The organism is Microvirga brassicacearum (assembly GCF_008757455.1).
In the GTDB taxonomy this organism is placed as follows: Bacteria; Pseudomonadota; Alphaproteobacteria; order Rhizobiales; family Beijerinckiaceae; genus Microvirga; species Microvirga brassicacearum.
This window is the reverse complement of the sequence record NZ_VCMV01000038.1, coordinates 1-43,390: the sequence shown is the minus strand read 5'-3', so window position 1 is coordinate 43,390 and position 43,390 is coordinate 1. Positions and strand designations below refer to the sequence as shown.

The following is a 43,390-nucleotide window of genomic DNA, read 5'->3' as shown; positions in this document are numbered from 1 at the left end:
GATCAACAAGGTCGGCGGATCGTTGCTGATCGGCGCAGGCGTGGCGACGGTGGGGTTGCGGGCGGGGCAGGGGTAAGATCGCGCCAGGAGATTGCGTTCAGAGGCTTTTGACACCGATGGGACAAGCCGGAAATCCGAATCAGGTCGAAATCGACCTACGCGTCGAACCGCCCAACAGCGCGGACGCCCGCTGGTGCGTCGAGCAATATTTCGCAGAACTGGCCGGGCGCTTTGAGACCGGTTTTGACCCGAGCCGAAGCAATCCCGCTCGCGACCAGGAGCTTACGCCGCCGACGGGTTTCTTCGTTGTCGCCAGGCTTGATGGGGCCCCCGTCGGCTGCGGCGCCCTGAAACGCGTGGATGCAGCTACGGGCGAGATCAAGCGCATGTGGACCGCGCCGGTGGCGCGGGGCCACGGGATCGCGCGCAAAATCCTTCGGGTGCTGGAAACGACCGCGCGCGACGTGGGGCTTCGGAGGCTCCGTCTCGAAACCAACCGCACGCTCACGGAGGCTCAGGCACTCTATCGGAGCGAGGGATATCAGGAGGTGCCCCGCTTCAACGATGAGCCCTATGCCCATCATTGGTTCGAGAAGCGGCTTGATATCGACTGAGGTAGGTTACTCCGCCGCCTGCTTGGGCCCATAACCCAGCCGCTGGTTCAACTCCTCGATCAGCCCGATCGCCGCCTGCGCGATCACCGTTCCGGGCGGGAAGATCGCCGAGGCGCCGGCTTTGCGGAGCGCCTCGAAATCCTGCTGCGGAATGACGCCGCCGACGACGATCATGATGTCGTCGCGGCCGAATTTCGCGAGTTCGCTTTTCAGTTCCGGCACGAGGCTGAGATGGCCTGCGGCGAGCGACGAGACGCCGATGATGTGCACGTCATTCTCCACCGCCTGGCGGGCTGCCTCGCCGGGCGTGGCGAAAAGCGGCCCGATATCCACGTCGAAGCCAAGATCGGCGAAGGCGGAGGCGATGACTTTCTGGCCGCGGTCGTGGCCGTCCTGGCCCATCTTGGCCACGAGGATGCGCGGGCGGCGGCCGTCTTGATCGGCGAATTCCTCGACGAGCCGATGCACTTCGTCCAAGGCCGGCTGGTCCATGCCCATCTCCCGCTTGTAGACGCCCGAGATCGCCTTGATCGACGCCACGTGCCGGCCCCAGACTTTTTCGAGCGCGTCGGAAATTTCGCCCACCGTCGCTTTCGCGCGTGCGGCTTTCACCGCGAGGTCGAGCAGGTTGTCGTTGCCCGCCGCACCCTTCGACAAGGCCGCCAGCGCCGCATCGACGTCGCTCTGGTTGCGCTCCGCGCGTAGGCGACGCAGCTTCTCGATCTGCTGGTTGCGCACGGAGGCGTTATCGACCTGCCGGATATCGATCGACGCCTCGTCGCCGGACCTGAAGCAATTGACGCCAATGATCTTCTGATGGCCGGAATCGATGCGCGCCTGCGTGCGCGCGGCCGCTTCCTCGATGCGCAATTTCGGAATGCCGGCCTCGATCGCCTTCGCCATGCCCCCAAGGCTCTCGACCTCCTGAATATGCGCCCACGCCTTCTGGCTGAGTTCCTGCGTCAGCTTCTCCACGTAATAGGAACCGCCCCAAGGGTCGATGATCCGCGTGGTGCCGCTTTCCTGTTGCAGAAAGAGCTGCGTGTTGCGGGCGATGCGAGCGGAAAAGTCGGTCGGCAGCGCCAGCGCCTCGTCGAGCGCGTTGGTGTGCAGCGATTGCGTGTGCCCTTGCGTTGCCGCCATTGCCTCGATGCAGGTGCGGATGACATTGTTGAACACGTCCTGCGCCGCCAGCGACCAGCCCGAGGTTTGCGAATGGGTGCGCAGCGGCAGCGATTTCTCGCTCTTCGGATCGAATTCGCGCACCAGCTTCGCCCAGATCAGGCGCGCGGCGCGCATCTTGGCGACTTCCATGAAGAAGTTCATGCCGACCGCCCAGAAGAACGACAGGCGCGGCGCGAATTGATCGATGGTCAGGCCCGCGGCGAGGCCGGCGCGGATGTATTCGACGCCGTCCGCGAGCGTGTAGGCGAGTTCGAGATCCTGCGTCGCACCGGCTTCCTGCATGTGGTAGCCGGAAATCGAGATCGAGTTGAACTTCGGCATATGCTGCGACGTGTAGGCGAAGATATCCGAGATGATGCGCATCGACCCTTTGGGCGGGTAGATGTAGGTGTTGCGCACCATGAATTCCTTCAGGATGTCGTTCTGGATCGTGCCCGATAATTTCTCATGCGGCACGCCCTGTTCCTCCGCCGCCACGATGTAGAGCGCGAGGATCGGCAGCACCGCGCCGTTCATGGTCATCGACACGCTCATCCGGTCGAGCGGAATGCCGGAAAACAGCGTGCGCATGTCATAGATCGAGTCGATGGCGACCCCCGCCATGCCCACATCGCCGGACACACGCGGATGATCGCTGTCGTAGCCGCGATGGGTGGCAAGATCGAACGCGACGGACAGGCCCTTCTGCCCGGCCGCGAGATTGCGGCGATAGAAGGCGTTGGAATCCTCGGCCGTCGAAAACCCCGCATACTGGCGCACGGTCCAGGGCTGGTTTACGTACATGGTGGGGTAGGGCCCGCGCAGATAGGGCGCGATGCCGGGATAGGTATCGAGGAAGTCGATGCCGGCGCGATCCTGCGGCCCATAGACAGGTTTCACCGGGATGCCCTCGGGCGTCAGCCAGGGGGACGCGACATCGGCCGCAGCCGTCGGCATCGGAACATCCGCAAAGGCAACGGCTGAGAAATCCGGAATGCGGCTCATAGGCTTTTTGTCACGCTTTCGACGATTGCACGAAGATCGGCCTGCATTTTAAGGCCCTCACAATGGGGAAGCTATCCTTAAAACACGGCGCCCCTCGACCACCGGCTAAGCTCGGCCAAAAGCCTCGCGCAGCACCAAAATCGCGTCGCAGCCGGCGTAGATGAAGCCCGTGGCGCCGGCATCCGTCAGGCCTGTCTCGAATCCCGCCGGTCGCCCGGCTACGTAAATGGGCGCGCCGCTGTCCCGCCGCAAAGCCGCGATCGCGGCAACGCCCTCGGTTCGATAAATCTCGTCGGAGGAGCAAAGGCAGATCAGAGCGGCGCCGCTGGCCCGGTAGGCAGGCAGCATGTCGCCGGAAGCCGCCATGACGGCCTCGATGCCGCCCGCCTCGAAAAAGTTCTTCGCGAAGCCTGCCCGCGCGGTGAAGGCGGCGGCATTGCCAAGCGTTGCCAGAAACACCTTCGGACGCGCTCCGGTCCGCGCCAGGACGGCGTCGGATGCATCGCGCAGGCGCTCGAACGGCTCGGCTGCCCGGAGCGACGGAAGCGGCGCGATCGCCACAGGAGCAGGACCGATCGCCGAATGGGCAAGCTCGGACAATCCGGCGCCCTTTGCTGCCCTGTCCACGAGGGACGAGAAGGTCGAAGGTGCAACAGGACGCGACGATGCCGCGGCGGAACCGGTCTCGTCGGTGCGGGTCGGCTCGTTCCACAGGGGCGACGGCATCAGGACCGAGACATCGCCTTCGTGGAGGTTGGGAAATTCGCTCGTGCCGGTGATCGGCTCCTTCCGCGTGGCGATGGCTTTCTCCCGCTGCGCCTGGGTCCCGGCGATATCCCGCTGCACGGTGCCGCGCTTCAGGCTCTCGACGATGCCGCCATCGCGCTCGATTGCCTGAAACAGCGCCCAGGCGTTGTCGCACAGGGCCTCCGTCAGGGCCTCGAAACCGCCTGCGCCGGAGGCGGGATCCGCGACGCGGGCGAGGTTGGCCTCCTCCAGCAGGATCAGATGCGTATTGCGCGCGATCCGGCGGGCAAAGGCATCCGGCAAGCCAAGCGCGGTGGTGAAGGGCAGGATGGTGATGGCATCGGCCCCGCCAAGCCCGGCCGAGAAGGTCGCAACCGTGGTCCGCAAGAGATTGACCCACGGATCGCGCCGGGTCGTCATGCGCCATGCGGTCTCCGCATGGAGACGGATGGGCCGCGGGTCGAGGCCGGAGGCCTGCTCCACCCGCGCCCAAAGGCGGCGCAAAGCCCTGAACTTCGCCACGGTGAGAAACTCGTCCGCATCCGCCACGAGCAGGAAAGCGAGGGCATTCCCTGCCGCGTCGAGCGAAATCCCACCCGCTTCGAGCGCCCGCAGATAAGCGATTCCGGTCGCGAGCACAGCCGCCAGTTCTTGCGCCTCGCTGGCGCCGGCTTCGTGATAGGGCCGGCCATCGCTCAGGAAGATGCGGCCGGCAAATCCACGCTCCGACAGGCCCGCCTGCGTCTCGAACATCCGCCCCGCCACCTCGTCCCACGAGGCCGAGAGCTTGCCCATGGCGGCCATGGCGCCAAGAGGATCGAGCCCCAGATCGACCGAGAGACCGGAAAGGGCGTGGCCGCGGCGATCGGCCAGGGCAACGAGGAGGGCGGCGATCTGACGCCCGTGCCCGCCCGCATCGAGGCGAAGATGGACGAGGTCGAGCATCACGTCGGCAAGGGCGCGATCGAGGTCATCGAGCGTCGCAATGGCAACACCGAAGCCGCGGGAAGCCGGCGCCTTGCGGACGACCAGCGTCAGCGCATCGGCGCCGCCCGAGAGATCGGCCAGTGCGAGTTCGTTCGCGGTCGCGGGGTCCGGATGATCCACGCGCTGGGAAACGCGCCATGCACCCGGCTCGTTGCGGACGATCGGATCTCCCGCTTCCGCTTTCGCGTAGAGCGGCTGGATCTCGATGCCGTCATGGGTTCGCGCGACCAGCTTCCGGTTGAAATCCGCCCCCTTCAGGACGCCCTCGACGCGCTTGCGCCATTCCGCTTCCGTGGCCGGCGGGAAGTCGTTGGTGAGGGCGGGGTCTGTCATGGCGGCTCTGTGCGAATGGCGAGTGGCGAGTGGCGAATGGTGAGTGGTGAGTAGTGAGTGGTGAGTGGCGAGTGGCGAGTGGCGAGTGGTGAGAGTAGCAGTTGTCGCGGCGATGGCCCCTTCCATTCGCCATTCGCCACTCACCATTCGCCTCTTCGCCTCAAACGAATTGCGACAATCCAGGGATCGCCCCGACGATGGGCCCGATCACGTCCTCGCCGGCCTTTTCACGGCCGTAGGCCAGAAGCTCGTGGCCGAGGGGCTGCATCTGGCCCATGGAGACCCCCGCGCCCATCAATCGGGTGCCGAGCGCCATGACCCCGCCGCCCATCGATCCCACCATGCCCATAATGCCGCCACCACCGCCGGATCCTGCCTTCGCGATGGCATCCTCGGCGCCCGGAAGAGCCGCGATGAGCTGGTTGACCTCGGCCGCGGGGCCATCCTTCTGGAGAAAGGCCAGAATGATGCCGATCGCCGTCTCGGCGGTCGCAGCGTCGAGGCCGGTCTTTTGCGTCACCCGTGCGATGAGCTCTTCCACGTGATTCTCCTTCAGGTTTTCCAGGTTGAGACGATAGTTCGCTGTGCGAGCCCGTTAAATCAAGTGAGCCGGGCAGTAGAATCGGACGGGGCCTTTCCTTAAAGTCGAGTCCGGTACCGGAGATAAACGATGCTCGAAGACGGCAAGATCCTTATCGGCAAAAGCACCAAACCCGAATATCTCGATCTGACGCTCGCCAACCGGCACGGCCTCATCACGGGCGCGACCGGCACCGGCAAGACGGTATCCCTGCAGGTCTTGGCCGAGGGCTTCTCCAATGCCGGCGTCCCCGTCTTTGCCGCCGACATCAAGGGCGATCTCTCCGGTGTGGCCGCGCCCGGCAACAGCAAGGACGCGTTCGTGAAGCGCGCCAAGGATATCGGCGTCGATTACGTGTCGGACCGTTTTCCGGTCGTGTTCTGGGACCTGTTCGGCGAGCAGGGTCACCGGGTGCGCGCCACGGTGTCCGAAATGGGGCCGCTGCTCCTGTCGCGCCTGCTCGATCTCAACGACACGCAGGAAGGCGTTCTCAACATCGCCTTTCGCATCGCCGACGAACAGGGTCTCCTGCTCATGGATCTCAAGGATTTGCGGGCGCTGCTGCAACTCGTCGCGGAAAATGCGCAAACGCTCACCACGACCTACGGCAATGTCTCCAAGGCGACGATCGGCACCATTCAACGACAGCTGCTGGTGCTTGAAAACCAGCAGGGCGAGGAATTCCTCGGCGAACCGGCGCTCGACATCAAGGACCTGATGCGCAAGGACCGGGATGGTCGCGGCGTCATCAACATTCTGGCCGCCGACAAGCTCATGAACAATCCGCGTCTCTACGCGACGTTCCTGCTCTGGCTCATGTCGGAATTGTTCGAGGAACTGCCCGAAGTCGGCGATCTCGATCAGCCGAAACTCGTGTTCTTCTTCGACGAAGCGCATCTTCTTTTCAGCGACGCGCCGAAGGTTCTGGTCGAGACGGTCGAGCGCGTCGTGCGCCTCATCCGCTCGAAAGGCGTTGGCGTCTATTTCATCACGCAGAACCCGGTCGACGTGCCGGAATCGGTGCTGGCGCAGCTCGGCAATCGCGTGCAGCACGCGCTTCGCGCCTACACGCCGCGGGAGCAGAAAGCGGTGCGCGTGGCGGCGCAGACCTTCCGCCAGAACCCGGCCTTCGACACCGAGAAAGCCATCACCGAACTTGGCGTCGGCGAGGCTTTGGTGTCGACGCTCGAGGGCAAGGGCTCGCCCTCGATGGTGGAGCGCACGCTGATCGCGCCGCCGATGGCGCAGGTCGGGCCGATCAGCGATGCGGAGCGTCAGGCCATCATCGCCGCGAGCGTGCTCCGGGGCAAATACGAACAGACGATCGATTCGGATTCGGCTTACGAAATGCTGGCGAAGCGCGCCGAAAAAGCCGCCACCGACGCACAGGCGGCGGAGGGCGGCGGTAGCATTCTGGACATGCTCGGCGGCCTGTTCGGCACCGCCGGCGCGCGCAAGGGCTCGATGACGGTGACCCAGCGCGTGACGCGCGAGGTCACCCGCACCGTCGTCAACCAGACGGTCGGATCGCTGGCGGCGCAGATCGGCAAATCGCTCGGCGGCCGTCAGGGCAGCTCCATCGGCCGCGCCATCGTGCGCGGAACCCTTGGTGGGCTGCTGCGACGGTAGACGTCCGCGGGCGATCTTTCCCGCTCAGTAGGGCGAGCCGACGATCACCCGCCCGTAGCCCGGCCGATAGAAGGTCCGATAGCCGCCTCGAATCTCATGAGGTGCAGCGTACGGGTCGGCCGGGTAAACCACGCCCCCACCGTAATACGGGGCAGGGCTGTAGCCATAATACGGCCTGGCAACAGGAGCCGGATAGTAATAGCCACCATAGGATGGCTGGTACCCATACCCGTATGGATAACCATAGCCATACGGATAGGAATAGGCCGGCGTGGCGGCGGCTGCCGCAAGCCCGCCGAGCACGAGCCCGCCGACAAGGCCTGCGGCTACGGCGCCGCCGTTCCACCTTGAGCCGCGGTAGACGTAGGGGCTTCCCCAGCGAGCGCCATAGTAGCCGTAGCGCTGGCGGACCTGAGCATCAGCGGATTCAACACTGCCAAGGACGACGAGGGCAGCACCGGCACAGAGCGCGAGCTTTCTCATTTCGACCTCCAAAACCAGCAGCCAACATGCTGCAGCGCCTACAATATCTCACTCCCCGAGAAGGCTCACAAATGGTTTTCGACGGGGAGGCTTGCGGCTGCGGCCATCCTGGGGCTACCTGTTCGCCCGCGAACTCATCAGGCTCCCGCATCATGTCCCAGCTCGACCAAGTCCTCGCCAAGATCGATGCCGATCTCGACACCTCCCTCGATCGGCTTTTCCACTGGCTGAAGATTCCCTCGATCTCGACCGATCCGGCCTACAAGGACGATTGCCGAAAGGCGGGGCAGTGGCTGGTCGATGAGCTGAAGGGTTTTGGCATCGACGCGACCTTACGCGAGACCGGCGGCCATCCTGCGGTGGTCGGGCATGTGAAGGGCGAAGCAAAGCCGCATGTGCTGTTCTACGGCCATTATGACGTGCAGCCCGTCGACCCGCTCGATCAATGGCAGACGCCGCCATTCGAGCCGAAGATGGCGACGCTGCCGGATGGCCGAAAGGTCATTTCCGCGCGCGGCGCCTCGGACGACAAGGGCCAGGTGCTGACCTTCGTCGAAGCCTGCCGGGCCTGGAAGGCCGTGACCGGCTCGCTGCCCATCAACATCACATTCCTGATCGAGGGCGCCGAGGAAGACGGGTCGAAATTCCTGCCCGAATTCGTCGAGGCCAACAAGCAGGAGTTGAAGGCCGATGTGGCCCTCGTCTGCGATACCGGCATGTGGGATCAGAACACCCCCGCCATCACTTCATCGCTGCGCGGCATGGTGTATGAGGAGGTGATCGTGCGCTGTGCCGATCGCGACTTGCATTCCGGCTCGTTCGGGGGTGCGGCCCGCAATCCGATCCACGTCCTGTCGAAGATCATCGCGGCGGTTCACGACGAGAACGGCCGGATCACCATCAAGGACTTCTACGACGGCGTGCCTGAAACGCCCACGCAGGTATTGGAACAGTGGAAGAAGCTGAACCTCACCGAAGAGGAATTTCTGGGCCAGATCGGCCTCAGGCATTCGGCCGGCGAAAAAGGCCGCATGCTGATCGAGCAGATCCAGTCGCGGCCGACCTGCGACGTCAACGGGATCATCGGCGGCTATACGGGCGAGGGCACCAAGACGGTGATTGCGGCCGAGGCACGCTGCAAGATCTCGTTCCGCCTCGTCGGCGATCAGGATCCGGCTGCGATCTCGAAGAATTTTCAGGCCTTCGTCGAAGAGCGCATCCCATCCGATTGCTCGGTGGAGTTCATTCGGCACAAGGGTTCGCGCGCGCAGATGCTGCCGCACGACTTTCCGGCGCTGACCGCCGCCAAGGGTGCGTTGCGCGACGAGTGGCAGGCGGATCCGATCGTCATCGGCATGGGCGGCTCGATCCCGATCGGCGGGGATTTCAAGCGCATTCTCGGCCTCGACACCCTGTTCGTCGGTTTCGGCCTGGATGACGACCGCATCCACTCGCCCAACGAAAAATACGACCTCAAGAGCTTCCACAAGGGCACCCGCTCCTGGGCGCGCATTCTGGCAACTCTTGCAAAGTAACCCGATCGATCAGCGTTGCGCGTGCGACCGATCACAAGACTTCATGAACCGGCGCGTCTCGCGCAATTGACGCGCTCGCCGACAGGGCCTTCGATACGGCCGTCATTATCGACCGACAGGGATGAAACAAGTGGCTTGGCATTCGCAGACGTGGAACTGGTTCAATGGCGCCTGGCATGAGGGCAACCCGCCGCTCATCGGGCCGCGCTCGCATGTGTCCTGGCTCGGTTCCTCCGTCTTCGACGGCGCGCGGTTCTTCGAAGGCGTCATGCCGGATATCGACCGGCACGCCGAGCGGGTGAATCGCTCCGCCAGGGTCATCGGGCTCGAGCCGACCATGGATCCTAAGCGCATCGTCGAACTCGTGCGGGAGGGCGTGAAGAAATTCGCACCCGATACGGCGCTTTACCTGAAGCCGATGTATTGGGGCGAGGCCGAGGGCCTTGCGACCATCGTGCCCGATCCGGATTCGACACAGTTCTGCCTGTCGCTCTTCGAGGCGCCCATGCCGGTGCCAGGCGGCCTGTCGGTGATGAAATCGAGCTTCCGGCGGCCGACGCTGGAATCCATGCCGACCGATTCCAAGGCCGGCTGCCTCTATCCGAACAACGCCCGCGTCATCCGCGAGGCGAAGGAGAAGGGATTCGATAATGCACTCGTTTGCGATGCGCTTGGCAATGTCGCCGAAACCGGAACGTCGAACGTCTTCATGGCGAAAGACGGTGTCGTTCATACGCCTTATGCAAATGGCAGCTTCCTGAACGGGATCACCCGCCAGCGCGTGATCCAGCTTCTGCGCGACGACAACATCGAGGTTGTCGAGTCGACCTTGCGCTACGAGGATTTCGCGGGGGCGGACGAGATCTTCATCTCGGGCAATTATTCGAAGGTCATGCCGATCCTGCGCATCGACGACCGCAACCTGCAGCCGGGCCGCTTCTATCGCCGGGCGCGCGAATTGTACTGGGCGTTCGCGCACGACAAGAGCGCCGCATGATCCGTTAGCGAAGCGAGCCGGAGGGCGCCCCCTCACCCTCGCTTCGCTCGACCTCTCCCCGGCGGGGAGAGGTGGGCGGTTCCCGCGCCATTGTGCGGATCGGAGCGTTATGTGTCGATCCGGGCGGATCGGGACGTTATTGCAATAAAGTATCACTTCTCTTAACCTCTCCCCAGTGGGGAGAGGTCGCGCCGTAGGCGCGGGTGAGGGAATGCGGCGGTTCGTGCAGCGCGCAAGACAGCTTCGCAAGCAGCAAACGGACGCCGAGGCCGTTCTTTGGCGCGCGGTGCGGAACCGGAGCCTCGCCCGCTGGAAGTTTCGTCGTCAGCATGTCGTCGACCGGTTCATTGTCGATTTCATCTGCCTGGATGCTCGGTTGATTGTTGAAGTCGATGGCGCGACTCATTCGATGGATTCCGAGTTGGCTTACGATGCCGAGAGGACGCATATCCTCGAATCCTGTGGCTTCCATGTTCTGCGGATCACGAATGCAGAAATCTTGGCCAATATCGATGACGTCATGGAGACCATCCTGGCTGAGCTGGAACATCGCGCTTTTCTGTGATGCGCCAACCCCTCACCCTCGCTTCGCTCGACCTCTCCCCGGAGAGGTGGGCGGTTCCCGCGCCATTTGTGCGCCTCCTCTCACCTCTCCCCTGTGGGGAGAGGTCGCGCCGCAGGCGCGGGTGAGGGGAGCGCGTCGGTTCGCACGAACTAGCGCCGCGCGAGTTTCACCCCGGCGAGCTTCAGCCCCGTGAGCAGACTCGCGCCATAGACGATGGAGCCGCCGGCTCCCACGATGACGAGCAGAATTTCGCTGCGCCACCGCGGCAACGCCGCGGCAAAAGCGGAAAGCGGCGCTGGCGCGAACCAGGCGAAAAGCGCCAGCAAGATCGTTGCCCCGGCGATGGCTGCGAGGATGCGTCCGAGCTGCGCGCTCGGCGCCATCCAGTTACGCCGCGTTGCCAGAATGACGAGCAGCGCCAGATTGATCCAGATCCCCGCCGCGGTGCCCAGCGCGAGGCCGACGACGCCATAGGTGTCCATCAGCGTGATCTTGATGACGACATTCACCGCCACGGCTGCCAGCGATGCGATGAGCGGTGTCAGGGTATCGGAGCGCGCATAGAAACTTGCCACCGCCGAACGGATCAGCACCGCGGCCGGAAGGCCGATGGCGTAGGCTGCGAGCACCGCGCCTGAGCGGGCGGCCGCTGTCGCATCGAACGCGCCGCGCTGGAACAGGGCCGACATGATGAGTTCCGGCAGGGTGATGAAGGCGACGACGAAGGGCGCGGCGAGCGCCAGGGTCAGGCCGATGGCGCGGTTCTGCGAACGATGTGCCGCGTCGGGATCCCCCGCCGCAATGCGCCGGCTCATCTCCGGCAGCAGCACCGTGCCGGCCGCGATGCCGATGACGCCGAGCGGAAGCTGATAGATGCGATCTGCGTAATAGAGTGCCGACACGGCACCGGTCGGGAGGAAGGACGCGATGATGGTATCGGCGAACAATGCGAGCTGCACGCCGGCTGAGCCGATCACCGCAGGCCCGAGCGTTTTGAAGAAGCGTCGCATGGCGGGATCGAGGCGAGGTTTCTCGATCTCCGGCACTGCCTTCAAGCGCTTCGCCGCGAGCCAGACCAGCAGCAATTCGAGGATGCCCGCGAGAGCAACGCCCCAGGCCGCCGCGTGTCCGGCGGTCGGAAACAGGAACGCCAGCGTCAGCGCGGCGATGAGCGACACGTTGAGCAGGACGGGAGCCGCCGCCGCCGCCGCGAACCGATCATGGGCATTGAGGATGGCGGAGAGGATCGTCACCAGCGTGATGAATAGGAGATACGGGAAGGTGATCCGCGTGAGCGTCACCGCCAGGTCGAATTTGGCCGGGTCGGCCGGGAAGCCCGGCGCCAGCAGCGTGACGACAACCGGCATCGCCACGAGGGCGATGGCCAGCAGCCCGATCTGCACGATGAGCATCAGCGTCGTGACGCGGCTGGCAAACGAGCGCGCACGCGTCTCACCGTCCGTCTCCAGCACTTGCGCGTAGGTCGGCAGGAAGGCGCTGTTGAAAGCGCCCTCGCTGAAAATGGCGCGGAAATGGTTGGGAATTCGGAAGGCGACGAGGAAGGCGTCGGCGATCGGCCCGGCGCCCATCACGGCGGCCAGGATGACGTCGCGGATGAAGCCGGTGAGGCGGGAGACGAGCGTCCATCCGCCCACCGAGACGAATTTTTTGAGCATCGATCAGGCCCGGCGTAACCGAGGATCGTCCTGGACCAGCGAGGTGCTGACTTCGGCAGCGGTGCCGACCCGTTCGGCCACCACGTAGAGCGGTCGGCGCTTCACCTCGGCAAAGATGCGGCCGACATATTCGCCGATGATGCCGAGCGACAGCAATTGGACGCCGGAAAAGAAAGTCAGCGAAACGATCAGGCTTGGAAAGCCCGGCAGATCGGTGCCGAACAGCAGCGTGCTGACGAGAAAGTAGGTTGCGGTGGCGATCGAGCAGATCGAGATCAGCGTCCCGAGATAGGTCCACACCCGCAGCGGGACGGTGGAAAACGACGCGATGCCGTCAAAGGCGAAACGGAAGAGCTTGCGGAAGCTCCACTGGGTAGTGCCGTGAAGCCGGTCCTCGACCACGAACGGGACGCCGGTACTCTTGAAGCCGATCCAGGCATAAAGCCCCTTCGAGAAGCGGGCCTTTTCGCCCAAAGTCCGCAGAACCTCGACGCCCTTGCGGTCGATGAGCCGGAAATCGCCGGCGCCTTCGGGCAGGCTGATTTCGCCGAAGCGGGAGAACAGGCGATAGAACAGGTGGGCGAAACCGCGCTTGACCCGCGTTTCGTCGGACCGGTCGGTGCGTTGGCCATAGACCATCAGATAGCCTTCGCGCCATTTCGCCACGAAAGCCTCGATCATCTCCGGCGGGTGCTGAAGATCCGCATCCATGATGACCACCGCGTCACCCCTGACATGATCGAGACCGGCGGCGATGGCGACCTCCTTGCCGAAATTGCGGCTGAAGGAGACAGCCCCGATGCGAGGCTCGCGCAGGCTTTGCACCTTGATGAGCGCGAGGGTGTCGTCCGGACTGCCGTCGTCGACGAAAATAATCTCCCATACCGGGGTGAGGCGGTTGAGCACCGGTAAAAGCCGTGCGCAGAGCGGCGCGATATTGGCGCTCTCGTTATGGACCGGAATGATGACGCTGAGTTCAGGCGACGCCAAGCGATTTTCCTCTCGATGGTGGGCGCATTGAGAGCCGAGTTTCCTTTTGGGCTCAAGAGGCTTAGAGCAATTTTCCGGCCATGTGGCTATTGGTCATGACGAAGTCCGAATCCCGGCTAGGCTGGGTTGAGGGCGTTTTTTGGGGAAATTCATGGCCGCGACGCGCAAAGTCGTGCTCTGCGCCGACGATTTCGGCCTCACCGACGGCGTCAGCCGGGGCATCCTCGAACTGGCCGAGAGCGGCCGGATCTCGGCGACGGGCGCGATGACGAACATGCCCGGCTGGCGGCGATCGGCGCAGGCTCTCAAGCCGCTGATCGGCCGCATCGGGATCGGGCTGCACCTGAACCTGACGGTCGGCTCGCCCGTCGGACCGATGCCGATCCTGGCGCCGGATGGCCGGTTTCCGCCTCTGAAAAATCTGTTGGTGAAGTCCCTGACCGGGCGCCTCTCGCTCAGCGAGGTGAGGGCCGAGATCGCCCGGCAATTCATAGCCTTCGAGATCGTCCACGGTGAAATTCCCACCTTTGTCGATGGCCACCAGCATGTCCATGTGCTGCCGGTCGTCCGGCTGGCGCTTCTGGCCGTGTTGACCGAGCGCGGGTACCAGGGCCGGCTCTGGCTGCGCGATCCGTCGGAGCCGGTCCGCCCCGTGCTGCGCAGATCAGTCGGGCGCGGAAAGGCGCTTCTCGTCGGCGCCCTTGCGTCCGGTTTCCGAGCCCGCGCCCGGGCCGCCGGGTTTCCGACAAATGACGGCTTCTCGGGCTATGCGCCGTTCGACCTCTCGGTGCCGCCGGAGCGGATTTTCAGCGACGCCTTCACGGCGCTCGGGCCGCGACCGCTCGTCATGTGCCATCCCGGTTACGTCGACGACGAGTTGCGCGGTCTCGATCCGGCCGTGGAAAGCAGGCCCGCCGAACTGGCGTTCTTGAGGTCCGAGGCTTTCGACCGGTTGCTTCAGGAGCGGGCGATCACGCTCACAAAAGGCGTGACGCCGTAGGGATCCCTTACGTTGCGTCGTGGAAAATGATGCCGACGGTGTGGCGGCGCCCCGAACGCAGCCGGCTGACGCCGTGCCGCAGGTTGACCCGATAGGTGCCACGGGTCCCGTTCACCGGGCGATGATGAACCGCGAAAGCGACCGCATCGCCCTGACGCAGCGGCACCACCTCCGGGCGGGACTGCATGCGCGGACGCTGCTCCGTGAGCACGAATTCGCCGCCGGTGAAATCCTTCCCCGGCTCGGAGAGCAGGATGGCGACCTGGAGCGGGAAGGCCAGTTCCCCGTAGAGATCCTGATGCAGGCAATTGTAGTCGCCGGGACCGTATTGCAGCAGGAGCGGCGTCGGGCGGAGCTGGCCGGCTTCATGGCACAGGGCGAGAAAATCCGCGTGTTCCGCCGGATAGCGCACGGCGATACCCATGCGCTCGTTCCACTCATTGGCAACGGGGGCAAGGCGCGCATAGAGCGCCGAGCGCAAACCGCCGATGAGCGGGGGCAGCGGGTAGTTGAAATATTTGTACTCGCCACGGCCGAAGCCGTGGCGGCTCATGACGATGCGGCTGCGGAAATGGTCGTCATCCGCATAGAGCGCCGAGATCGCCGCGCATTCCTGCGGCGAGAGCAATTGCTTCAGGACCGTGGAGCCCTGCTCGCCGAGCCCCGCAACGACGCCCTGCCAATCGATGCGGGCTACGCGGTCGGCGGCGGAATCTGCCACCGAGGCGGCCGCGTGATGGTTCAATTGCGCGGTCATGCGGCATTCTCCCGATCGAGGAGCGCCCGTTTCCGTTCGACGCCCCAGCGATAGCCCGAGAGAGCGCCATCGCTCCTGACGACCCGGTGGCACGGGATCGCCACCGCCAGCGCGTTGGCGGCGCAGGCTTGGGCGACGCCCCTGACGGCTTTCGGCGAACCGATCCGCCGGGCGATATCGGCGTAGCTGGCGGTCTTGCCGGCCGGGATCTCACGAAGCGCCAGCCACACCCGCTGCTGGAAGGCGGTGCCACGCAGATCGAGGGGAAGTTCGAGGCCGATGGCGGGCGCCTCCACGAAGCCCACCACACGGGCGACCAGTTGCTCGAATTCGGCGTCTCCGCCGATCAGGTTGGCGCGGGGGAAGCGATCCTGAAGATTGCGCACCAGGACGTCCGGATCGTCGCCCATCAAAATCGCGCAGATCCCCTTGGCGCTCGTCGCCACCAGGATCGAGCCCAGCGAGCATTCGCCAACGGCGAAGCGGATGTCGTTATTCGCCCCGCCAGCGCGAAAATCGCTCGGTGTCATGCCCAGCATGTGGTCGGATTTCTCATAGAACCGGCTGTTCGAGTTAAAACCCGAATCATAGATCGCCTCGGTCACCGAGGCGCTGCGCGAAAGCTGATCCCGGACCCGGCTCGCCCGATGCGCCATGGCGTATTCCTTCGGCGTCACGCCGGTGACGGCCTTGAACACCCGGTGGAAATGGAACGTGCTGAGGCCCGCAGCCTCGGCCAGCTCGGCCAGAGAGGGGGCTTCCTCGGCGGTCTCGATCGTCCGGCAAGCCTCGGCGATCGTCGCGGCATATTGCTCGTCCCGTGAGGATTGGTCGGGCTTGCAACGCTTGCAGGGCCGAAATCCCGCCGCCTCCGCCTCCGCCGCGGTCGCGTGGAAGCCGACATTCTTCGGGTTGGCGAGACGCGAGGCGCAGGACGGACGGCAATAAACACCGGTCGTCCTGACCGAATAGAAGAATTCACCGTCGGCCGACCGATCCCGCGCGGCGACGCGAGCCCAACGGGGATCGAGTTCGGTGGGAAGTTCCATCTTCAGGTCCATTTCGACGAGAGCACTCATGGCTCGCTCCTTACCAATACCTCATGTCGTGAACCCAATCTGCCATTCCCAGCCCGGCGCCTCACTCCGGCTCTTGCTTTCGAATCCAAAAAGCCGCCGGGCGTGTGCGATAAAAACAAAACGGGCCCCGAAAAGGGGCCCGCTCTAGGTCGGCTCGGTCGGTTTAGCGCGACGCGCTGGCATACATCTCCGCGACGTAGTCCCAGTTCACGAGATCGTCGAGGAAGGCCTTGAGGTAATCGGGGCGACGGTTGCGATAATCGATGTAGTAGGAATGCTCCCACACGTCGCAGCCGAGGATCGGCTGGGCGCCGTGAACCAGCGGGTTCTCGCCGTTCGGGGTCTTCATGATGGTGATCTTGCCGTCCTTGACCGCAAGCCAAGCCCAGCCCGAGCCGAACTGGCCGACGCCGGCCTGGACGAAATCCTCTTTCATCTTCTCGACCGAGCCGAGATCCTCGATGATCTTCTTCTCGAGCGCGCCCGGCAATGCGCCGCCGCCATTCGGCTTCATCCACTTCCAGAAATGCAGATGGTTATAATGTTGGCCCGCGTTGTTGAAGAGCGGCTGGTTCTTGCCGTAGGTGCCCTTGACGACTTCCTCGACGCTCTTGCCCTCGAACTCGGTCCCCTTCATCAGGTTGTTGCCGGTATTCACATAAGCGGCGTGGTGCTTGTCGTGATGGTATTCCAGCGTTTCCTTCGACATGTAGGGCTGCAAAGCGTCATAGGCGTAAGGCAGTTCGGGAAGAGTGAACGACATCGACGTCTCCTTTGGAATTGAGCGACCTTTAGGCCGGAGCGCTTCGACCGGGCGACATCACCCGGCCGACAAGAATTCGCTCAAAATCATAAATCTGAGCATGTCCCACGGCGGAAAGGTCCGTCAACGTTTGCGGGACATGCTGTAGTTAAAGCGCGGCAGGCTTGAGGGCAACGGCGAAGCTCTTGTCTTTTTTTCGCCAAGCTTTCCATGATTTAACCTTTGCCCTATAAAAATGGGGCCTTGCCTTGCGGCAACCTTTGTTTGCGTCACGGAGATTGCATGATCATCGCTCTTTACGCCCTCGCTTTGGCGATGATCGTCGGTGGTCTGTTCGCGGCCATCCTGGGGTGGGACATCGTGCTGGTCGAACGGGGCTGGACGATGGTCATTTCGGGCATCATCGGCGCTTCGAGCGGCGCGCTTCTGATCGGCATCACCGCCGTCGTATCGAGGCTGGCACGCATCCAGGAAGAGCTTGCCCGCGTCCAGCTCAGTCTCGAGGATGAGATCGAGACAGTGGTCGTTCCGACCCCTGCGGCGCAGGCACGAGGCCGCATCCTCGAGGACGTGGCGAGCGCGGCGGCGGGTGCGCTTGCCGGCGGGTTGTTCGGATCGCGCGGCGCTGCGGCCACCGAGCCGACGGCCGAGACCCGTCAGGATGATACGGCGCCGTTGGACGAGCAGGAGCCGGACGAGAAGGCTCGGCAGGAGGAGGCCGAGGCGAGCGCGCCGTTCGAGCCGCGCCCGGCGGCGGCCGAAGAGCAGGCGGAGCCGACTTTCGCGCGTGAGCGGGACGACGTGTCCGAGGGCAAGGTGCCCGATTTCCTGTTCGCCGAGCGGTATCGCGAAACCGTCGTCACCGAGGTTCATTTTCCCGAACGGGAACCATCCTTCTCCGACGAACAGCCGCCGGCCGAAGAACCGGCGGTCGATCACGAAGACGTCTTCGAGCCCGAGGAAGAACCGCTTGTGGAAGCGGCGGCTGCGGATGAAAGCGAACCGACGGAGCCGAGCGAAGGACCCGCGACCGTCATCGGCACCTACAATTCCGGCGACAACAAATACGTGATGTTCTCCGACGGATCGATCGAGGCGGAAACGCCGCAAGGCTTCTTCCGCTTCGGCTCGCTCGATGAGTTGAAGGAGTTCATCGCCGCCGGCGGCGAAGGCAATTCCTCCGCCTCTACTTGATGAGAGCCGACAGCGCGCGAAAATCGTCCGTTCCGGCCTGCGCGAGCCATTCGAAGATCACCATCTCGGTGGTCACCCACTGACAGCCCGCATGAATCAGCCGCGCGCAGGCGGCGCTCACGCTCGCGGACGCGCGGCTGGACACCGCGTCGGAAACCACCGCAACCTCGAAGCCTGACGCTCGAAAGCCGAGGGCGGTTTGCAAGACGCAGACATGCGCCTCGGTACCGCAGATCACGAGTTGATCGCGTCCTTGCGATTCCAGCCGTTCGACAATCGCGCTGTCGCGGGCAGCCGAGAAACTCAATTTCGGCAGCACCACGGCGTCGGGCGGAAGCGCCTCGACAACCGCGCCGACGGTGGGACCAAGGCCCTTGGGATATTGCTCCGTCACGGTCACCGGAACGTTGAGCCGCTGTGCGCCCTGCAACAGCACCGCGATGCGCCGAAGCAGGTGTTCGCCGTCGAGAATGGCCGGCAGCAGACGCTGCTGCACGTCGACAACGATCAGATGCGAGCGGGAGGCATCGAGCAGCATGGCGCTTATGGTTCCGTCGTCAGAAGCGGAGGATTGCGGGGGATCGGCATGATCATCGTGAAACGAAGGCCGTCTTCGCGGAAATCCACATTCACATCCGCGTTGAGCTGCGTTGTCAGAACGCGCTGCAGCAACCTTGAGCCGAACCCTTGTCGCGAGGGCGTGGCGACGGGCGGACCATCCTGCTCGATCCACGAGAAATTCAACCGTGGGCCGCCATCGCGCTCCTCCACGCTCCACCGCACTTCGACCTTGCCGCCGAAATTCGAAAGCGCTCCGTGTTTGGCGGCGTTGGTGGTGAGTTCGTGAATCGCCATGCCGACGGGCACCGCCGCTTCAGACGGAAGTTCGACCGGCGGACCGGACACGAACACGCGCCTCTGCGCTTCATCATCGTAGGGGCCGAGCTCGGTGCGGATCAGATCCTCGAGCGCCGCCTTCTGCCAGTAATCCTCCGTGAGAAGATTGTGGGTGCGCGACAGGGACACGATGCGGCCCACGAAGCTCTGATAGAATTCGTCGATGCTCGAGGTCGAGCGCGCGGTCGATCCGACGATCGCCTGCACGGTTGCGAGCGTGTTCTTGACGCGGTGATGAAGCTCGCGGATCAAGAGATGCTGGCGTTGTTCGGCCTGCTTGTAGCGCGTCACGTCGATGTTCACGCCGACCATGCGCAGCGGCTTGCCGTCGGCGTCGTAGAAAAACTTCGCATTGACTTCGATGTACCGAAGGGACCCGTCGGGAAGCACGATGCGATGCGAGAAGGTGATTTCTGGATCCCGGCGCTCCATCGCCGCCTGGATGGCTTTTTTCGTCGGCGCCAGGTCTGGGGGAAGAACGCGCAGCTCCCAGCCGGCAAAATCCTGCGTGAAGGTATTCGGCTCGAACGCGAACAGGCGCTCCTGCTCGGGAGTCCACGTGACCTTGCCTGAGGTGACGTCCCAATCGAACACGCCGATGCCGACAGCCTTTTGTGCCAGCGACAGACGTTCCTCGCTCTCACGCAACGCCGTAGAGGTCTGCTTGAGATCGTGAATGTCCACGCTGGTGCCGCACCAACCAAGGAACTCACCCCCCACATTGTGCAGAGGCGCCGCGCGGATGAGGTGCCAGCGGTATTCGCCATTCGCCGCGCGATAGCGGGCCTCGGTCTCGTAAGGCGACTCGTTCTGACGCACCGGCACGAGTTCTTCTCTCATGCGCTCCATATCGGGCGGATAGATCGTCGTCATCCAGCTATGCCCGAGCGCCCGGTCCTTCGGGAAACCCGAATAGCGCACCCAGCGGTCGTTCGTGAATGTCAGTTCGAGTTCGGGCGTCACGATCCAGACAAGCGCCGGCAGCGACTCGGCGATGATGCGGAAACGCGCTTCGATCTCGCGCAGGCTGATCTCGGCCCGCGCCTTCTGGACCGCCGTCCATGTCCGTTCGGCGACGTCCTGGGCCAGCGCCAGATCGTCGGTCGACCACCGTCGCGGGCGGGCGGCATTCAGATAGAGCAGGGCAACGAGATGCTGATTTTTCAGAAGCGGGACCGCCAGCGCCGTTCTGGCATTGATGGTCTTGTAGATGGCCTGCATCGCCGGAGTGCTGACCCGCGGGTCCGTTTCGACATCGTCCACCGCGATGATGCGGCCTTCCTTGAGTTGAGCCATCATGTCGGGCAGGAAGTCGTTCAGGCGGAACTGCCGGCCCTCGGTGCTCACGACCCAACGGGACCATTCGCGGGCGATGATGTTGACGCCGAGTTCTTCATCGACCTCGCCGTAGCCGGCAAAATCGACTTCGAGGAATTGTCCGAGGCTTTCGGCCGTCGCTTCCATGATGGTGTTCGGGTCTTCAAGATCGCGCAAACGATCGTTCAGGTTGAGCAGGAACGCCTGCCGGCGTTGCGCGACGCTGCCTTCCCGCCTGGCACGCTCCTGCTCGGTGATGTCCTGGATGATGGCGTTCACCTGCACCGGCTTGTCGCCCTCCGAAACGACGCTTCCCCGGAGAATGATGCGCCCGGTGCGGCCATCCGGCCTGATGATCCGGCTTTCGGTGTTGAAATCGGTTTTGGTCTTCAGCGCGTATCCCATCGCCTGCTCGATCCGTTCCCGGTCGGCGGGATGGAAGAGCAGTTGGAAGCGTGGGCAGAAGAGTGGCTCCCCGGTGGGCAGCCCCAACGCCTCCCGGGTCGGCGCGGCCATGACGATCTCATCGGTCAGGACGTTCCACTCGAATGAGCCGAGCTTTCCGATCTCGAGCGCCATGCGCAGCTTGGCGTTGCTGTCCCGGAGCCGCGCTTCGGCCTCGCGAAGCCTTGCCTCCAACGCGGCCACGTCCCGGCGGTCCTCGCTTGCGAGGGTGGTGGCGTTCTCCGCCGCCGACAGCTTGCTCGGTTTCGTCATCGACGCACACTCTTCGTCCGAGGTCTTCGAACCTTTTTCGGCCTCTGGAATATCAACGGATGAATCGGATGATGTTTCAACCCCCAAATCCGTCGATGCTCCGGAGGGCGAAAAGATAGGTGAGGGCGACCTCTTCGAGGCGGTCGAAACGCCCGGCCGCGCCGCCATGACCCGCCTCCATGTTCAGCTTGAGCATGACCGGCCCGCCGCCGGTCTTTTTCTGACGGAGCCTGGCGATCCACTTGGCCGGTTCCCAATAGGTCACCCGCGGATCGGTCAGGCCGCCGAGCGCCAGGACGGCCGGATAGGCTTGAGGCCCGATATTTTCATAGGGCGAGTAGGACAGGATGGTGCGGAAGGCGGCCTCATCGGCTGCCGGGTTGCCCCATTCGGGCCATTCCGGCGGCGTCAGCGGCAATTCCCCGTCCAGCATCGTGTTGAGCACATCGACGAACGGAACCTCGGAGACGATGCCGGCAAAAAGATCCGGCGCGAGGTTGGCGACCGCCCCCATGAGCATCCCGCCCGCGCTGCCGCCATGGGCCACGATGCGACCGCGCGCGGTGTAGCCGGCGGCTGCCAGCTTCTCGCCGCAGGCGATGAAATCCGTGAAGGTGTTGGGCTTGTTCTCGCGCTTGCCGTCGAGATACCAGCGCCAGCCTTTCTCGGTGCCGCCGCGGACATGGGCAATCGCATAGACGAACCCGCGATCGACGAGCGACAGGATGTTGGTGCGAAAGCCGGCGGGAATCGAAACGCCGTAGGATCCGTAGCCGTAGAGCAGGCAGGGAGCCGAACCATCGAGCGCCACGTCGCGCCGGTGAACGATCGAGATCGGCACCTGTGCGCCATCCGGCGCCGTCGCGAAAAGGCGACGGGTCACATAATCTTCCGGATGATGGCCGCTGGGCACGACCTGCCGTTTCCGGAGCGTTCGCGTGCCGGTGGCGAGATCGAGATCGCGCACTTCGCTCGGTGTCGTGAGCGACGAATAGCGATAGCGGATGACATTGGTGTCGTGTTCGTAGCCGGGATCGACGCCCAGCGCATACGTGTCCTCGTCGAACGCGATGATGTCCTCGCGGCCGGACGCGAATTCGCGCACCACGATACGGGGCTTCGCATCCTCCCGTTCGAGACGGACGAGGTGGCGCGCCAGGCACATGACGAACAGGATCATGGTGCCGGCCCGATACGGCACCAGATCCTTCCATTGCGCGCGGCCGGGATTGGAGACCGGCGCGGTCATGATCTTGAAATCCTCGGCGCCGTCGGCGTTGGTGAGGATGATGATCTGGCGCCCGTGATGCTCCACATCATATTGCAGCGCGACCGTTCGCGGCTCGACGAGTCGCGGTTTGGCGAGCGGATCGGCGCGGTCGAGAAGGTGCACTTCCGAGGTCTCGTGATCGCTCGCCTCGATCAGCACGAACGCGCCGGATTGCGTCAGCCCGAGTTTGACGAAGAAGCCGGAATCCGGCTCCTCGTAGATCACGATGTCGCGATCCGCGGAGGTGCCGATCAGGTGGCGCTTCACGCGGACCGGGCGATGATTGTCGTCGAGTTCGACATAATAGAAGCCGGCGGAATTTCCGAGCCAGACAACGCCGCCGGAGGTGCGGGGGATTTCGTCGGTGAGGTCGTGGCCAGTTTCCAGATCGCGGACCTTGATGGTAAAAAATTCGGAGCCTTTCCGATCGGCGCTCCACGCCATCAGGCGGTGGTCCGGGGAGTGATCGGCGCCGCCGAGGTCGAAGAAGGCGTGACCCGAGGCCTCCTTGTCGCTGTCGAGGAGAATGGTTTCCACGTGGCCGTCCCGGGGGATGCGGCAGACCAGGGGGTGCTGGCCGCCTTCCCGATAGCGCGTGAAATAGGAGAACGGGCCGTCAGGCTCGGGAACGGAGGAATCATCCTCCTTGATGCGGCCGCGCATTTCCGCGACGAGCGCTTTTTGAAACGCTTCCGTTCCGGCAAAGACGCCCTCCGTATAGGCGTTCTCCCGTTCGAGGACGGTGCGGATCGACGGGTCGAGCGCCGCCGGGTCGGTGAGCACCTCGCGCCAGTTTTCCGCCTTGAGCCACGCGAAATCATCGCTGAGCTGCGTTCCGTGAACCTCGAAACTGTGCTTTTTCGACGGGATTGCTGGCGCCTCGGGCAGAGGCGAGGGGGGCGGCATCGCAGATTTCATCACGGGTCCGGGTTGGGTGGAGGATCAGCGGGAGTAACGTTCGGCCCTCGGGACAGGTCCCCGGCGCCGCCCGACGACCATGCGGCGTCGGCGCATCGGAGGAAAGCTGATTTTCGCCGACGGCCAATTCGTTAACGAATCGACATTACCTATCGTGAGGATTTTAGCGCTCGTGGGCGGAGATATATTGCAAGCGCCAAGATGATACAAAGTTTTCCGAGGTTTTCCCGCCGAACATCTTGCCACCGCAAGCAAACTGACATACCTGAACTAGCAAGCGTGAGTTCTGTTTGATTACGGTGCGTGACAAGGTGAGGCAAGCATTGCTTCGCTCAAGACAGCCCGTCGATGCGCAGAAATGCCCGATGGATTGCTTGCCAGGGCCGGAAAGGAAGAAAAGTACAATGAGCGACACAATCGCTACCTCCAACTATATTGAGCTGGCTGCGGACATCGTCTCTGCATACGTGAGCAACAATTCGGTTCCTTCGGCTGAACTGCCTTCGCTGATCGGCGATATCCATGCCGCGCTGCTTCGCGTCGGCGGCGGCGCCGCCGAGGCCCCTGCGGAGGCGCCGAAACCTGCGGTGTCCCTCAAGAAATCGGTCACCCCGGACTACATCATCTGCCTGGAAGACGGCAAGAAGTTCAAATCGCTGAAGCGCCATCTGCGGACGCAATACAACATGACGCCCGAGCAATATCGCGAGAAATGGGGTCTTCCGGTCGATTACCCGATGGTGGCACCGAATTATGCCAAAGCCCGCTCCGATCTCGCCAAGGAGATGGGACTCGGCCAGCAGCGGCGCAAGCGCCGCACCGCCCGGGGCTGAGGCCTCGGTTTGCAACGACAAAGCCGCCCTGTGGGGCGGCTTTTTTGTTGTCGGAACCATCGTGGGACGGGAGAACGCGGCCTCGGAGATCCTCGACCGCGGCCGTGTCCAACTCGTGGGAAGGCCCGCTCTCGGGTCGAGACGGAAGGTGCGTAGACAACGCATCCGGCGGCTACCTGTCAACACAACCGCGAGCTGTAGTTGCGGGCGATGCCGCCGAGGCATCGGGAGCGGGTCTGTACTCTTGTCTCCTCTCCGGAGATGCAGTTTTGTTGTTTTTCCTCCCCATTGAGAGAACTACCACAAGTTTATCCTCGCAATTCACAGGCTCTCCGGACGGCTTGACACATAGGAATATTGCCTCAGAATGGGCGCATAGCAAGCGTCCCTCAGTGCGTTCAATTTTTAGGAACAAAACATGAACAAAAACGATCATATTTCAAAGCCGTCTGGAATTTCAAATCGCCGCACCAGCACGGGCGGAAGGCCGATCGAGTCCCGCTCCGCAGAAGCCGGCGCGGGCAGCCGGACCGTTCTTGGCAAGGAGGCCAAGCGGCTGCTCGCCTGCCTAGCGCAACCGGATGCGTGGGCGTTCATCGATCCGACCGACCATAGTGGCATCATTCTGGGCAGGAAAAGCGCCGCGGTATCCGTCAGCGCGGGCCGGTTTTCCCAGCTGCATGCAGAAGCCTTGGTCGGACATGATCTGGCGCGCTGGGAAAAGGCGAGGCGCGTCGCCCTGCAGATCACGGAAGCGGGGAGGGCCTATCTGCGCCGCGACGCCGCTCAGGCGGGCGGCGATGCTTTTTTCGACCAGCATCGCGAGACCGCCTCCATCGGGATTGCCACCGACGAGGGAACAAAACGAGTACGAATCGATCTCGACGAAAGTCCGCTCGACTGGCTGCGCCGCCGCAAGGGCCGGGACGGCCAGCGCCTCATCGGCACGGCAGCCTATGCGGCGGGGGAGCGCCTGCGCGTCGATCTCATGCAGGCCGGCTTGCTTCCGAGCGTGACGGCGCGCTGGGACGCCATGCCGACCGCGACCGGCCCTGCTTCCCCGTCCGACGCCACCGACCGGATGGTCGCGGCGCGGCAGCGGGTGCGGAACGCTTTCGATGCCATCGGCGGCGATTTCAGCGACCTGCTGCTGGATCTCTGCGGCTTTCTCAAAGGTCTCGAGCTGATCGAGCGGGAGCGGCACTGGCCGCCGCGTTCGGCCAAGGTCGTGGTGCGGCTCGCGCTCACGAGGCTGGCCGATCATTACGGGATCGAGACCTCCGCCCGCGGGCCCGCCGCCTCACGCGGCATTCGCGCCTGGCAGGCGGTGGTGATCGAAGGAGGCTTGCGATAAGGCCCGGCGATTGCACTCTGGCTGGGAGCGTGGATCGCTCCCGGCCGCCTTATGAGGCGGCCAAAGCCGCCTGCGCGTCCTGACGAATGCGCTCGACCATGGATCTGAGGCCGTTGGAGCGCTGCGGCGTGAGATGCGATTCCAGATCGAGTTCGCGAAACAGCGCCAGCGCGTCGGTGGACACGGCGTCCGCCGGCGTCTTGCCGTTATAGAGCGCGATCAGCAACGCCACGAGGCCGCGCACGATATGGGCGTCGCTGTCGCCGACGAGATGCAGCCGGGGGGCTCCATGCGCGTCATCGAGCCGCGTGATGAGCCAGACCTGACTGGCGCAGCCGCGCACCTTGTTCTCGTCCGTGTAGGCGTCCTCGGGCAGCTTTTCCATGAGGCGGCCGAGTTCGATGAGATAGCGGTAGCGCTCATCCCAATCGTCGAGCAACTCGAAGTTCGAAACAATTTCGTCGATCGGCGGCAGCATGACGGTCCATATTCGTGATGTCTCGCCATCATATAGGGACTGGCACCGGATTTGGCGATGGAACGCCTACGCGCCCGGTTTCTTTCCCGCGCCGACCCAGGCAGGGCGATGGTCCTCGGGCTGGAGCGTGTCCGTCTGCGGAAGCTGCCGCGCTTCCATTGTTCGCGCGGCCGGGCCGGCTTTGATCCTGTCGAGCACCGCCTGCTTGGCGCTTTCCGGCAGGGCGTTCCAGACCGCCTCGAGGCGCTCCGGGGTACCGCTCGCCGATTGTTGGAGTTTGTCGGCCGGGTTGCTGACGGCATTGATGAGGCCATCGAGCGACAGGCTCCCCTCCGAGCTGTGCCGGACGGGCGAGAAATAGAAGATCGCGCCGATCACAAGGGCTGCTCGCAGCAGGGAAAACATGACGGCTCCTCCTCGGCGCGGATGGACCGGGTTGTGCGCCATCATAACGTCTCGTCGGCGGGCCGCGTAGGTTGCCCCCAGGGTCACTTGCAAACAGCATTAACAAAAGGTTGACGACCTCGCGGCGCCGGTCGCCACGGATGAAATGGCTGATTTGGCGGCGAAAAAATGGCCGCGGGCGGCGCGCGGGCACGGGGCTTGCGGCGCCGATGCCTGTCGATGACCTCCCGTTCGCCCAGCGGCCTTAGGGTTCGCTTAAGCGGCCTCTGCCACGGTTGCGCCTGGCATCAAGAGGCACGGTCGCTTGCAGACGAATCCCCGGTGGCACTGGATCGACGAATGGCTCGGCGGGCTCGTTCACCCGTCGGCGCGCGCGCGGCTGACCGAGCAGGTTCGGCACGAACGTTTCGTCGTCGCCGCCATCGTCACGGCGCTGCTGTCGGTCGTCACGCTGCCTTTGGCCCTCGTGGCGGAGGCGCCGGCGAGCCTCCTGGCAATCTGGAGCGGACTGATCCTGACGCCGTTGCTAGCCGTGTTCGTGCTCTCGCGCTCAGGTCACCTCGATGTGGCGCAAGCCATCATGTCCGCCTCTCTCACCGTATTCATCGTGGTCGCCGGCGCGACCATGGGCTTGCCGTTTTCCGGACTCTGCCTCGCGCTGTTGAGCGTACCGCTGGAAGCGGCGGCGACGGGATCGCGGCGAGGGTTCCTTTCCGCCTGCGGATCGATGCTCATCGGCATGGCGATCGCAAGTCAGGCCGAGTTGGCTGATCCTTCGGCATTGCCGGCCTTCGGAATCATGATGGTCGCCGCGGTGATCGTCCTGGCGCATGTGGTGGCACGCGTGCTGATGGAGGCCAGGCTCGATGTGCTTGCCGCGCGCGCTCGTCCAGTCGGGCTCGCGCACCAGCAGGAGACGTTGAACGCGCTCGACGATCTCGTCACCTGGCATGATCGCAACGGCGCGATCCTGCGCTCCAACGGCGCATCGACGAAACTCCTCGGCGCACCGTCTTCGGCGATCCACGGCAGCGGATTGTTCACGCGGATCCTGATTGGCGACAGGCCGGCTTTTCTGAAGGCCGTGAGCGACGCCGCCCGCGGCGCAACGACCGCCATCGTCCAGTTCCGCGTCAAGACGGATCATGCGGCCGAGGGCAATGGATTCATCTGGGTGGAAATGCGCGTGCATGGGGTGCGGCTGAGCAACGACCTCACCTGCGCGGCCGTTGCCGTCACGCGAGATATTTCGGCGCATCGCCGTTATGCGGAAGAACGGGACGCGCTTCGGCGCGAAGCCGTAAACGCAAATGACGTTCGCGCCGAATTGCTCGCGACCGTCAGTCACGAATTGCGCACGCCGCTGAACGCCATCATCGGCTATTCGGAAATCCTCATGGGCCGTGGCAATCTGGTGCTGCTCGAACGGCGCGAGAGTTACGCCGAGATCATCCATCAATCCGGCGAGCACATGCTCGGCGTGGTCAACACGCTGCTCGATCTGTCGGCCATCGAAGCCGGTCATTACAACCTCGCCTTCGAACCTGTGGCGATGGCGGAACTCGTTCGCCAATCCTGCGCGGTCGTCGCACTGCGCGCCGAACAGGCAGGCGTTAAGTTGCTTGCCGATCTCCCGGACGATTTGCCGGAGATCGTTGCCGATCGCCGGGCGTGCCGCCAGATGCTTCTCAATCTCCTGTCGAACGCGGTGAAGTTCACGCCGCGCGGCGGCGAGGTTCGTGTCGAAATCCGGCGGGATCGCGAATGCCTCACGCTCTCCGTCCACGATACGGGCATCGGCGTGACGCAAGAGGATCTTTCGCGGCTCGGCGCGCCGTATTATCGCGGCGCCTCGCGGACCCGGGCCGAGGAAAAAGGGAGCGGACTTGGTCTCTCGGTGGTGCGCGGATTGGTGGCGCTGCATCGCGGCCGCATTCGCATCGGCAGCGCGCCCGGAAATGGCACGATCGTCACCATCAGCCTGCCGATCGACGGCGTCCAGGCGGCCGAGACGAGCAGCGGCATGGCGAGCCTGCCTGCTCCGCTCGCGTTGCCGAATTCTTCCGATATGATTGTTCTTAAGACGGGATGACAAATTTTGCGTGAAGCCCTAGCCGCTCGCCCTGATCGAGACTTCGTGGTGTCTGCGCCTGCGCGTCGGCCCGCCACCCAGCGCAGGGCCGCGCCTTCGCGACGGGCACCCGCGCGCAAAAACAAAGCCGGCTTCATGGCGCGTATCCTCGGCAGCGTTGCGCGCAATCCGCTCCGCGTTTTGGTAACGCTCGTCCTCTCCGGCTGCGCCGGGATGATCGCCTGGAACGCGCTCGTGCTGCAGGAGGCGCGGCATCCCGCGCCGCTGTTCAATCATCCGGGCGTTGCCCCGCAAGCCGTGATGCCGGCGCCGCCGCAGCGATCCCTCGCACCTGCAGCCGCTGCGGTCGCATCGCCGCCGCCCGCGCCGGCATCCATCATCGATCCCACTCCGACAGCAGTCGCCACGCCGCCCGTGCCGCCGGCGCGAACCGCCATCACCGACCTCATCCGCAACAACGGAGAAGTCGCATCGCCGCCGGCGCGTGCGACCACCAGCAACGCGACCACCACCGCCAAACCGGCAGCGGTGCGCGATCCCATCGCCGATATGATCCGGATGGGTGGAGCGGTTCCGACGCCGCCCGCCAATGTCGGTCGTCAGGAGAGCGCCGAGCCGGTCCTTGCCGCGCAGCGTGCTCTTGCCAAGCTTGGCTACAGCGTCAAACCGGATGGGATGATGGGGGGCGAGACGCGCACGGCGATCGAGCGCTTCGAGCAGGATCGCCGGCTTCCGGTGACCGGCGAGTTCAATCCCCGGACCTTGCGCGAATTGAGCGCCGCATCCGGCATCGCGATGCTGCAATGAGCCGGCTGCGTTCCGATTTCTGGGTCTCGGCCTATATCCGGCGCTGCAACGTGGAGGGAGTCGAGGCGGTGTTGCGCAAGCGCGGTGCGGCGGAGGCCGGAGCCGTGTTCGTGAAGGTCGATCGGCTCGATGGAACCGCCAGCCTCTATGGCCCGGCGCCGCAGCTTTTTCTCGACGACAGCGGCGAGCGCCTGTTCTCGGTTGTGCTGGTGGATGCCACGCCGCTCGACGTCGAGGAACGCATGCAGCGCGAACAGAAATTCGATCCGGATCTCTGGCTGGTTGAAGTCGACGACCGCGCCGGCCGACACTTTCTCGATCTTGCGCCAGAGAGCTAGATCCAGCGTTTTCGCATCGGATCCAACGCCTTCATTACATTGCCGCGAACATTCGACGAACCGGCGGCCTCAGTGGTGCGCTGACATCGATGAATTGCGGTGGCCGCATGCGCGCCGAACAGGCAGGCCAGATTTGCGTTGTGCGAATGATCCCATGTGGAACCCTCACAAACGCGAACGGATGGAAGAGCTTACGGGCGTTCTCTTGGCGCCGCTTTAAGTCCGGTCCGGAATGGCTCGAAATAGCCCTGTTGACGGTGGCCCCGTAAGATATGATCGTCCCCATTGAATAATGCGTTGGAAGACGCATGTTCGGTGAAGACACCGATTGGAAACGGTCTGTTAACCATCGACCTATTTGGTGGACCCAGACGCAACAGGAGTTCGAGCGACGGAGGATTGAAATGCGTAGTATTGGGCTTGAGACCGAAGGCGAGGGCGCCAGAGACAGGGTCGTCCCGTTTCCCGAAGCTGCCGTTCGGCCACAACGGCCGGCGCCAGCAGCCGACGAACGCAAGGGCGTCATCCTGCTCTTCACGGGCGTGCGGTATGAGCGGGCGGAGACAGACAACGTTCCGACACCGCCCGTGGCGTCCAACGGCTCACGCCGGCGTCGTTCGTGAGCGTGCCCTAAATCCCGTCCGCCTTCCCGACGCGTGATCGGCGCGCCGGTTCCCCGATTTCGCGCACCATGAACACCGCGCCGCCGCCATAGCTCGAGAGCTTGGTCGCCAGGCCCGCCAATGGTGTGGGCACAAAACCGTGTTTTTCCCAAAAGCCCTGTGAGCCGTTGACGGCGACGAGCGACACGTTGTGAAGCCCGATTGCTGCGGCGACACCCACCAGCCGGTCGACCGCTTGCGCGGCACGCCCACTTCCTCGTCCGTCGGCTGCAATCGCCACGTCGTGCAGATAATAGGTGGTGGGATCCGCGGGCAGTCGTTCGAGTTTGGTGTTGAGCGCAGGCGGCCTGCCGAATTCCCACGGATGGCTGATCGCATATCCCAAAAGCAGGCCATCGCATTCGAGAACCTGACATCCGGGCGGGAAGAGCCGTTGGCGCTCCGCGAGCACGTCTAGATCTTCCGGATGGTCGGGATGAATGCGATCGGCGATGGCGTGAACGGCGTCGAGATCCGCAGGCTTCATAAGCCGCCAGAACATCATTCCTCCCCGCCTTCTCCGTCAACCGTGCAGGAGACGGCTTCTGCTGCGCGGGTGGCGGCGGGACGCAGGCTCCGGACCGGGGCGGCGACCCGGACGATGACGTAGCCCTGCTCTTCCGGCGCGACGATTCTCACATCGCGCGAGGGTTCGTTTTCGTCTTCCTCCGCGCGCGCTTCATCGAGCTGGCGCGGCGTCATGATGACGAGTTCGAGTTCGCCGCGAATGGCCGCGCGATCAGTGACGGCGAAGAACACGCCGCTGGTCTTGGAGTGGAGCGAAAACGACAGGAACGTTTCGCCGGTCTTGGCGGCGATCCGGGCGGGACCCTCGTTCAAATCGAACGCGCATGCGGCGATGGCGAGTGCGGGATCCGGGAGGGGAAGCCAGGTGGCGCCGCCGCCGGGCGGGCTGACGATCTGCGCGGTCTCCGATTCCAAGGTCGATCGAACCCGAGCGATGGCATCGCCCTCCGCAAAACGCGGACTGGCGAGCACCACCACAATGTGAACGGCGATCCCGAGCACGACGCCGCATGCGGTGGCGAACAGAAACCGACTGATCGAGTTCATGTTCCGCATGTGATGCGCTCGATCGTGGGAAGGTCCTCGGCATCGAGGTTGGCGCCCGCGGCACCGGGCGTGTCGTAGAGGCGCAGGACCATGGTGAAAGCCTCCATGGCGGGGATTTGCAGCCAGTTGCCGGCGCTCAGGTCCTTCGACACGACAATCTCGAATCCATCATCCGGCCGCCGGATGATCTCCGAGGAGGCAAAGCCACTGCGTTCGAGCGCGGATGGGCGAAGAGCGCCGGTCCGGTCGTAGAGGGTGAGCGTCCAAAGGCGCGCCGGCGGCATCACCGAGCCGACGCGGTAGGAGCAGGCGCCGTCGAGGCCGCGGCCGCTGTCATCCGCCTCGGCGACCAGCGTCAGCCCTTCGCCGATCGCCAACGGTACGTCGCCGCGCCGCGCCACGATCGCCCGCATATAGGGGTCGGCTTCGGCGGAACCGAGCTTCGGCCATGTGGACCACGGCCCGAACTTGCGGCCGCCGAAGGGCGGATCGCCGTTGAGAACCCAATAGGCCGATCCCAGCCCGAGCCCGAGGGCGAGCAGGAGGGAATAGACGATCAGGATTGCGGTTTGCTGGGTTCTGAAGATCACGGGTTTCTGGTTCGCAGGCTGCGGCATGGAAACGACCGCACGGCCTTTCGTCAATATGCGTGTGCCCGTTTCAACGATGCATGGGAAGGCCAAAGCTGCCCATTATGGCATTGCAACCTGCCGCGGCTGCGTAAAGTCGGATCCGGGCGGGTCTTTGCGGGCCTGCCGTCCGGGCATCGGAGATGCCGTTTCGGCAGCCTTGAAAAGATTGCCGATCGCGCCGAGGACCTCATACGAACGCCGCGACAGCGTTCCGGCAAGATAGCCTTGCGCCGCAGGTGCGGTGGCCTGGTCGGCCGGACGCTCCGTTGCCGCGACCTTGGCGGCGGATTCAGGCCCGATCCCGGGGATCGGCCGGATTTCGAGGTTCTGGTGACCGAAGGTCATGACCTCCTGCCATGTCATGGCCGGCAGCGTGCCGCCCGTCATGTTGTTCATCGCGCTGTGATCGTCATTGCCGTACCACACCCCGGCGACGAGGTTTCCGGTATAGCCGACGAACCAGGCGTCGCGATAAGCGTTGGTGGTTCCGGTTTTTCCGGCCGAGCGGATGCCGGCGAGGGCGGAACGCTTTCCGGTGCCTTCCTCGACCACTTTGTTGAGCATGAAATTCATGTCGTGCACGAGCCGGGTCGGCAGAATCTGCTCGGGCGGCGTGTCGGCGGCACGGCTGTAGATCACGTCGCCTTGCGAGTTCTTCACTTCCCACGCCACATAAGGCGTCGCCTTCTTGCCGCCATTGGCAAAGACCGCATAGGAGGCCGTCATGTCGATGACCGTCACCTCGGCGGCGCCGATGGGCAGCGAGCTCGAATCCGCCAGCGGATGCGACAGGCCCATCTTGCGTGAGATATCGATGATCTGCGCGCGCCCGGCCTTGGCGTTGCCCTTGCCGATCTGCAGCGACATCCAGACCGGAATCGAGTTGATCGAGCGCGCCAGCGCCGAGGTCAGCGGCATGCTGCCGGAGAACGAGCGGCCGTAATTCTGCGGGCACCAGTTGCCGAGACAGATCGGCCTGTCGACCACCGTGGATGTGGGACGAAGCTTCGGGTCCGCCAGCAACGCCGCCGTATAGACGAACGGTTTGAAGGACGAACCCGGCTGGCGCAGGGCGTCGGTGGCGCGGTTGAACTGGCTCAGGCCATAATCCTTGCCGCCGACGATGGCGCGAAGCGCGCCGTCCACGTCCATGATTACGATGCCGCCCTGTCCGGCCTTGTACTGCCGGCCATGCTGGCGAAGCATGTTCTCGAGGGTTTGCTCCGCATGCTGCTGCAAGGCAGTATCGAGGGGCGTCTTGACGGTCAGAATGCGCTCGCCTCCGAGCTTCTTGTCGGCCGCGAGCTGCTTGATCTGCTCATAGGCCCAGTCGAGATAGTAATCCGGCGTGGTTTCGCGGCTGCGGTTGATCGGCGTCGCCGGGTTGCGGCGCGCGGTCTGGATCTGGCCCTCCGTCAGGAACCCCGCCTCCACCATGTTGCGCAGCACATCGTTGGCGCGGGCGCGGGCGGCCGGCAGGTTGATATGCGGCGCGTATTTGGTCGGCGCCTTGAACAGCCCCGCCATCATGGCCGCCTCGGCCAGCGTCACGTCCTTGGCCGACTTGCCGAAATAATAATCGGCCGCCGCCACGACGCCATGGGCGCCGCCGCCCATATAGGCGCGGTCGAGATAGAGTTTCAGGATCTCGTCCTTGGTCAGGTGGAATTCGAGCCAGACCGCCAGGAACGCTTCCTTGATCTTGCGCTCGAGCGAGCGCTCGTTGGAGAGGAAGAGGTTCTTGGCCAGTTGCTGGGTGATGGACGAGCCACCCTGCACCACGCCGCCGCCGCGCACGTTGACGGTCAGTGCCCGGAACGTGCCGATCGGGTCGATGCCCCAATGCTCGTAGAAGCGGCGGTCCTCGGTAGCGAGCGCCGCCTTGACCAGGTAATCAGGGAATTCCTCGAGCTTGTAGGAATCGTCGAGCCGCAATCCCCGCCGGCCGACCTCCTGGCCGTAACGGTCGAGGAAGGTGACGGCGAGATCCTGGGTCTTCAGCCAATCGTCGTTGGTTTCTTCAAAGGCTGGCAGCGCCAGGGCGAGCAGCACCACGCCGCCCACGAGGCCCAGGGTCGTGGCCTCGCTCGTCAGATCGAGGAGGACGCGGACGGGGCCGCGGAACCGGAGATGCTTCGACAGGTCGGAGAAAACCTCCCAGCCGCGCGCAATCCCTCGGCCGGCCTGATAAAGGGACGTGTTCAGCCAGGCATCGGAGGCCAAAGCCGCGCGCTTGATCCGGGTGATCAGGGGAGTCGAAGGAGTCGGGCGCACAACGGTCCTCAGGCAGGTCTAAGACCTGATATAACTTGTTATAGGTCGCAGAAGTCCGTACGCCAGCGCACGAGTCGAACGGGCTACGCGACGACAACTCGGAGAGGCGGATGCCGGTTCGAACAGCCCAGACGCTTTCGTGAGAAAGTTTTGACAGGCTTATAACAGCATCACCTTCAAGTTGCCGTAAAGAAAGGATTTGAGCGCGCCGATGAATAAAGCTGCGACATTCCGGCCCGCCCCTGAAATCCGGCCCTTCTGGCAGGAGAAGACCCTCGATGCCATGAGCGCCGAGGAATGGGAGAGCCTGTGCGATGGCTGCGGCCGCTGCTGCCTCGTGAAGCTCGAAGACGAGGATTCGGGCGAGATCCTCTACACCGATGTGGGCTGCACCTTGCTGGACGGGGAAGCCTGCCGTTGCGCCGATTATGCGAACCGGCAGGCGAAGGTTCCCGATTGCGTGCGCCTGACTCCGGAGGCGGTGCGAAGCCTGTCCTGGCTTCCGCCGACCTGCGCCTATCGGCTGCTGGAAGACGGTCGGGATCTTTACTGGTGGCACCCGCTTGTATCCGGCGATCCTGAAACCGTCCATGCGGCAGGCATTTCCGTTCGGGGACGAGTGGCCGGGCCGGAAGAGGACTTCGCGCTCGCCGAGCTGCTGGAGCACCTGGTCGACTGGCCCAAGGACGACGAAGCTGGGAAGCCGTAGATTTCGACAAAGGTTGTATGCCGATCCCCTCCGGACGAAGAGTTCCGGCCCTCGGCCATGCGGATTATAGGCTAACGAAACGTTAACCTCACATTCCGCAAGGCGCTGGCGATGACGTCGACGGTCTTCTGTTTCCTGCTCGGCACGGTTTTTCCCGTGGCGCTGATCGGATGGGTCATCTACGTCGCTTGACGTGCGCGGTGTGCGCGTTCGCACCTGTCGTCAGTGAGCGCCGTCACCGAACAGGAACGAAATCGTAAACGAAAGGTTAAAGCACCAAGGAGGGTCTTCCGATGACCTCGACGGTGATCTCTTTCGTATTAGGTGCCATTCTTCCGCTTGTGATGGTCGGTTGGCTGTTTGCGCAGGGTATCTAGAACACGATCGCTAGTCTGCGCGTCCTCTTGTTGCCGCGCAAGACTTCACCAAGGTCCACACCCTTCCCTCGCTTTACACTTTTGGACGATCAGCGAGCCGCAATGACTTTGCGACTTCTTCGTTAAGCATCGTGTCGGTAAGCGTCAGCCGTCCTTCTTCTGAACTCTCGCGATCAACTCCTCGCGCAAGGCCCGGGGCAGTTCGATGCCGGTCAAGCGCCATGTGGTGCCGCTGAGCCGCATGGTCAGGCGGAACTGGCGATCCTTCGCCTCCTCCGGCGGAAAGGGGATCGCCACGCTCCTGAATCCATTCGATTCCGAGCCGAAGAACAGCATCACCGCATCGCGGACGGTCCCGAATTCGAGCGGCAGTTTTCCGCTCGCCTGCGCGCCTGCGGGGGCGGCAACCTGTTGTGGCCAGCCATCGTCGAGCAGATCGATAAGGGCTTCGGCGGTGATGAGTTGCTCGACGACCGGATTGACGGCCGCCGCTCCAGCCGTTGTGGCCACGCGGCCATCGAGGTCGCCGAGCTTGGCGCGCCCTTCGGGTGTGTGCAGGTAATCGCCGACGACCTGGCGCGAGACCGCCACCCGCACAGCCGGAAAGTTGACCCGTTCTTCGATGCGCGAAACATCCCGCCGTTCGACCGCCTTGGCGAGATCGTAGAGGGCGACGAACGGCGACACCATGAAGATCGCCCAGGCGAGAAACAGAAGAACGAAGATCCGAACGGTCCAGCGCATGGGCGATACCGGAAAATGGGTCGAGCTCAGGCAGAGCCCGCAAGTGCATTATGCCAGCAGTTGTGGGGAAACAAAAAAGGGCGATCCGATGATCGCCCTTTCGCATTGTTGTGCGCCGAAGTTTAGCCGCGGGCGCGGGCGCGGATCATGTAGGTGTCGTAGGCGTATTCGGCGACTTGGAACCACAGATATTCTTCGTTCCGGAAGCCACGAACGCTCTCGTAGATCTTCTTGAAATCGGCGTTCTTGGCCGAAACCTCGTCGTAGACCTCGACCGCCGCCTTATTGGCCGCATCGAGGATCTCCTGCGAGAACGGGCGAAGCTGAGTGCCGGAGCCGAGCAGGCGGCGCAGGGCGGCCGGGTTGCGGGCATCGTATTTCGCCAGCATGTCGGCATTGGCATAGCCCGCCGCCGCAGTCAGGATCGACTGGTAGGCCTTCGGCAGTTCCTTCCATTTGCCCTGGTTGATGAACAGGTGAATGGCCGGGCCGCCCTCCCAGAAGCCGGGATAATAGTAGTACGGCGCCACCTTGGAGAAGCCGAGTTTCTCGTCGTCGTAAGGGCCGACCCATTCGGCTGCGTCGATCGTGCCGCGCTCGAGCGCCGGATAGATGTCGCCGCCGGGGATCTGCTGCGGCACCACGCCGAGCTTCGCCATGACGTTGCCGGCGAGGCCGGCGATTCGCATCTTGAGGCCCTGCAGGTCCTGCAAGGTTTTGATTTCCTTGCGATACCAGCCGCCCATCTGCACGCCGGTATTGCCGGCCGGCATCCCGAACAGATTGTGCTTGGCGTAGAACTCGTTCATCAGCTCATTGCCCTGGCCATGATAGAACCAGGCATTGATCTGGCGGGCATTGAGGCCGAAGGGCAGGGCCGTGCCGATGGCGAAGGTCGGGTCCTTGCCGAAATAGTAATACGAGCAGGTATGGCCCATCTCGATGGTGCCGTTGCCGACCGCATCCGCCACCTGCGGCGTGCCGACGATTTCACCGGCCGCGAAGGGCTGGATCTGGAATTTGCCGTCGGTGCCTTCGTTGACGAATTTGGCAATGACTTCGGCGGCGCCGTAAATCGTATCGAGCGATTTCGGGAAGCCCGATTGCAGGCGCCACTTGATCTCCGGCATCGCCTGGGCGATCGCCGGGGCGGCAACCGCCGTAGAGGCCGCGCCTACGGTCGCGGCCTGCAAGAATTGACGACGTTTCATATTGTGCGTTCTCCCTGGTCATCGTGACTGCGTCACTTGTCGCGTATTGACACCGAAACGCCGTAACCCCGCAAGGCGATTTCGACCGCCTATCGACCAATGGGTTAGACGCAAGAAGGGGCGAACCGGCGACGAAGAGGCGTGCTGCCTTTGCGGCAGGCAGCCGGATGCGCGGCGCTGGGCCTTCAGGGGGCAGACATCAATTGAAGGCTTCGGCGGCGCAAACAAGCGCAAACAGCGCAGTCACGGCGGTCAATTCAGCCATTCCCGTCAGGAGAGAGGTCAAATCGCTCGCCACGAACGCGGCCAAGGCTGTGATCAGCGCAACGATGGATGCCCAAGTAAGCATGGGCCGTCTCCCCGGCAAGAATTTATGGTGCGGCGTTTAAACACGCAAATGTGACAAGAGTTCCCTAAGGGCAGCGACTTTTTTTGGGAAGTGCGATTCGTGGCTACGGCGGCTTAATATGCGGCAGCGGGAGCGCTTTTTTTAGCGCCTCGCCCCTGCTGGAATATCCGAGGCTCTTTCCATGCGCCCCATCGTGACGGACACCACCCCTGATCTACCGCCCGTCCCCAATGCCGTTTTGCTGGAGGCGCGGACGAAGGCGCCCCGGCCCGAGGACCACGCACGCTACCTGCGGGACCTTGCGCCTTTTCACCTGATAGAGGCCGTGCCGCCGCGATATGTGGCGCCGTGGCCGGCCCGCCTGTCGGTGGCCTCCTTCAACGTGGAGCGCCTGACGGATGTGAAGGCGGTTCGGGCGCTGCTGGATTCGGTTGGCGCCCATGTGGCCCTTCTCACCGAGGTCGACGTGGGCATGGCCCGCTCCGGCAATCGCCACACATTGCGCGACCTCACCGCGGAGACCGGGGAGGGCTTTCTCTACGGGCTCGAATTCCTCGAACTCGATCTCGGCGACGAGAGCGAAATGCGGACCTATGCGGGTGAACGAAATACCCGCAGCTTCCACGGCAACGCCATCGTGTCGAACTTGCGGCTTGAGCGGCCGCACCTGATCCCGCTGGAGGAAAGCGGCTTCTGGTTTCCCGGCCAGGATGGCGCGCAGCGACGGATCGGCGGTCGCATGGGCCTCGCGGCGCGCCTCGTGGATGCGCCGTTTCCGCTGTGGGTCGTGGCGGTTCATCTTGAAAGCAAAACCACGCGCGAGGACCGGCAGGGCCAGATCCAGGCCTTGCTGCGCGGCCTCGATAGTTTTGCGGCGGGCGAGGCCTGCATCATCGGCGGCGACCTCAATACGAAGGAGCTGCCGGCGGGCGACGGCGCGCAGCAGCAAGTGCTGAAAGAGGCCGAGCAATTCGAGCCGCTTTTCGGCGATTTCCGCCGCGAAGGGTTCGCCTGGGCGGCGGCGAACGTCGCCGCGGTCACGCAGCGGACCGGACCATCCGGCAAGCCCCCACCGCCGTTTCGCAAACTCGACTGGTTTCTGGTGCGGGGAATCTCGCCCGAGCACTCGCGGGTGATTCCTGCACTCGACGGCCAGGGGCGCCCCGTTTCCGACCATGACATGCTGGCGCTCGACCTGGTGCCCGATGCCGATGTCTGAAGGGCGAACGCTGCAGTGCCTCGCGATGGCGGCGCCTGGCAGGAACCGATCACGACACGATCAGAAACCGCCTGACAGCCCGTTACATGGTCGCCGCCCGGCCTTTGCGCGGCCCGGTTTGAAGGCAACAGCAGCGGTTTTCTTTGACACTGCGTGTTTAAGGAGCTATATGTTTAAATAGTATCCTGAAGAGGGATAGTCCTTTGAAGTATATGTTCTGTTTATATTGTTGATCCGTTCGATGTTTGATCCGCACTTTGTGTAACTTTATCCCTCTTAGGGATAGTTTTTCGATGCGAATTCGAACGGATCGTGAACGATTTTTCTCCAATAGCCCTTCGCCGCAGATTCCATCGCCTTTGCCCGCCCGCGGTCGCCGTTCCGGGTGAATTGTCGACGCCTGCGTTTTTGGCGCTTGACACCGGAGCGCTCTTAGGGTACAAAACAAGAACACTGACGAAGTGTGATTGCAATTACCTCCCAAGTTTCAATGACTTCAGCACCGCTCCTGCCTCGGCATGGGCGGTTTTTTTGTTGGGTTCTCTTTTTTGAGTTCGCCAGCCTTATCGAGTTTCCCCATGAGCGCAGTCGTCAAGATTTCAGACCGCATGCGGCAGCAGGCCTTCGATTTTTACGCCCACCACGAAAACGTGCCGTTGAATGCCATCGCGACGTTTCTCGGGGTCAGCCGGGACCGATTCTGGCGCCTGCGCCGGCATTGGGGCTGGCCCGCGCGCGGCGAGGCGACCGCCTCGGCCGGCAACATTGAGAGCAGCTGCGAGGTTCGGCCGATCGCGGAGGCGGCGCTGCCCACGCGCACCGGATTGCGCGAGGCCGCGGCCTCGCTCGCGCACGTCACCCATATCCGCCTCGACGCGCTGATCAGGGATCAGGCGGGGAGCGCCGACATCGATCACGATCGCACCGCGCGCACGCTTGCTGCCTACGCCAAGACCTTGACCATCGCGCAATCGCTTCTGGAACAGGACGGGACGGCACTTCATGAACCAGAGGCCGACGAGCCCCAGCCCCGCTCCCTCCACGATCTGCGCGACGAGCTTGCTTCCCACCTTGAGCGCATTGTGGCGGAGGAAGAGGCTCGCGGAAGCGACGGCATCCTGGTCTGAGGCCGATTTCAACCGCGCGCTTCGCCATTGGCCGCTTCTGTGCCGGGTGGAGCAGCGCGTCCCGGGCCTCTGTCGCCTGCGCGATCCGTGGACCATCTGGCTGATGCTCGGCGGCCGCGGCGCGGGCAAGACGCGAACCGGCGCCGAATGGGTTCGCGGCGTGGCATTGGGCCTGCCCGATTTTGCCGAGCCGGCCCTGCGCCGCATCGCGCTTGTCGGCGAGACGTTCGCAGATGCGCGCAACGTGATGATCGAGGGACCGGCGGGCATTCTCAGCGTCCATGCGCGCCGCGAGCGCCCGGTCTGGTCGCCGTCCTTACGGAAACTCGAATGGCAGAACGGCGCGGTGGCGCATGTGTTTTCGGCAGAGGATCCGGATTCGCTGCGCGGGCCGCAATTCGAGGCCGCATGGGCGGATGAACTCGCCAAATGGCGGCATCCGGACGAGGCCTGGGACATGCTGCAATTCGGCCTGCGTCTCGGCACGCATCCGCGCCAGATGGTGACGACGACACCGCGGCCGATCCCGCTGCTGAAACGCTTTCTCGCCGATCCGAGGGTTGCCGTATCGCGTGCGAAAACCGCCGACAACGCCGCCAATCTGGCGCCGGTTTTTCTCGACACGGTGGTGGGCCGCTATGCGGGCTCACGCCTCGGTCGCCAGGAACTCGACGGCGAGATGATCGAGGACCGGCCCGACGCGCTCTGGACGCGCGATGTGGTCGAGGCGAGCCGCGTCGATGCAGCGCCGCTGCTGGCGCGCATCGTCGTGGCGGTCGATCCGCCCGCATCCTCATCGCGACGAGCCGATGCTTGCGGCATCGTCGCGGCGGGTCTGGACGATGGCGGGTTTGCCTATGTGCTGGCGGACGAAACCGCCTCCGCGCTGAAGCCGCGCGAATGGGCCGTGAAGGCCGTCGCGCTGTATCGGCGATTGCAGGCGGACGCCCTGGTGGTCGAGATCAACCAGGGCGGCGAGATGGTTGAAAGCGTCATTCGCGAAGTCGATCCGAGCGTGCCCGTCACCAGCGTGCGCGCGACGCGCGGAAAATATCTGCGCGCCGAGCCTGTCTCGGTGCTCTACACGCAAGGCCGTGTGCGCCACGTGGGCGCGCTGCCGGAACTGGAAGACGAATTGTGTGATTTCGGCCCCGGCGGGCTCACTTCCGGCCGTTCGCCGGATCGCCTCGATGCGCTGGTCTGGGCGGTGACGGAACTGATGCTTCGCGACAAGAAGGAACCGCGGGTGCGCGTTCTCTAGAGTCGGATTCAGTTTCTTCGAATCTGATCCGACTCTACCTCTTTTCTGTGGGCGCATATCTCTCCGTGACCCGGTATCCACTTCGCCGGATCAGGCTCCAAAGCCGCCCCGCGGCTTTTTGAATTTACGAGCGATCGACCGAATAGCGCCCGGCACCCGCGCCGGCGAGCAACAGGAAAGCGCCGGCAAGCGACACGTTCTTCATCGCCATGATCTGGTTCAGCATGCGGGCTTGGTCGGTCATGTTCCAATAGGCGTGGAAGAACGGGATCGTCAGCAGGGCGAACGCCGCGAGCGCAAAGGCCGCGATGCGGGTCTGATAGCCGATGAGGATGGCGAGGCCGAGCCCGAATTCGGCGATCGCCGTGAGGGGCGCCAGCACACTCGGCATCGGAAGACCTGCGGATCCGATATAGGCGGCGGTGCCTTCGAGCGAGAAGAATTTGTCGAAGCCGGATTTGATGAACATCACGACCAGAAGAACGCGGCCGATCAGAAGAAGTGTGTCGCGCATCGTTTGACTTTCATGTGAACGGCTTCGGATCGAGGCCGTCCCCGTTGTAATCAAGTTAAAATTGCAGCGTCAATCCACGTGGCGCAAACGGTTGTTTGCTGTGTTGCCGAGAGGCGGGAGTTTTTCATGTTGAAGACGTTGAGCCGCTTCTTTCTGACGCCGCCCGAAGCCAAGGCTTCGCGCGTCCAATCCTCCGTCGCACTCTATTTCGCCGGCCATCCCGTCTGGACGCCGCGGGATTATGCGGCTTTGTCGCGGGAAGGCTTTCAGAAGAACGCGGTGGTGCATCGCTCCGTCAGGCTCATTGCCGAGGCCGCCGCATCCCTGCCGCTGATCCTGAAGCAAGGCGGCGCAGAGCGTCGCGACCACGCCATCCTGGCGCTGCTGGCACGGCCCAATTCGCGGGAGGGCGGGCAGCGGTTCCTCGAGAGCCTTTATGGTCACCTGATGGTGTCGGGCAACGCCTATCTGGAGGCGGTCAATGTGGATGGGCATCCCCGCGAACTGCATTCGCTTCGGCCCGATCGCATGCGCGTCGTGCCGGGCCCGGACGGATGGCCCGCCGCTTACGACTACACGGTCGGCACTCGGACGATCCGGTTCGCGCAAGGGCAGGGCGATGCGCCGATCCTGCACCTGACGCTGTTTCATCCGGCCGACGATCATTATGGCCTGTCGCCGATGGAAGCAGCCGCCATCGCCCTCGACATTCACAACGCGGCGGGCGCCTGGAACAAGGCGCTGCTCGACAACGCGGCGCGACCCTCCGGCGCGCTGGTCGTCGGCGGCACCTCGCTGACCGAGGCGCAGTTCGACCGTCTGAAGCGCGAACTCGAGACGAATTATCAGGGCGGCGCCAATGCCGGCCGGCCGTTACTGCTGGAAGGCGGCCTCGATTGGAAGCCGCTGTCGATGTCGCCGAAGGACATGGATTTCGTCGAGGCCAAAGCCGCCGCCGCGCGCGAGATCGCGCTCGCCTTCGGCGTGCCGCCCCTGCTGCTCGGCCTGCCGGGCGACAGCACGCACGCCAATTACGCCGAGGCCAACCGCGCCTTCTACCGCCAGACCATCATCCCGCTGGTGAAACGCACCGCCGAGGCGATGGTGCAATGGCTCCAACCCGCCTACGGCGAAACCCTGAGTCTCGAACCCAATCTCGACGCCATCGAAGCGCTGGCGACAGAGCGCGAGAGCCTCTGGCGCCGAGTCTCGGCGGCTGGTTTCCTGAGCGACGACGAGAAGCGCGAGGCGGTGGGGTATGGACGGGTGGGAACCGGATCGTAGAGGCAATCTTTCGCTCCCACCGCTCCCACTGCCGTCACACTCGACACCAATCTCGATCAAGCGCGGGTTTCCCTCCCCCTTGTGGGGAGGGTCAGGGTGTCGGCGCCATGGTGGGTCCAGCGTGGAGCTCACACCCCCACCTCCAACTCCTCCCCACAAGGGGGAGGAGAGCACGTGGGTGCTTCCGCGCTTTTTGCCTGTATCCTTGATCCGGATACCCCCGCCCCGGTTTGCTCGCGTTGCGAACAGAGGTGGGTGGCCGGGTCAAGCCCGGCCATGACGCGGAGATCACGTGTCGCCGGAAGCATGGTGCAACGACGTCGGCGTAGAATCCGTTACTCGGCTCACGCACGACGTGGTCTCGATCAAGCGCGGGTTTCCCTCCCCCTTGCGGGGAGGGCCAGGGTGGGGGTGACGGCGCCATGGTGA

General features: G+C 63.9%; 40 protein-coding genes. 18 read left to right on the top strand and 22 right to left on the bottom strand.

The genetic code is table 11. The features are described 5' to 3' along the window. The first annotated feature begins 116 nt into the window (after positions 1-116). Positions 117-614, top strand: a complete 498-nt coding sequence (locus tag FEZ63_RS19390; protein WP_150947559.1) for a GNAT family N-acetyltransferase — start codon at positions 117-119, stop codon at positions 612-614. A gap of 6 nt (positions 615-620) precedes the next feature. Here FEZ63_RS19390 and scpA read toward each other — a convergent pair whose 3' ends face one another. The 3 genes from scpA to FEZ63_RS19375 all read right to left on the bottom strand — a co-directional run bounded on the left by scpA (position 621) and on the right by FEZ63_RS19375 (position 5,391). Beyond that, on the bottom strand, positions 621-2,783 hold the full coding sequence (gene scpA / locus FEZ63_RS19385) for a methylmalonyl-CoA mutase (protein WP_150947557.1): 2,163 nt from the start codon (positions 2,781-2,783) through the stop codon (positions 621-623). A 105-nt stretch (positions 2,784-2,888) separates the two neighbouring features. Further along, positions 2,889-4,850: a methylmalonyl-CoA mutase family protein gene (locus tag FEZ63_RS19380; RefSeq protein ID WP_150947555.1), complete on the bottom strand. Its 1,962-nt coding sequence runs from the start codon at positions 4,848-4,850 to the stop codon at positions 2,889-2,891. Between the two features lie 160 nt (positions 4,851-5,010). Next, entirely contained in the window at positions 5,011-5,391 is a 381-nt protein-coding gene (locus FEZ63_RS19375; RefSeq protein WP_150947553.1) for a DUF2267 domain-containing protein, read from the bottom strand. 129 nt (positions 5,392-5,520) lie between these two features. Between FEZ63_RS19375 and FEZ63_RS19370 the strand changes: the two genes are divergently transcribed. Further along, positions 5,521-7,059: a helicase HerA-like domain-containing protein gene (locus tag FEZ63_RS19370; RefSeq protein ID WP_150947552.1), complete on the top strand. Its 1,539-nt coding sequence runs from the start codon at positions 5,521-5,523 to the stop codon at positions 7,057-7,059. 24 nt (positions 7,060-7,083) lie between these two features. Here the strand turns inward: FEZ63_RS19370 and FEZ63_RS19365 are convergent, their stop codons facing one another. After that, positions 7,084-7,542: a hypothetical protein gene (locus FEZ63_RS19365; RefSeq protein ID WP_150947550.1), complete on the bottom strand. Its 459-nt coding sequence runs from the start codon at positions 7,540-7,542 to the stop codon at positions 7,084-7,086. A 152-nt stretch (positions 7,543-7,694) separates the two neighbouring features. Here FEZ63_RS19365 and FEZ63_RS19360 point away from each other — a divergent pair, with 152 nt between their 5' ends. The 3 genes from FEZ63_RS19360 to FEZ63_RS19350 all read left to right on the top strand — a co-directional run bounded on the left by FEZ63_RS19360 (position 7,695) and on the right by FEZ63_RS19350 (position 10,639). Then, on the top strand, positions 7,695-9,077 hold the full coding sequence (locus tag FEZ63_RS19360) for a M20/M25/M40 family metallo-hydrolase (protein WP_150947548.1): 1,383 nt from the start codon (positions 7,695-7,697) through the stop codon (positions 9,075-9,077). Positions 9,078-9,198: 121 nt separating this feature from the next. Next, positions 9,199-10,074 (top strand): branched-chain amino acid aminotransferase, encoded by an 876-nt coding sequence (locus FEZ63_RS19355; protein ID WP_150947546.1) that lies wholly within the window; start codon positions 9,199-9,201, stop codon positions 10,072-10,074. Positions 10,075-10,285: 211 nt separating this feature from the next. After that, complete coding sequence (locus FEZ63_RS19350) at positions 10,286-10,639, top strand: endonuclease domain-containing protein (protein WP_150947544.1); 354 nt, start codon at positions 10,286-10,288, stop codon at positions 10,637-10,639. A gap of 149 nt (positions 10,640-10,788) precedes the next feature. Here FEZ63_RS19350 and murJ read toward each other — a convergent pair whose 3' ends face one another. Next, positions 10,789-12,315, bottom strand: a complete 1,527-nt coding sequence (murJ, locus tag FEZ63_RS19345) for a murein biosynthesis integral membrane protein MurJ (protein WP_150947542.1) — start codon at positions 12,313-12,315, stop codon at positions 10,789-10,791. Positions 12,316-12,318: 3 nt separating this feature from the next. After that, a complete protein-coding gene (locus tag FEZ63_RS19340) occupies positions 12,319-13,305 on the bottom strand; it encodes a glycosyltransferase family 2 protein (RefSeq protein WP_150947540.1) in 987 nt (328 codons plus the stop codon). 151 nt (positions 13,306-13,456) lie between these two features. Here FEZ63_RS19340 and FEZ63_RS19335 point away from each other — a divergent pair, with 151 nt between their 5' ends. Further along, on the top strand, positions 13,457-14,305 hold the full coding sequence (locus FEZ63_RS19335; RefSeq protein ID WP_150947538.1) for a ChbG/HpnK family deacetylase: 849 nt from the start codon (positions 13,457-13,459) through the stop codon (positions 14,303-14,305). A gap of 7 nt (positions 14,306-14,312) precedes the next feature. Here FEZ63_RS19335 and FEZ63_RS19330 read toward each other — a convergent pair whose 3' ends face one another. The 3 genes from FEZ63_RS19330 to FEZ63_RS19320 all read right to left on the bottom strand — a co-directional run bounded on the left by FEZ63_RS19330 (position 14,313) and on the right by FEZ63_RS19320 (position 16,904). Beyond that, entirely contained in the window at positions 14,313-15,062 is a 750-nt protein-coding gene (locus tag FEZ63_RS19330; RefSeq protein ID WP_150947536.1) for a 2OG-Fe(II) oxygenase, read from the bottom strand. After that, positions 15,059-16,141, bottom strand: a complete 1,083-nt coding sequence (gene ada / locus FEZ63_RS19325) for a bifunctional DNA-binding transcriptional regulator/O6-methylguanine-DNA methyltransferase Ada (protein ID WP_150947534.1) — start codon at positions 16,139-16,141, stop codon at positions 15,059-15,061. Before ada ends, FEZ63_RS19330 begins: the two co-directional genes overlap by 4 nt. A 163-nt stretch (positions 16,142-16,304) precedes the next feature. Further along, on the bottom strand, positions 16,305-16,904 hold the full coding sequence (locus FEZ63_RS19320) for a superoxide dismutase (RefSeq protein WP_150947533.1): 600 nt from the start codon (positions 16,902-16,904) through the stop codon (positions 16,305-16,307). A gap of 282 nt (positions 16,905-17,186) precedes the next feature. Between FEZ63_RS19320 and FEZ63_RS19315 the strand changes: the two genes are divergently transcribed. Next, on the top strand, positions 17,187-18,098 hold the full coding sequence (locus FEZ63_RS19315; RefSeq protein ID WP_150947532.1) for a hypothetical protein: 912 nt from the start codon (positions 17,187-17,189) through the stop codon (positions 18,096-18,098). Here the strand turns inward: FEZ63_RS19315 and FEZ63_RS19310 are convergent. The 3 genes from FEZ63_RS19310 to FEZ63_RS25230 form a co-directional block, all read right to left on the bottom strand. Next, a complete protein-coding gene (locus tag FEZ63_RS19310) occupies positions 18,091-18,636 on the bottom strand; it encodes an isochorismatase family protein (protein WP_150947530.1) in 546 nt (181 codons plus the stop codon). The two genes, FEZ63_RS19315 and FEZ63_RS19310, sit on opposite strands and share 8 nt — an antisense overlap. Before the next feature lie 5 nt (positions 18,637-18,641). Further along, positions 18,642-21,029 carry a PAS domain-containing protein gene (locus tag FEZ63_RS19305; RefSeq protein WP_162419790.1) on the bottom strand — a complete coding sequence of 796 codons (2,388 nt, stop codon included), beginning with the start codon at positions 21,027-21,029 and terminating at the stop codon, positions 18,642-18,644. 76 nt (positions 21,030-21,105) lie between these two features. Continuing rightward, positions 21,106-23,205 carry a S9 family peptidase gene (locus FEZ63_RS25230; protein WP_244622894.1) on the bottom strand — a complete coding sequence of 700 codons (2,100 nt, stop codon included), beginning with the start codon at positions 23,203-23,205 and terminating at the stop codon, positions 21,106-21,108. Between the two features lie 416 nt (positions 23,206-23,621). On the opposite strand from FEZ63_RS25230, the gene FEZ63_RS19295 reads away from it, so the two are divergent. After that, positions 23,622-24,050: a Ros/MucR family transcriptional regulator gene (locus FEZ63_RS19295; RefSeq protein WP_201274210.1), complete on the top strand. Its 429-nt coding sequence runs from the start codon at positions 23,622-23,624 to the stop codon at positions 24,048-24,050. A 418-nt stretch (positions 24,051-24,468) separates the two neighbouring features. Then, positions 24,469-25,404 carry a DUF6456 domain-containing protein gene (locus FEZ63_RS19290; protein ID WP_244622893.1) on the top strand — a complete coding sequence of 312 codons (936 nt, stop codon included), beginning with the start codon at positions 24,469-24,471 and terminating at the stop codon, positions 25,402-25,404. A gap of 49 nt (positions 25,405-25,453) precedes the next feature. Here FEZ63_RS19290 and FEZ63_RS19285 read toward each other — a convergent pair whose 3' ends face one another. Together FEZ63_RS19285 and FEZ63_RS19280 are read right to left on the bottom strand one after the other, a co-directional pair. Next, on the bottom strand, positions 25,454-25,882 hold the full coding sequence (locus FEZ63_RS19285) for a SufE family protein (protein ID WP_150947526.1): 429 nt from the start codon (positions 25,880-25,882) through the stop codon (positions 25,454-25,456). 66 nt (positions 25,883-25,948) lie between these two features. Further along, positions 25,949-26,287, bottom strand: coding sequence for a hypothetical protein (locus FEZ63_RS19280; RefSeq protein ID WP_150947524.1), 339 nt, complete (start codon positions 26,285-26,287; stop codon positions 25,949-25,951). Between the two features lie 304 nt (positions 26,288-26,591). Between FEZ63_RS19280 and FEZ63_RS19275 the strand changes: the two genes are divergently transcribed. From FEZ63_RS19275 to FEZ63_RS19260, 4 genes are all read left to right on the top strand, one after another. Then, on the top strand, positions 26,592-28,379 hold the full coding sequence (locus FEZ63_RS19275; protein WP_150947522.1) for a sensor histidine kinase: 1,788 nt from the start codon (positions 26,592-26,594) through the stop codon (positions 28,377-28,379). A gap of 135 nt (positions 28,380-28,514) precedes the next feature. Continuing rightward, positions 28,515-29,186, top strand: a complete 672-nt coding sequence (locus FEZ63_RS19270) for a peptidoglycan-binding domain-containing protein (protein WP_150947520.1) — start codon at positions 28,515-28,517, stop codon at positions 29,184-29,186. Beyond that, positions 29,183-29,524 (top strand): DUF1491 family protein, encoded by a 342-nt coding sequence (locus FEZ63_RS19265; RefSeq protein ID WP_150947518.1) that lies wholly within the window; start codon positions 29,183-29,185, stop codon positions 29,522-29,524. The genes FEZ63_RS19270 and FEZ63_RS19265 overlap by 4 nt, the downstream gene beginning before the upstream one ends. 404 nt (positions 29,525-29,928) lie before the next feature. Then, entirely contained in the window at positions 29,929-30,147 is a 219-nt protein-coding gene (locus tag FEZ63_RS19260; protein ID WP_150947516.1) for a hypothetical protein, read from the top strand. Between the two features lie 7 nt (positions 30,148-30,154). Here the strand turns inward: FEZ63_RS19260 and FEZ63_RS19255 are convergent, their stop codons facing one another. From FEZ63_RS19255 to FEZ63_RS19240, 4 genes are all read right to left on the bottom strand, one after another. Next, the gene (locus tag FEZ63_RS19255) at positions 30,155-30,691 is read right to left on the bottom strand and encodes a GNAT family N-acetyltransferase (RefSeq protein WP_338042237.1); all 537 of its coding nucleotides are present in this window, start codon (positions 30,689-30,691) and stop codon (positions 30,155-30,157) included. Further along, positions 30,688-31,269, bottom strand: a complete 582-nt coding sequence (locus tag FEZ63_RS19250) for a DUF1254 domain-containing protein (RefSeq protein WP_244622892.1) — start codon at positions 31,267-31,269, stop codon at positions 30,688-30,690. The genes FEZ63_RS19255 and FEZ63_RS19250 overlap by 4 nt, the downstream gene beginning before the upstream one ends. Continuing rightward, positions 31,257-31,850, bottom strand: a complete 594-nt coding sequence (locus FEZ63_RS19245; RefSeq protein ID WP_162419789.1) for a DUF1214 domain-containing protein — start codon at positions 31,848-31,850, stop codon at positions 31,257-31,259. Before FEZ63_RS19245 ends, FEZ63_RS19250 begins: the two co-directional genes overlap by 13 nt. A 102-nt stretch (positions 31,851-31,952) precedes the next feature. Further along, complete coding sequence (locus FEZ63_RS19240; RefSeq protein WP_150947513.1) at positions 31,953-34,166, bottom strand: transglycosylase domain-containing protein; 2,214 nt, start codon at positions 34,164-34,166, stop codon at positions 31,953-31,955. 211 nt (positions 34,167-34,377) lie between these two features. Here FEZ63_RS19240 and FEZ63_RS19235 point away from each other — a divergent pair, with 211 nt between their 5' ends. Next, positions 34,378-34,875, top strand: coding sequence for a YcgN family cysteine cluster protein (locus FEZ63_RS19235; RefSeq protein WP_150947512.1), 498 nt, complete (start codon positions 34,378-34,380; stop codon positions 34,873-34,875). Positions 34,876-35,396: 521 nt separating this feature from the next. Here the strand turns inward: FEZ63_RS19235 and FEZ63_RS19230 are convergent. The 3 genes from FEZ63_RS19230 to FEZ63_RS24880 all read right to left on the bottom strand — a co-directional run bounded on the left by FEZ63_RS19230 (position 35,397) and on the right by FEZ63_RS24880 (position 37,556). Continuing rightward, complete coding sequence (locus tag FEZ63_RS19230) at positions 35,397-35,996, bottom strand: DUF2939 domain-containing protein (RefSeq protein WP_150947511.1); 600 nt, start codon at positions 35,994-35,996, stop codon at positions 35,397-35,399. A 122-nt stretch (positions 35,997-36,118) separates the two neighbouring features. Continuing rightward, the gene (locus FEZ63_RS19225; protein ID WP_150947510.1) at positions 36,119-37,207 is read right to left on the bottom strand and encodes a TRAP transporter substrate-binding protein; all 1,089 of its coding nucleotides are present in this window, start codon (positions 37,205-37,207) and stop codon (positions 36,119-36,121) included. A 199-nt stretch (positions 37,208-37,406) separates the two neighbouring features. After that, the gene (locus FEZ63_RS24880) at positions 37,407-37,556 is read right to left on the bottom strand and encodes a hypothetical protein (protein WP_153245869.1); all 150 of its coding nucleotides are present in this window, start codon (positions 37,554-37,556) and stop codon (positions 37,407-37,409) included. A gap of 181 nt (positions 37,557-37,737) precedes the next feature. On the opposite strand from FEZ63_RS24880, the gene FEZ63_RS19220 reads away from it, so the two are divergent. From FEZ63_RS19220 to FEZ63_RS19210, 3 genes are all read left to right on the top strand, one after another. Next, on the top strand, positions 37,738-38,775 hold the full coding sequence (locus FEZ63_RS19220; protein ID WP_150947509.1) for an endonuclease/exonuclease/phosphatase family protein: 1,038 nt from the start codon (positions 37,738-37,740) through the stop codon (positions 38,773-38,775). 578 nt (positions 38,776-39,353) lie between these two features. Then, positions 39,354-39,902, top strand: coding sequence for a hypothetical protein (locus FEZ63_RS19215; protein ID WP_150947508.1), 549 nt, complete (start codon positions 39,354-39,356; stop codon positions 39,900-39,902). Further along, on the top strand, positions 39,847-41,163 hold the full coding sequence (locus FEZ63_RS19210; protein ID WP_244622891.1) for a DNA-packaging protein: 1,317 nt from the start codon (positions 39,847-39,849) through the stop codon (positions 41,161-41,163). Before FEZ63_RS19215 ends, FEZ63_RS19210 begins: the two co-directional genes overlap by 56 nt. A gap of 124 nt (positions 41,164-41,287) precedes the next feature. Here FEZ63_RS19210 and FEZ63_RS19205 read toward each other — a convergent pair whose 3' ends face one another. Next, a complete protein-coding gene (locus FEZ63_RS19205) occupies positions 41,288-41,731 on the bottom strand; it encodes a DoxX family protein (RefSeq protein ID WP_338042236.1) in 444 nt (147 codons plus the stop codon). Positions 41,732-41,803: 72 nt separating this feature from the next. On the opposite strand from FEZ63_RS19205, the gene FEZ63_RS19200 reads away from it, so the two are divergent. After that, positions 41,804-42,961: a phage portal protein gene (locus FEZ63_RS19200; protein WP_150947505.1), complete on the top strand. Its 1,158-nt coding sequence runs from the start codon at positions 41,804-41,806 to the stop codon at positions 42,959-42,961. The last annotated feature ends 429 nt before the right edge of the window (positions 42,962-43,390 follow it).

Bases quoted from the DNA above. Each gene is read 5' to 3' on its own strand.
- FEZ63_RS19330 (WP_150947536.1), bottom strand. From the start codon at position 15,062: ATGACCGCGCAATTGAACCATCACGCGGCCGCCTCGGTGGCAGATTCC.
- FEZ63_RS19215 (WP_150947508.1), top strand. From the start codon at position 39,354: ATGAGCGCAGTCGTCAAGATTTCAGACCGCATGCGGCAGCAGGCCTTC.
- FEZ63_RS19310 (WP_150947530.1), bottom strand. From the start codon at position 18,636: ATGCTGCTCGATGCCTCCCGCTCGCATCTGATCGTTGTCGACGTGCAG.
- FEZ63_RS19380 (WP_150947555.1), bottom strand. From the start codon at position 4,850: ATGACAGACCCCGCCCTCACCAACGACTTCCCGCCGGCCACGGAAGCG.
- ada (WP_150947534.1), bottom strand. From the start codon at position 16,141: ATGAGTGCTCTCGTCGAAATGGACCTGAAGATGGAACTTCCCACCGAA.
- FEZ63_RS19350 (WP_150947544.1), top strand. From the start codon at position 10,286: ATGCGGCGGTTCGTGCAGCGCGCAAGACAGCTTCGCAAGCAGCAAACG.
- FEZ63_RS19365 (WP_150947550.1), bottom strand. From the start codon at position 7,542: ATGAGAAAGCTCGCGCTCTGTGCCGGTGCTGCCCTCGTCGTCCTTGGC.
- FEZ63_RS19250 (WP_244622892.1), bottom strand. From the start codon at position 31,269: ATGCGGAACATGAACTCGATCAGTCGGTTTCTGTTCGCCACCGCATGC.
- FEZ63_RS19270 (WP_150947520.1), top strand. From the start codon at position 28,515: ATGGCGCGTATCCTCGGCAGCGTTGCGCGCAATCCGCTCCGCGTTTTG.
- FEZ63_RS19305 (WP_162419790.1), bottom strand. From the start codon at position 21,029: ATGACGAAACCGAGCAAGCTGTCGGCGGCGGAGAACGCCACCACCCTC.
- FEZ63_RS19360 (WP_150947548.1), top strand. From the start codon at position 7,695: ATGTCCCAGCTCGACCAAGTCCTCGCCAAGATCGATGCCGATCTCGAC.
- FEZ63_RS19230 (WP_150947511.1), bottom strand. From the start codon at position 35,996: ATGCGCTGGACCGTTCGGATCTTCGTTCTTCTGTTTCTCGCCTGGGCG.
- FEZ63_RS19265 (WP_150947518.1), top strand. From the start codon at position 29,183: ATGAGCCGGCTGCGTTCCGATTTCTGGGTCTCGGCCTATATCCGGCGC.
- FEZ63_RS19290 (WP_244622893.1), top strand. From the start codon at position 24,469: ATGAACAAAAACGATCATATTTCAAAGCCGTCTGGAATTTCAAATCGC.
- FEZ63_RS19355 (WP_150947546.1), top strand. From the start codon at position 9,199: ATGAAACAAGTGGCTTGGCATTCGCAGACGTGGAACTGGTTCAATGGC.
- FEZ63_RS24880 (WP_153245869.1), bottom strand. From the start codon at position 37,556: ATGCTTACTTGGGCATCCATCGTTGCGCTGATCACAGCCTTGGCCGCG.
- FEZ63_RS19235 (WP_150947512.1), top strand. From the start codon at position 34,378: ATGAATAAAGCTGCGACATTCCGGCCCGCCCCTGAAATCCGGCCCTTC.
- FEZ63_RS19255 (WP_338042237.1), bottom strand. From the start codon at position 30,691: ATGATGTTCTGGCGGCTTATGAAGCCTGCGGATCTCGACGCCGTTCAC.
- FEZ63_RS19315 (WP_150947532.1), top strand. From the start codon at position 17,187: ATGATCATCGCTCTTTACGCCCTCGCTTTGGCGATGATCGTCGGTGGT.
- murJ (WP_150947542.1), bottom strand. From the start codon at position 12,315: ATGCTCAAAAAATTCGTCTCGGTGGGCGGATGGACGCTCGTCTCCCGC.
- FEZ63_RS19320 (WP_150947533.1), bottom strand. From the start codon at position 16,904: ATGTCGTTCACTCTTCCCGAACTGCCTTACGCCTATGACGCTTTGCAG.
- FEZ63_RS19390 (WP_150947559.1), top strand. From the start codon at position 117: ATGGGACAAGCCGGAAATCCGAATCAGGTCGAAATCGACCTACGCGTC.
- FEZ63_RS19280 (WP_150947524.1), bottom strand. From the start codon at position 26,287: ATGTTTTCCCTGCTGCGAGCAGCCCTTGTGATCGGCGCGATCTTCTAT.
- FEZ63_RS19295 (WP_201274210.1), top strand. From the start codon at position 23,622: ATGAGCGACACAATCGCTACCTCCAACTATATTGAGCTGGCTGCGGAC.
- FEZ63_RS19225 (WP_150947510.1), bottom strand. From the start codon at position 37,207: ATGAAACGTCGTCAATTCTTGCAGGCCGCGACCGTAGGCGCGGCCTCT.
- FEZ63_RS25230 (WP_244622894.1), bottom strand. From the start codon at position 23,205: ATGCCGCCCCCCTCGCCTCTGCCCGAGGCGCCAGCAATCCCGTCGAAA.
- FEZ63_RS19335 (WP_150947538.1), top strand. From the start codon at position 13,457: ATGGCCGCGACGCGCAAAGTCGTGCTCTGCGCCGACGATTTCGGCCTC.
- scpA (WP_150947557.1), bottom strand. From the start codon at position 2,783: ATGAGCCGCATTCCGGATTTCTCAGCCGTTGCCTTTGCGGATGTTCCG.
- FEZ63_RS19370 (WP_150947552.1), top strand. From the start codon at position 5,521: ATGCTCGAAGACGGCAAGATCCTTATCGGCAAAAGCACCAAACCCGAA.
- FEZ63_RS19200 (WP_150947505.1), top strand. From the start codon at position 41,804: ATGTTGAAGACGTTGAGCCGCTTCTTTCTGACGCCGCCCGAAGCCAAG.
- FEZ63_RS19285 (WP_150947526.1), bottom strand. From the start codon at position 25,882: ATGCTGCCGCCGATCGACGAAATTGTTTCGAACTTCGAGTTGCTCGAC.
- FEZ63_RS19260 (WP_150947516.1), top strand. From the start codon at position 29,929: ATGCGTAGTATTGGGCTTGAGACCGAAGGCGAGGGCGCCAGAGACAGG.
- FEZ63_RS19220 (WP_150947509.1), top strand. From the start codon at position 37,738: ATGCGCCCCATCGTGACGGACACCACCCCTGATCTACCGCCCGTCCCC.